Here is a 44875-nt window from a genome sequence, read left to right on the forward strand (position 1 = left end):
TCAAATTAAACTTGGCATTAAGCAACTTCTTTTCATCATAACCTAGTTCTAATTCTAGCGGATTCTAGGCTAATTAACAGCTTGCATGGAATATTGTTACGATAACTAGTTTATTTTACGACTAAAATGAATGGTTTTGTGAACAAAAATATCACAACTTCAGTGTCATACTTTTCAGTCTACGGGGATCAAGTCATCCCTATTTGACTCACCCATTAAAGTGAGTTATCAGAAGAGATGAAAATGTATGAATGCCGAAGTCCATTCCATTGTTTCCTCTCCTTTGCCAATAAAATTCTTTGAAGGTCAAAAAAAATGAGAAAAATGCAATTCTCACTGCAGTGGAAATTCCTCATGAGCATAGCCTTGATCATTTTTCCGATCCTAGGCATTATCTTCCTCTGGATAAGTGTGCAGCATGAACAGCAGTCTCTGGATCAAATAAGGACCCAGGCCAGAGCCCTGGCAAGACAGATAGTGTTGACCAGACAGTGGATCTCCGATTGCGGGGGGGTTATGGTCCTGCGGCGGAGCAGGGGGGCTCAAAACACTGTTTGTTATTATGACGACAGGCTGGAAACTTCCAGAGGAACTTACCAGAGATTCACACCTGCAATGGTGACCAAGAAGCTTTCTCAATATTCCCAACGGCAGGATATGTACCAATTCCACCTTGCAAGCCTTAATCCACTCAATCCGGACAATCGTCCTGACGACTTTGAAAAAAGAGCTCTCGAGATGTTTCAACGTGAAGGCTTGACCGAGGTGTCAGCCTTTAAAGGCCAGGGTCAAGAACAACGGTTTTTTTACATGGTTCCGTTGCGTATGGATGACACCTGTCTCGAATGTCACCAGCAACAGGGCTTTACTAGAGGTGCTGTCGGGGGAGGCTTGAGCGTGATCTTGCCAATCGGAAAAATGAGAGCGGCCGTTGGCAGGGACCAACTGAAGCTCGCTGTCGCCGGCGTCGGTCTCAGCATATTGACTATCTTCACTCTATTTGTCCTGCTCCGGCGCATGGTAATCAGGCCCTTGCAAGAGCTTGAAGGAGTGACGGCCGAGATAAGTGCTGGAAACTTGGCGGCCCGGGTGAATATCTCAACGGGAGATGAATTCGAAAAGCTTGGCCAGGCTTTCAATTCAATGGCGAGGAGCCTTGCCGACAGCCGTGAATCGCTGGAAGAAAAGATCAGACAGGCCACCCGTGAACTTTCCGAAGCAAACAGTGAACTTCAAAGTCTGGACAAACTAAAATCAGACTTTCTGGCAAACATGTCTCATGAACTTCGTTCTCCTCTGACTGTGATTCGCGGTGGCGTGGACTATCTCAACCGCACTATTCAGGGCGTGGAAAACAGACGCTACCTAGCTGTCATTGACAAGAATCTGGCCCGCCTGATTCACCTAGTTTCTGATCTATTCGATTTCACCCGCATTGAGGCAGACAAGGCAGACTGGTGTTTCGAGAAAGAGAATGTCTCCTCCTTGGTGCAAGAGGTTGTAGAGATAATAGGTCCGTTGGCCAAGGAAAAAGATATAGCCATCACTTACAAATATCCCACTGCAATTTATGCATATATCGATCTCGAACGAATAGAGCAGGTGCTGGTTAATCTGATTGAAAACGCCATCAAATTTTCTGAACAAGGCACAACTATCAATATCGTTGTCAAGGAGCACGAAGACGAGGTGCAGCTCGCTGTAAGCGATCAGGGTGTGGGCATTTCCGAAGAAAATCTTGAAGTGATTTTCGAGAAGTTCCACACCCTGCCTTCATCAGGGAGCAGAGGAAGGCACGAAGGAACCGGCCTCGGCCTGGCTATTTGCAAAGGAATCATCGAGGCTCATGGAGGAGAGATCTGGGCAAAAAGCGTGGCAGGCGAGGGAAGTGTCTTTTATTTTACCCTACCAACAAAGAAACAGAATGACTGAGCTCGGATAAATTACTAATAAAACTGAGACAATATTAGCCCTGAGACACTTCAGTGGATTCTGGCCATGTGAGCCCGAAAGATTGCCGCCTTCTCATGACCTTTCCCTGTTATTCCTACTTTGTTTGCCCAACCACTGGGAAAAAGTTGGAAAAGGGGCTGGTATAGCACCCGCAAGGCAAGGTACGAGGTCGCTGCCTGCCAGAATATCATTCTGGGATATGATGTCAGGAAAGGTTGAATTCCTTGCGAAGTCTGGCGGAGAGCTCCCTGATGACTGCGAAGGCCTTCTCCACCGTCTTTTCACCGTCAGGATTCACCAGGCAGCACGTTGCCGGCGAGAGCATACTGCGGCTGAAAAGAAAATCTCGATCGATGCCCTTGCCCTCCAGGGAGGACCAGATATCTGTCATTCGCCTGTCCAGAGAGTCGAGATCTTCGCTGGCAAAGGGTTCGAAATTGGTTGGTACGATGCCCCAGACCAGCCTGCCGCCTCTGTCCAGGAATCTGCGAATGGATGGGGCATACTGGGCGAACACTTCTCCGTTGCTGTAGACGTCTAAAGAGAGTACGTCCATGTCCAGACCCAGGAGAAAATCCCAGTCAGGATTGCCGCAGAGGTGAATGCCGCGGGGTCTGTCGATCATGGCAAAAAACATCTCCATGTCTTCTCGGGCCTTCATGTCACTGTAGCCAGACAGAGCGCTGAAGAGAAACTGTAGGCCTGGTTCGTCTACGAACATAAATGCATTGGCATTGAGCTTCTTCAGCCGCTGCAGCTGGACATTGACCCGGCGGGCCATGAATTCCATGAGAAACGGCCTCACTGTATCGTCGAAGAGAATCGGCCGGTCGTTCTGGTCCAGAACGTTAAAGCCGAAACTGATCGGTCCTTCAATCTGCCCACGAATAGCTGGTCTTGCTGAAAAATCCAGCTCCAGGAAGCGGTGGTAGACCACCGAATATTGCTCACTGATATCAAAGTAGGCGGGATTATCGAAGTGGGCCATGGTCTCCTCGAATTCGGCCACAAACTTATCCATGGAGAATCGCAGAGTGCGATTGTCCAGATCCAGGAGGATTCCTGGGAAATGTTCTGATGCCTGGACGTACATGTCCTCATAATAGCTCACATGCGGCAGCTGCGGCCAGTAAGGTACATCCAGCGACAGGGCCATTTCCAGGGCCCGGTCCACATCCTTATGCGGCATGACTGCCATGGCAGTGGTCAGCAGGTTTCCCGGTATTGGCATGAGTAGTTCCTCAGAGCAGCTCTAATTCTTCAAGGTTGATTGGTCGGTTTTGCAACTGGATATGGCTGGCTGCACCATCTCAATAGCGCTTTGTGTCTCTCATTCTTGACAATTTCCCCTCCAATTCGGCCAGGCGGCTTAGCAACTCTTTTTCCTTTTGCCAGCGTGCCGTTACATCGCGGATCAGAGCGGCAGTGCCTATGGGTTTCCCAGCCTCGTCGGCAAGCAGGGCTATGGTGAATTCTATGGAAATACGGCTGCCATCACTTCTGACGGCAGGTACTGCCAGTAAATCTTTCCCGTATGTACTCTGGCCTGAAGCCATGGCCTGGCGGTAGCCTTGCCAGTGCCTTTGCCTCAATTTTTCGGGAATAATGAGATCCAGGCTGTTTCCCAGTGCCTTTTTTGCTGAATAGCCAAAAATCGATTCGGCGGCAGAGTTCCACAGCTCAATTATTCCTGTCTTATCAGCAAATATGATGGCATCTGCGGCCTCAACCACGATTTGCTGGTACAGGCGTGCTGGCGTCAGCGTCAACATAAAACAAATTCCTCCTGAAACTCAACAGGCAGAGAGGCGTTTTAACTTTTCAGGCGGGAGCTTCGGCAGCCTGTTCAGGAGCATAGCGGTTCAAAATGGCAAAGAGTACCAGTGAGAGCAGGGCCAGGCCAAAGAAGACGGCAAACCCCAGAGCATAACCTCTAGTGCCAGACATCTTGACAAAAAGTCCCATGACAGGCGGTATGACAAAGCCACCAAAGGCCCCCAGGCCGCCAACAATACCCGCAGCGCCGCCAACTGTCTCGGGTGTATACTTGGGTACCAACTTGAACACTGCTGCATTGGCAAAGCCCATGCCCAGGGCTAGCAGAAGCTCCCCTGCTATGGCAACCGCCATGGATTCTCCTGCTGACATCATAATCAGGCCACCCAGGGCCACCACCATAAAAGAAAGAAATACGGTCTTCTCGCCGCCAAGCCGATCTGCCGTCAATCCTCCAAACACCCTGAGAATTGAGGCGGACAGGGAATAGAGTGCGGTAAGGAGTCCTGCCATTACCAGACTGGTCCCAAAATATTCCCGCCAGTAAGTCGGAAACCAGACAGTTAGAGCAATGAAACCACCAAAGGTGACAAAATAGAAGACTGTCAGAATCCAGGTCCGCCAGTTGGAGCCGGCCTTCTTGAGAGACTCCATTATGTTGCCCGAAGGGATCAGCTCTTCACCACAGGCAATTAACAGGGCATCTTCGTCGATTTCAATGCCCATTTCCTTATATTGAAAGTAGGGTGCATCCTTCATGTACAGGAAGAAGACGATCAGCAGGGCGATGAGCATGCCGAGCCACAGCACGTAGGAAAATGCGAAGCCCAGAGAGACTACCAGGAAAGGCAGGGCCACGGCGAACATTCCCGGAGCCATGTTGCCCAGACCTGCATAAACGGCCAGGGCTGTACCCTGCTTTTTCTGAGGATACCAGTAGGACACGGTGGGTATGCCGACAGAAAATACTGCAATGCCGCAGCCGCACAGGATGCCGGCGAGCAGAAACAACGGATAGTGAGCAGGACGGGGTGGGGTAAGGATAGTAAACAACAAAGTGATGGCGCCAATGCCGGCAACGGCGAGTCCAAGAAGGACCAGAATAGGCTTTTTGCCACCCAGACGGTCTACCATGGCTCCGAAGGGGATGCGCAGCAAGGAACCGGTCAGGGCTGGGCTGGCAGCAAGAAGTCCCATGAGCATGGGATTCAAAGCCATGGCCTGTTTAAGCTTGGTAACAATGGGACCAAAAGCTGACACTCCAGCAAAGCCGGCAAAAAACGCCAGGGTGGTCCAGGTCAGGGCGGCCCCCCTGCTCGATTGTGCATAACAGACAGCCTCATCATTATTCATGAGCTTTCGGCTCCTTTCAATCATTTGTCTAACTTTACAGCCTGACTACATAAATATACTATCCGAGATATTGCCATCTCTTCTATCGTCTATGAATGTAGATGCCTCCGCCTGTAGAGAATTTGTCTGCGGAAGGCATAGCTGACTGGTGCACTCCAGATGTGAATCAAGCGACTAAAGGGTGAGAAAGCGAGCAAAACAAAGGCGCTCAGGATATGAATCTTGTAGCTCACGGGCACCGGCAGCATCAGGGCCGGCTCTGGTCTGAATGTCAAAATCCCTCTTATCCATGGAGCAATGCTGTCGAGAACATAGAAGTGACCGAAGATCACGTTGAAAAGACCCATGCCAGTGACAAAAACAAGCAGGGCCAAGGTGCACCAATCATTGACACTGCTGGTTACTTTGATTCGTTGGTTTGTTCGCCGGCGCCAGGTGAGCATGAGGCTGCCGCCAAAGGCGGCAGCGCCTACCAGCAGGCCGCTGTAGTAGGCAATCGTGGTATGCGTTTGGCCATCTAACCCAATGGCATCGTAAAGGCTCTGGGGGACGAGCAGTCCTCCAGTGTGGCCTGCCAGCGTCAACAAGATTCCCCAGTGAAAAATGGTAATGCCGTATTTGAGCCCTTTCTTGTCGAGAAGTTCACTGGAGTGCGCATTCCAGGCAAAGGGATCGGTCAGATAGCGATAGAGATGACCTACCACAAAGACGGTAAGCGCCAGATAGGGAAATACCAGAAAGGCCAGGGTGTTGGTCAGATTCATCTTTCTATTCCCCTTTGTCTTCCAGGTCAGCAAAAATTGCCGCGACAATGCGGAGAAGCCCCGCATAAGGGCTTGCCAGTTGTCGCAGGCAGGAGCCTATTTCTTTCAGCTGCAGATGGTATGCTTCTGGCTGCCAATGATACTGGTCTTCCGGACAGATTGAGAGAAACTCCAGTATGATAGGCAAGTAGTCGGCTAGTTCACCACTAGACTTCTCGTAGCCGCTTCTCTCATAAAGCTCAAGAAATTCAATGAGGGCCCGCCCTCGTTCTCTGTCGTCGCCCCACTTGTGGTAGGTGAGGTTGAGGCAGGTGGCAGGGTTCAGGTCAAAGGTGGCAGTGTATTCCTCCTGCAAGCGAAGAAGGGCAGTATTACTTACATACACCAGGAAGCGAAGGCATTCTTCGCGTACAGCCGAATCTGCTATTTCCCCCACCGCTTTTTCCAGTTCTGGCAGTCCGCAGAGCAATTGATCATCCGGGTAGGAAAGCAGAATAGAGAGAATCTTTAGAAGAAGGCGCCTTTCTGTAGTCATTTGTGCCATCCAGCTCTGAGGTTGCTATACATCCACAAATCCCAAACTCCCTTGAGCCTGGTAAAGATCTTCCTTTGCTTCACGCTTTACAGTGGGAAGCACAAAACGATCTCCATATTTTGCCAGGGCTAGCAGCTGGTACATTTCCCTGGCCATCTCTTCTGTCATGCCGACTTTTTCCAGGGCAGCCAGGTTCGTTTCCTCCTCGAGCCGCTGAGAGCGCATGTAGGTGCGCAGGGCCATGAGCTTCTGCAGAGCCAGTCGCACAGGCGCCTCGTCTCCGGCGGTCAAGAGGTTGGCCAGGTATGTGAGGGGAATTCGCATATTGTCGGCATCATTTCTGTCCTCACCCTCACTCTCGAGGAATTGTATGAGGGGACTCAGTGGGGGCACGTACCAGACCATGGGCAGGGTGCGAAATTCCGGGTGGAGGGGAAAGGCCAGCCCCCACTCCACCGCCAGTTTATAAACGGGAGAAGACGCAGCAGCATTCAGATAACTTTCGGGAATTCCCTGGGAGATGGCAGCGGATCTCACTTCGCTGTCAGCTGGGTCGAGAAACATGGAAGTCTGGTTGGCATAGAGCTGCTGTTCGTCCCGGGTGGCGGCAACCTCTGGCACTCTGTCCGCATCATAAAGAATGACTCCCACATAGCGGATCCGTCCCACACAGGTCTCGGCACAAAGGCTTGTCATGCCTGCTTCAATTCTCGGATAGCAAAAGATGCATTTCTCGGACCTTCCTGTATGCCAATTGAAGTAGACTTTCTTGTAGGGACAGCCGGATACGCAATAGCGCCAGCCGCGGCAGCGCTCCTGGTCTACCAGGACTATGCCATCTTCTTCTCGCTTGTAAAGCGCTCCTGATGGACACGAAGCCACACAGGCCGGATTCAGACAGTGTTCGCAGAGACGAGGCAGGTGAAGCATGAATACCTTTGCAAATTGGAGATAGATCTGGCGTTCCAGGTTCTTGAAGTTGGGATCTCCGTCTCCTGTGGTTGAGACTCCGGCGAGATCGTCCTCCCAGTTAGGTCCCCAGGTCACCGGCATGGGCTTCCCGGTAATCTGCGATTTGGGTCTTGTGGCCGGCTGATGCTTCCTGGTTGGACTGGCAATCAGCTTGGCGTAATTGTACGTCCAGGGTTCATAGTAGTCATCTATGGCAGGCAGGTCTGCATTATGGAAGATTTTGAGCAGCCTGGAGGTACGGCTTCCTGCCCGCAGCGATAGACTGCTGCCTTTGAGATGCCAGCCTCCTTTATGGATATCCTGGTTTTCCCATTTTTTCGGATAGCCTATTCCAGGCTTGGTCTCCACGTTATTGAACCAGATGTATTCAGCACCGCGCCGGTTAGTCCAGACGTTCTTGCAGGGAATGCTGCAGGTGTGGCAGCCCAGACACTTGTCCAGGTTCAAGACCATGCTGATCTGTGCTTTAATATTCATACCAGTTTACCTCCTGCGCCTTGCGGACGACTATGACCTCGTCGCGCTGGGCGCCGGTGGGTCCGTAATAATTGAAACCATAGCTCAATTGCGCATAACCGCCGATCATCTGCGTCGGTTTGACCATAATGCGGGTGACGCTGTTATGGGTGCCTCCTCTCTTGCCGGAGAGTTTGGAGCCCGGAGTATTGATCATCCTCTCCTGGGCGTGGTACATGAAGGCTTTGCCTCGAGGAATGCGATGGCTCACCACCGCCTTGGCCATGATGACACCGTTCACATTGAAGCACTCGAGCCAGTCGTTGTCCTTGACCCCTATGGCAGCGGCATCCTCGTCATTTATCCAGATGGCCTCCCCACCGCGAAACAGTGTGAGCATAATGAGAGTGTCCGAGTAGGTGCTGTGTATAGACCATTTGGAATGCGGCGTCAGATAGTTGAGGATGATTTCTTTCGACTCCCGCCGTTTAACAGCAGTGGAGCCAAGCGCCTGCATGTCCAGAGGCGGCCGGAACAGAGGCAGGCCTTCCCCGAATGCCAGCATCCACTCGTGATCCTGATAGAATTGAGCTCTGCCGGTCAGAGTCCTGAAAGGAATCTTTTCCTCGATATTGATGACAAAGGGAGAATACATACGGTTCTCGGACTCGATGCCACTCCATATGGGGCTGGTAATGATCTTCCGGGGTTGACCGTCCAGGTCAGCAAAGGAGAAGCTTTCCCCCTGGCGGTCCAGGCTCAGATGGGCAAGCTCCAGGCCGGTCTTTTTTTCCAGGCCTGCCCAGGCCTTTACCGCGGTCTTGCCGTGGGTCTCCGGCGCCAGCGCCAGAATTGCTTCCGCAACCTGCCTGCCAGTTTTGAGTTCAACCATTCCCTCACTGATGCCCGGAGCAGCAACGATACCCTGCCTTTGTTTCAGCTCCTCATATTCTTCCGCCGCGTTCCAGGCCACACCCTTGGAGCCAATGCCAATTTTGGCAACCAGAGGTCCCAGGGCGGTCATCATTTTGTAGGTATTGGCAAAATCTCGCTGCACAACAGTCAGGCCCGGCATTGTCTTCCCCGGTACCGGCTCTGTTTCTCCCTTCTTCCAGTCTCTTACCGTGGGCTGAGCAATCTCGCCGGGTGAGTCGTGCAGCAATGGGGTTGCCACCAGATCTTTCCTGGTGCCCAGGTGGATGGCGGCGAGTTCAGAAAACTTCTCGGCGATCGCTTTGAACTGTTCCCAGTTGGTCCTGGTTTCCCAGGGCGGATCAATAGCTGGATTGAAGGGATGGATAAAGGAATGGAGGTCAGTGGTGCTGAGATCATGCATTTCATACCAGGAGGCCGCAGGCAGAGCCACATCAGCGTACATGGCACTGGTGGACATCCGCAGTTCGAGAGTAACAAGAAGATCAAGCTTACCTTCCGGGGCCGGCTCACGCCAGTTGATTTCCGTGGGCCTCTTGTTGCTGTCAGCATTGAACACGGCATGGTCTGTTCCCAACAGATGTTTCAGGAAGTACTCGTGTCCCTTGCCGCTGGCTCCCAACAGATTTGCTCGCCAGAGAAAGAGCAGCCGGGGAAAGTTCTCTGGACTGTCAGGATCTTCCAGGGCAAACTTCAGGGTCCCCTTCTTGAGTCTGTCCACTACAAAAGAGATGATTTCCTCGTCCGTGCTGGCTCCAGCAGCAACAGCCTCATCGCACAGCTCCAGGGGATTGCTGTTGAACTGGGGATAGGAGGGCAGCCAGCCGAGCCTGGCAGCGATGACATTGTAGTCTGCCAGGTGTTTATTTGTGTATGCTTCAGCCAGCGGCGAGGCAAGATGCTGCCCGTCAAAGGTCTCATAGCGATACTGATCTGTAGCAAAGTAATAAAAAGAAGTACCGTTCTGCTGCCGCGGCGGCCTCAGCCAGTCGAGGCCAAAAGCTATTGAGGCCCAGGCTGCTTGTGGCCTTATTTTTTCCTGGCCAACATAATGAGCCCAGCCGCCCCCGTTAACCCCCTGACAGCCGCACAGTGTAGTAAGATTGATGATAGTGCGGTAGGTCATGTCGTTGTGATACCAGTGGTTGGTACCGGCACCCAGGAAGATCATGGACTTGCCCCTGGTTTTTTCGGCATTGTCGGCAAATTGACGCGCTACCCTGATAACATCCTCACGCGGCACCCCGGTAATGCTTTCCTGCCAGGCGGGAGTATAGGGTTGGGGATCGTCATAATCTTTTGCCACCTCACCACCATGACCTCTATCGACGCCAAGGTTGGCAGCCATAAGATCAAAGACCGTGGTGAGGAGAATGTCCTCGCCATTGATTCGAAGCTTTTTGACCGGTACGGCGCCCTTTTTCACCCTGGCCCCCTGAAATTCGAAAAGCGGCAGGGAGACCATCGACCAGCCGTCGTTGTCTTCAGCAAAGCTCAGGAGTGGATCCACTTCAGCGCCGGTCTGCGAATCCACTTTGTGCAGGTTCCAGCGTCCTTCTTCGTTCCAGCGGAAGCCAATGCTGCCGTTAGGCACCACAAAGCGGCCGCTGCTGCTATCGAAGTAAACGGTCTTCCATTCGCTGTTGTTTTCGTCCAGACCTAGGTCAGCGGCGCGCAAGAACCTGTCGGCCAGGTAATCCTCTCCTCCAGCTTTGAGCACCACTGCGAATGGCAGGTCAGTAAAGCTCTTGGCATATGAAGCAAAATAGTCACACTGCCGGTCGAGATAGAACTCCTTGAAGATGACAAAGGTCATGGCCATGGCCAGAGCAGAGTCGGTGCCAGCCTTTGCCGGCAGCCAGGTGTCGGCAAATTTTACGTATTCGGCATAATCCGGTGCCACAGCTGCTACTCTGGCGCCGCGATAACGGACTTCTGTAAAAAAGTGAGCATCCGGAGTGCGAGTCATGGGCAGGTTTGTGCCCCAAACTATCATGTAAGTCGACTCAAACCAGTCAGCGCTTTCTGGGACATCAGTCTGTTCTCCCCAGATCTGCGGGGAGGCGGGGGGCAGATCGCAGTACCAGTCGTAGAAGCTTATCATGGAGCCGCCTATGAGGGAAAGAAAGCGTGCCCCAGAAGCATAACAGACCATGGACATGGCTGGAATCGGGGTAAAGCCGAACACTCGGTCAGGGCCATACTTCTTGATGGTGTGGATGAGGGAGGCGGCAACGAGTGTGGCAGCCTCGTCCCAGGAAACCCTGACAAAGCCGCCTTTGCCGCGGGCGCGCTGATACTTTTTCCTCTTTGTTTCATCATCGACGATGCTCTGCCAGGCTGCTACTGGATCAGACTGCGTATGGAGAGCGCCTCGCCACATATCCAGCAGCACCGAACGGATATAAGGATACTTCAAACGGACCGGGCTGTAGGTGTACCAGGAAAAGGTAGCCCCGCGTGGGCAGCCACGAGGTTCATGGTCCGGAAGATTGGCTCCACAACCGGGATAATCACCCCTCTGGGTTTCCCAGACAATTACCCCGTTTTTCACATACACATCCCAGGAGCAAGAACCTGTACAATTTACGCCGTGGGTGGAACGCACTTTCTTGTCGTACTGCCATCTGTTGCGATAAAACTTCTCCCATTCCCTCTGGCCACAGCGTATTTCACTCCAGCCACTGCTGAGGATCTCCGTGCTGCAACCGTCTCGCGGTCTCAGAAAGCGAAGAGACGACAAAAGATTCTTTTTGACCATGGCCTTTTCTCCTGGTGAATTCTAATGGTCATTCTTTAAAGTTCAGCGACTTGCAGTTCCTAGAGCCACACGTGCATAATATTAACCTCGAAATCTTTAGGAAAACAATAGGACTTAATCGGACAAAAAAACTCTTTTTGGCTGTCAAGAGTTTGAATGCCTAAAACTATGAGCTCCGGTGGGAATTAGCCCGATAATTTCAGAATCTGCCCTGGTGCCATGACATCAACTAGATATGGGCAGTCCTTTCAGCGGTATCTGCCTCAATCTTCTTGCCAGCTAATAGCTTCCGCAGGACAGGAATCAATGGCATCTTCGATGCAATCCTCGGGACCACCTTGCGCTTTGATCACTTCTGACTTCTCTTTTTCCTCGTTGAGTCGGAACACCTCGGGGCAGAGCGCCTCACAGGTGCCGCAGCCGATACATTCATTTTCATTCACAACAACCCTGCGAGACATCTTGTACTACCTCCAAAAGAATGGCCGAACGTGTCGTCCGTGCCCTGTACTCACTGTCGGCAACCCAGAGAAGCAATAGGTGATGCGGCAGCTGTTGTTAGATGGGTGGAGCTATGGTCACCAGAACGCGCATATCAGTTTCTGCCCTGATGCCATGAGGCTCGGCGATGTCAGATATCAACACGTCTCCAGGTTCAGCCGGGAGGCGGACATCTCCTTCTCCCAAAAACTCGCCGCTTCCCTCCAGTACAGCAATGCTCAATTGACCTTCGATATCATGAGAGTGAATGGGAAGCTCTTGCCCTGCTCTGAAGTTGAAGTTGAGGACTTTGAAATAAGGGGAATCGTGTACGAGCAGTCGGCTGAGCCCTTTGTCCTTGAAGTCGTTCTCCTTGAAAATATTGATTTTCTTCATATGGTTTTCCTGGGGGCGGGGATGTCTCCCCGCCCATATCTTGCTGGTTAGCCCAGAATAGCCTTGAGGTCTTCTTCGGGTGTGGTGATAGGTTTGATATCAAAGTTCTTCACCAGTACATCCAGAACGTTTGCTGACACGAAGGCCGGCAGGGAGGGTCCCAGGCGAATCCCCTTGATGCCGAGGTGGAAGAGGGTCAGAAGAATCGCCACCGCCTTCTGCTCATACCATGAGAGGATCATGGAAAGAGGCAGATCATTGACCTCCACGTTGAAGGCCTTGGCCAGAGCCACGGCGATCTGGATGGCCGAGTAGGCATCATTGCACTGGCCTATGTCCAGCAGCCTGGGAATGCCGCCGATGTCGCCGAGATCCTTGTCAAAGAATCTGAACTTACCGCAGGCCAGGGTGAGGACAATGCAATCCTCGGGGACCTGCTCCACAAACTGAGTGTAATAGTTGCGTCCGGGCTTGGCGCCGTCACATCCTGCCACCAGGAAAAAGTGGCGAATGGCCTTGCCTTTCACCGCCTCTATGACCTTGTCCGCCACCCCGAGTACCGCATTCCTGGCAAAACCCACCATGACTTCCTTGCCGTTGGAGTCTTCCTGAAAACCTGGCAGAGCCAGTGCTCTGTCTATCACTGGTTGAAAATTGCGGTCGGCTATGTGTGTCACACCTGGCCAGCCAACGAGACCACAGGTAAAAATGTTGTCCTTGTAAGTTTCTTTCGGCTTTTGGATGCAGTTGGTAGTCATCAAAATGGTACCAGGAAAGTTGGCAAACTCTTTAGCTTGATTCTGCCAGGCGGTGCCATAATGCCCATAGAAATGGGGATACTTCTTCAGCTCTGGATAGCCGTGGCAGGGAAGCATCTCTCCGTGGGTATAGACATAGATCCCCTTGCCCTGGCTCTGTTTGAGCACTTCCTCGAGGTCCTTGAGGTCGTGACCCGAAACCAGGATGGCCTTGCCTGCCTTGTGGCCCAGAGGCACTTTTGTGGGCACTGGATGGCCGTAAACGCCGGTGTTTCCCGCATCGAGCAGTTCCATGGCTTTGAGGTTGATCTCGCCGCACTTGAGAACCAACCCTACCCAGTCATCCAGACTGAGGTCATTCCGAAACAGAGCTGCCAGACCTTCATGGACGAACGCATAGGCCGTATCATCTTCCTGACCCAGGATCTGCGCGTGGTCAAGATAGGCACACACGCCTCTGAGGCCGAACAGCAGGGTATGTTTCAGTGACAGAATGTCAGGGCTGGTGCTCGGATAGGTCTTGATGCCCACTGCTTCTCCCTGTCGAACCAGTCCTTCGAAAGTAGACTCGGGTTTGAAGGTGGCAGGGCCTTCAGGCAGATCAACTTTGCCGCCTGCAGCACGGACTTTGTCCTTGAGCTGCTCTCGCTTCTCCACAGCTTCATTGATCCATTTTACGAAACGCTCCGGGTCAAAATCCACGTTGGTCAGAGTAGCGAAGGTTGTTTCGCAGGCGAAGACGTTGACGTCCCGGTCATTGACGCCCACCTTGCGCCCCTCCACTGCATACTGCGACAAGCCTATGACAGCATAGGTGAGAAGATCCTGCAGAGCGGCAACCTCGGGCTGCTTGCCGCACACTCCTATCTTGGTGCAACCTTCCCCTTTTGCAGTCTGTTCACACTGATAGCAAAACATAACTCCCTCCTTTGCTACTGGGTTTGTTGTTGAATCATGTGGCCACAACAGCCGCTGCTGTTTTTAGGTATGGCATATTTTCTGTAACTTTATCGACGGCAAGATAAGTGAGCATTGACTTAAGTCAAGAAAAGAAAAAAGTTGACTCCAGAGCTGAATATTTCGTGTACTGGTGCAGCTAGGTCATCCGACTGTCAATAGGTAGATTGATGTATTCTAACCGCCATTGGCCTGGAACTCAACGAGAAGTTTCCTGTTATCTCAGAAGGGCTCTCCTGGGCAGAAAAGAAAAGTCAAGAACTGACCGGGTTGCAGCCCTACCTCTAAAAAGACCACAGTAGAGGAATAAAGAACGAACCCACGATCAACACCAGAAGATTTAGAGGGATCCCGAGTTTCAAATAGTCGCTGAAGCGATATCCTCCAGGACCATATACCAGCAGATTAGTCTGATAGCCTATAGGAGTGGCATAGCAAGCACTGGCTCCAAAGCAGACCGCAATGATAAAGGGCCTTGGACTTACTCCCAGGGCGAGCGCTGTGGATATGGCAATGGGAATAAGGAGAACTGCGGTGGCATTGTTGCTCAAGGCCTGCGTACTTATGCTGGCGAGGAGGATTATGCCTGCCAGAATGACTCTCGGATCTGCACCGTGAAACAGAGAAAGATAGGTTTCAGCGTACAATCTGGCAGCACCGGTCTTTTCCATTGCCGTACCCAGGGCTATCGTTCCGGCAATGAGTACCAGTATATTGCCTTGCAAGGCCCGATATGAGTCTCGCAATTGCAGACAGCCTGTGAGCACCATGAGAAAGACGCCTGCCAGAGCACAGACCATGATATCTGCTATGCCTGAGGTTGCTGCCATTACAACAGCCAGGAAGATGAGCATGGCCCAGCGGGCTTTCCCCTTGTGGACGATTTCATGGTGAACATCTTCCACAACGATAAAGTCAGGATCCGACCTCAGATGTGCAAGCCTGTTTTCCTGGCACTGCAACAAAAGGATATCACCCAGCCTTAGTCTGACGTCATGAATTTTCTGGGCGGCATAATGATGCCCCCTGCTGCGCACCGCTATGATGCGGATTCCAGGATCGCCTCTAAGCTTGGTCTGTACAAGCTTCTCGCCGAGGAGGGTAGATTGAGGCGTGATGATGAGCTCTACGATCACCGCGTCTTTAAAATCTGTGCTGCTGGCCAGATCGTAATGTGAAGGGGGCAACTGCACAACTTTGTGGTCTAGTGCAGTAATGAGATCGTTTGCCGATGCTTTCACCAGCAGGAGGTCATTGGCGGCAATTGTTACCTCCTGGCGGCCTGCATGGAAGATCTGCGACTTCCGTATGCACTCGAAGACCTCAAATGATGGATATTTTTCTGAAAAAGCGCGACTCGGGTCCCGGCCAATGAGGGGGCTGTTCACAGGCACTGTCAATTCGGCCAGATAACGCCTCTGTTCGCTGTCGTGGAGTTCACAGGTGGGTATTGCCTGGGCTGGCATGAGGCGCGGCGCAGCAAAATACAGGAAGGCAATGCCCAGGAGAGCTATGGGTACTCCGAGGGAGGAGAGTTCAAACATGCTGAGCTCTCCATAGCCATACATGGCACTCAGGTCACTGACAATGATATTGGTGGAGGTGCCGATGAGAGTGCAGGTGCCGGCCAGAATGGAGGCATAAGATACAGGTATCAAGAACTTCGAAGGACTCAACTGGTATTCACAGCTCAGGCTGGTTACAATTGGAATGAAAAGGACCACAACCGGAGTATTGTTTATGAAGGCCGAGGCCAGGGCCACAATGACCAGGGTCATGAGCATGGCCAGCCGCTGATTTCCCCTGGAGAACTGGATTACCTTTTCACCAACGAACCCCACGGCTCCTGTCCGTATCATGGCTCTGCTTATGAGGAACATGGCGGCCACGGTAATCACTGCCGGGTTGGCAAAACCGGCCACTGCTTGCCTGGGGGGCAAAATGCCAAAAACCATCAAGGCGACCATTATTCCCATGGCCGTGAGGTCGACAGGGATTTTTTCAGTGACCAGAAGAAACAATGCGGTCAGGATGATGACCGTTACAATCCAGAGAGACATAACATTGGCTCCCGTTCCAGAGGAAATTATCTGATTATAATTCAAAGCTGGGGGCAGAGGAGAAGAATCTTGGATATTTCTTCAACAGATCTCGTGAAGAGAAGTGATTGCGCTCAGGCTAAGCGGCAGCGCAATGCGCCATATTGCCATTGAAGCCTCCGACTACTATAATCCAGCGGCAATATGACAACCTTTCAACAGCATAAGGAGATAGCACATGGGCAAGCAAACACAAAGGGTTGAAGTGTGCAAGTGTGAGCATTGCGGCAATGAGGCAGAGATGGTGGTGACCTGTGAATTCATCGAAGTAGAAGTTGAGGAGAAGCAAGCAGCGGGTGTGCGCAAACAGGAGAAAAGACATTTTACTTGTACCAAATGCGGCAGTGAAGCTGACATGATCATAGACCTGTAAACGGTCGTTGTTGTTGATTTCAAGTGGCTCGGGGATGCTCTGCTGAAGCACAGAGTGTTGCCGCTTTGGGGCAATAGCAGTACATCTATAAACGGCCTCAATCGGTGGCAGAAATCTGAACGTTCCGGCCCCACACCGTAATATATCACTATGGAATATCATTTTTGTCCCCAATGCAGCACCCGGTTGGAGCTGAAGCCTGCTGGCAGGCTTCAACGGAAGTACTGCCCGCTGTGCGGCTTTGTACTCTACAGAAACCCCACAGCAGGAGTGGCAGTGATCATACTGAAAGGCGAAGAAATCCTTCTTGTGAAGCGACGAGGCTCCTACAATGGCGCCTGGTGCATTCCCTGTGGTCACGTGGAATGGGACGAAGACATTCGTGCCTGTGCCCGGCGAGAAGTGCGGGAAGAAACCGGTTTGCAGGTAGAACTGGGTCCTGTCTTTGATGTGCAGTCGAATTTCCATGATCCGGAGCAGCACACTGTGGGGGTCTGGTTTGTGGGCAGAATTGTGGGCGGCAGACTGCAGGCAGGGTCTGATGCCGCCGAGGTGCGGTTTTTCCCCCTGGAGCAATTGCCAGTAAATATGGCATTTCCTACGGACCTTGTTGTTTGTGAAAAGCTCAAAGAAAAGATGGCTACCAGAGGGTGGCAAACGTGGAGCGAATGAAATAGAGAGCAGTTTTCGAGACGTTCTTATTGGCTTTTGACCAGTGGCCACACCACAAGGATTGCTGGCAACGAGGCAGGCATGACCAGGCTTGAGCATGAGGCCAATTCGGAGTCCTGAGGTGCAGACCAGGGGAGGTGAGACCTGGCAACTCAAGCCCTGCCATAGATATGGGTCATTTCTGCAAGCTGGTCGTTCACCTCCTCGGACAACAGTTCGGCTGTCAGGCGCCATTCCCAGTTGCCCTCCAGGGTGGCGGGTTTATTCATGCGCGCCTCTACACCGAGCCCCAGCACATCCTGTAGAGGTAGCACCACAAGGTTTGCCGTTGACATCATGGCCAACCGTATAAATGCCAGATGTATCGACTCCAGGGACTCCTGCCGTCCGAGATAGCGGTAGAGATTTCTTTTTTCCTCCTGGGTGGCCTCATGCTCGAACCAGCCTCTGACAGTATTATTGTCATGGGTGCCAGTGTATACTACGCTGTTGGCCACGTGGTTGTGTGGGATATAGGGATTGTTAGCCACATCGCCGCCAAAGGCAAAAAGAAGCACCTTCATGCCCGGCAAATCGTAATGTCTGAGAACTTCTCTGACATCAGGGGTGATGTATCCCAGGTCCTCAGCTATGATGGGCAACAGGGGAAACCTTCTGAGTAAAGTGTCGAAGAACTTTTTAGTGGGCACCTTAACCCAGCAGCCATTTATTGCGGTAGCCTCTGTTGCCGGGACTTCCCAATAGGCTACCAGACCCCGGAAGTGGTCCAAGCGGACGAGGTCAAATAGAGAGAGATTGAGTTCCATTCGCCGAATCCACCAGGCGAAGCCGCTTTTCTGCAAGGCTTCCCAGTCGTAGACGGGATTCCCCCATAGCTGGCCGGTACTGCTGAAATAGTCAGGGGGAACCCCAGCCACCACATAAGGCCTGGATGAGTCGTCGAGTTTGAACAGATGACGGTGCGTCCACACATCAGCACTATCGTGGTGCACATATATTGGTATGTCGCCTATGAGGTGAATTCCGTGTTCATTGCAGTAGCGTTTCAACTCATGCCATTGACTGTAAAAGAGATACTGGCAGTAGGTTTGAAATTCAATCTCTTCCTGAAGCATGTCGCGAAATGCCTGCAGCGCCTGTGGTTCTCTGTGCCTTATTTCCTGAGGCCACTCAGTCCATATCTTACCCTGAAAATGAGTCTTGAGGCAGACAAACAGAGTAAAATCCTCCAACCAGTATGAGTGGCGCTGACGGAAGTGCTCGTACGGAGCACAATGACCCATGCTACGAAACCTTTGAAATGATGAACGCAACAGGCCTGTCTTGTAGGCATAGAGGCGTTGGTAGTCAACCCTCTTCAAAGAAAAGTCCTTCGGTGGAGCGGCCTCGGCGTCTGACAGCAAACCATGGCGCCATAAGAGTTCAGGGCTTATGAGCAAAGGATTGCCAGCAAAGGCGGAGACACTCTGATAAGGGGAGTTTAGATATATGGAATCGGTTGGATTCAGAGGAAGAATCTGCCAGTAGCTCTGGCCAGTCCTGTCCAGGAAGTCAACAAACTCGTAGGCAGCTGGTCCAAAGTCTCCCACACCATACCGGGATGGCAGGGAAGTAATATGGAGTAGAATCCCGCTTGCTCGTCTAAGCATCAGCATAATTCCTTGATAGAAAAGATTCCCTTAGGTTCCGCCTTTGCTGTCAAATTAGAACAGTCGCCCAGCTGGAGCAACAGATGGCCTCCTTTTGGCTGAGCTGAAGCTGACAGTCCATGGCCCATATCTAGACTTTGCAAGGATTTTCATTCAGGCACCAGAATAGAGAGTCTGTCGCAGATTGATGCAAACTGTTGCACCCACCGAGCAGCATCAGCATCGCCCTGTGCGGCTCTGTGCTGCAGCGCTGGATAATCTCTGTGGAGGATGTGGTAGCAATAATTTTGGACCTGGCGGAGATTGACCGCAAAGGGAAGAGATTCCATTATATGCAGGGCGCTATCGAGTGCGTGCAGAAGTTCCTCCTGTGAGGAATCAGTGAGAAGCTCCTTCGCCAGGTGTTCAAGCTTCTTTCTAAAGGTGAGTTCCAGGACTGTGGTGTTCAGAGAAACTCCTGACATGTACGCTTCTTTCAGAAGCTTTTCAATATGTATGGCCTCGAGTTGCTCTTCCTGGAACGCTTGCTGCAGACTCAAATTGAGAACTACTTCAGCAGCGACTGACAGCGGCAGGGGCAGGGGACTACCTAGATCGTGCAGGAACCGGAAGAGCGGTGCATTGTACTCGTAGACCTGACGATACATGGCCTCTACATCTACAAGTGTGGCGGCTAACACTGTATCCAGTATTTTCCTTTGTTCATCGCGAAAGAGATCTTTCAGGGTGTACATTGGCTGGCCGAAGTGGCTTTCCAGAAGCTGAATGGTGCCTGGAAAGTCTGCGCTGGAGAACACTTTCATGAGTTCCTCGACTGAGCCTGCAAATATTTCTGGCGGTTGGCATTGCCGCACTCCGCAAAGCAGATTGTGATCCCCCCAGTGGAAAACCCCGAAGCAAAAGCAGTTCGACTCTCTGGTGATGGTGGAGGAAAGAGTGATACGTCCTAGCGCCACTTTTGCCCTTCCGGCCTCTGCAGTGCGATAATCCTCCTGCCGCGCCTGGAAGCAGTAAATCCTGGCCTCTTGCTCATAGGCCTGGAAAAGAGAGCTCATGCCATAATGGGCGGCAACCCTTTCAAGATCCAGCACCGCAGGCGCTACATTTTGTTCGTAGATGTGCCGGCCGTTCCCCTCTGTAGACTTGTTGCTCTCGGCCTGCTCGAGAATGGCCAGGAAGGGCGACTCATCAAACCGAGGAAAAAGCTCTTTTGCTAGTTGCAGTACTCGGCCAGCGTACTGCAGAATCTGAATTGTTTCAATTCCTGAAAGCTCATCAAAATACCAGCCGCAACTGGTGTACATGAGCATGGCATATCGCTGCAGTTCCAGGAGCTTGCACAGGGTAACGGTATTGTCGCTGTTGAGTTCATTTCTGGCTTGCTGTTGCAGGAAGCGCTCCAGGCTTGCATCTGAGCGATCAAGGACCACCTGGATGTAGTCGTTTCTTGCCTTCCATGGGTCGTAGACAAAGTTGCTGCAGTAATCTTCATAAACAGGAGCTAGATTGTCTCGCAGCCAGTCCATGGCCTGTCGCAAGGGAGCGCGCCATGTCTGATTCCAGTCCGGGTGAGCGCCCAGGTGACAGCCACAATCAGACCTCCATCTTTCCACTCCATGAATGCAGCTCCACGAGGTGTTCTCAAATATCTCCACTTCGTGCCTTGGTGGATGTCTTTCCAGGTACTCGCCGTAGTTGGTCAGGCGAGCTAGAGAATTGCTCTCAATATAGTGGACAGCATAGGCGAGAGCCATATCCCCAAAAGGGTGGTGATGGCCGTATGTTTCGCCATCGGTGGCAATGTGGACCATTTGAGGATAGTCTTGCTTTGCTGTAAAGCCCCCCACAAGACGTTGGGCAAAGGTTTCTCCTCTGTTCAGCAGGCCCTCAAAAGCAACAGCCCGGGCAATGGGTCCATTGTAGAAAAAGAGAGCCAGATTCTTTCCCGAGGGCAGTTTCAAAGTATATGCCCTGCTGGGATCAATCTTGCCTCCGCTCACATCGAGCCACTCTTTGCTTCCCAGAGGTCTGATGCGATGGGCCTGCCTGGGAGCAAGAATGGTGAAATGTATGTCATGGGCAGCCAGAATTTCCAGGCTCTCCAGATCCACTGCCGTCTCGGGCAGCCACATGCCTTCCGGTCTTCGACCGAAGCGCTGCTCGAAATCTCGTATGCCCCAGACAACCTGAGTATATTTGTCTCTGCTATTTGCCAGCGGCATAATCATGTGGTTGTAAGCTTGTGCCAGGGCTGAGCCGTGGCCGGCAAAGGCCAGCTGGCTCTCCTGGTCCGCCTGGAGAATGGCGGCGTACACCTCTGGGGCATGATTTTCGAGCCAGGAAAGAAGAGTCGGCCCAAAATCAAAACTTATCTTCTGGTAGTTGTTGACCAGATGAACGATGCGATTTCTGTCATCGAGAATGCGGGAGGTGGCGTTGGGGGCATAGCATTCCGCCGTTATCTTTTCGTTCCAATCATGGTAGGGATGTGCCGAATCCTGCAGTTCGATCGCTTCCAACCAGGGATTTTCTCGAGGCGGCTGATAGAAATGGCCATGAATACATATGTACCTTTCCATTAGCTGCTAATCTCCCCTGAAGTCATAGAACCTCCTGATCAATCCTTGCTCTTTAAGAGTACTACTGCCAGAGGGGGGATGGTGAGGTTGACAGAGTGAGAACGGCCGTGGAAAGGAATGGCTTCAGCCTGCACACCTCCCATGTTTCCCAGGCCTGAGCCGCCATAGTGATGAGCGTCGCTGTTGGCAATTTCCTTCCAGTAGCCGCTGCGAGATACGCCTATCCTGTAACCGAGGCGAGGAACAGGAGTAAAATTGCACACTACCACAATATGCTCCTCATCGTTTCTTGATTTCCTGACAAAACTGAGGATGCTATGCTGTGAATCGTGGCAGTCGATCCACTCAAAGCCTGCAGGCTCGAAATCGAGATCGTGCAGGGCCCCTTCCTGACGGTAGAGAAGATTCAGGTCTGTTACCCATTTCTTTAGACAGCCGTGTTCAGCATAGTCCAGCAAATGCCAATCCAGGCTTTCCTCGTGGTTCCATTCCTTCCATTGGCCGAACTCGCCGCCCATAAAGAGCAGTTTCTTGCCAGGTTGGGTATACATGTAGCCGTAGATGAGCCGGAGATTGGCAAACTTCTGCCAATTGTCACCTGGCATCTTGCCGAGCAGGGATCCTTTGCCATGGACAACCTCGTCATGAGACAGCGGCAGAACGAAGTTCTCGTGAAAAGCATAAAGGAGACGGAAGGTCAGAAGATCATGATGATAATTTCTGTGTATGGGATCCTTGGACATGTAGGACAGGGTGTCATGCATCCATCCCATGTCCCACTTCATGCCGAATCCCAGGCCGCCAACGTATGTGGGCCGCGAAACCATGGGCCAGGAGGTAGATTCTTCGGCTATGGTTTGCACTCCAGGATGCCGGGCGTAGACTTCCTCATTGAAGCGGCGCAATAAGGCAATGGCTTCGAGATTCTCTCTGCCGCCATAAGGGTTCGGAATCCAGTCGCCGTTATCGCGGGAGTAATCGAGATACAGCATGGAAGCGACTGCATCCACCCGCAAGCCATCCACATGGTAGCGCTCGAGCCAAAAGTTGGCGTTGCTCAGCAGGAAGCTCTGCACTTCCTTGCGGCCGTAATTGAAGATGAGACTGTCCCAGTCCGGGTGGATTCTCTGCCGTACGTCGGCATGTTCGTAAAGGTAGGTTCCATCGAAATAGCCCAGCCCATGCTCATCACTGGGAAAGTGAGAGGGCACCCAGTCCAAGATAACGCCAATGCCGTGCTGGTGGAGATAGTCGATCAGATACATCAAATCTTGTGGAGAACCATAGCGAGAGGTGGGGGCAAAAAAGCCGCTTATCTGATAACCCCATGATCCATAAAAGGGATGCTCCATAATGGGCAAGAATTCCACATGGGTAAATCCCAGAGCTCCCACGTAGTCAGCAAGCTTTGGCGCCAGTTCGCGGTAGCTCAGAAAACGATTATTTTCCCCGGAGGCTTTCATCCAGGAGCCAAGGTGAACCTCATAGATGGACATGGCAGTGTGCGTTGGCTTCCATTCACGCCTGCTCTCCAGCCACTGCTGATCCTGCCATTCATAGGCAAGATCCCAGACGATTGAGGCTGTCTTGGGCGGCGTCTCACAATAAAATGCCAGAGGATCGCTCTTGTCGACCTGGTAATTATGATAGCGTGAAAGGATGTGGTACTTGTATGCAGCACCTTTATCTACTCCGGGTATGAAGCCCTGCCAGATTCCAGAGTCGCCAACGGGGCGCAGAGGATGGCTGTCTCTGTGCCAGTCATTGAAGTCACCCATCACAGAAACTCTGGCCGCATTTGGAGCCCACACAGCAAAATGCGTTCCCGACAGACCATCTAATGTGGCCACCTGGGCGCCCAATTTCTCAAAAAGACGAAAGTGGCTTCCTTCATTAAAAAGGTAAAGATCGTCATCGGTGAGCAAAGAGCGATCATATACCACTGCTTCAGTAGAGTGCATTTTCTTCTCAGCAGTCAAATGGGACCAGAGCAGGCAGCCCGCAGGCAAGCGACCTGCTAACCGAGGAGCCTGGCCATGAAATTTGTTGCAGAGTTACCATACACGTCCTTGAATTGCTTATCAAGAGCACAATCTGTGGCTGTCTTCAAAAGGGCAGATATGCTTTTTAGATTAACTGGCATGAGAATCTCGGGTATACTCGAGCTGCAGCGCAGGTGATTTGCAGGAAGCTGAAGGGAAGATTGCGGCGGCATGGCGAAGTCATCTGCCTGGAGCAGCCGTGTTTCTCCCGGGGTAAATGCCGACTTTTTTGTGATGAGCAATGGTGCAACAGCAAAGGGAGGTGGGCATGAGTGTGCTTGTTGATTTTTCTGTTTTCCCATTAGACAAAGGGGAAAGTGTGAGTTCCTACGTGGCCGAGGCCGTGCGTATTATCAAAGAAAGCGGTCTACCTTACAAGCTGGGTCCAATGGGGACGTGCCTTGAGGGCGACTATGAACAGGTGATGGCTGTGGTGCACCGCAGCTTCAAGGAAATGCAGAAGGAGTGTCGCCGAATCTATATGGCACTCAAAGTGGACTATCGGCAAGACGTTTCCGATAGACTGGAAGGAAAAGTGGCCTCTGTGATGAAGAAGATTGATTAATTAATACGTGAAAGTCGTCTATCCACAGGACCGGTCTTGTCGATGTACGCGGCAGCTGGAAGGGGATGGGTCATACGATGATTATTATGGCGGGCAGGGAGAGCCGACCAACGCGGTTCTTTTCGAGTCAGCCGTAGGTACATACATTTGTCTCGGCAAACTTTGTGACAGCTAGACAGCAACCTGAATATCGGCATTCAAGACCCTTTCAGTAGTGCTTATTGACTTCAAAAGAACATGTACCGAACACAGGATACTTACAGAATCAGCTTGTCTCATCCGGTGAGGGCATATATGTTAGAGCATTTGCGCCAGTCTCTCGAAGAACATAACCTCTTGCATGATTTTGGCAATTGCTTTGCCAGCATTGACAGACGGTCCATGGTCTTTACCACCAGCTGCAGCTACAAGAGGTACAAGAAGTTTTTTGCCTTGCTTTACGAGACCCTGGGCCCTTTTGCAGCAGAGGTCTCTTTTGACGAGGACTATGCCCCGGAAGACCGCGCCTATAACACCACTGTCTTTTTCCAGGTGGATGACCAGGGCTGTTATGAATTCAGTCTCTTCAATGTACTCTCACTGAGAAAAGAGTCATCTGAGCAACTCTGGGGAGAGAATAGACAGCCAACAGGACCCTTTGAAGACAGCTGTTGGGAAACTGGAACTATGTCTCAGTGGAAGGAGAGGGAATGCTGGTAAGAAAGGTAAGTAATATGGGCTGCGTGTTGGTTGGAGTCCTTCTGCTCCTCCTGGATGTCTCCATGCCGGCCAGCATCAGTGGAGTACGACCTACTGCGATTTCTTTTCCCTCTCTTTTGTCCTCCGTGCATATCGAGGGCACTGTGGAATTTTGTGGTGAAACCGTACCCCTGGAAAGACAAGAGGTAAAAGAAAGATTCGAGAAAGAGCTGCTCCTGTCGCTCTGGGACCGGCCGCAAGTAATTCTCTGGTTGAAGCGTTCTAGCAGATACCTGCCGCATGTGGAGAAAATGCTGCGCGAGGCCAACATGCCTGACGATCTCAAGTATATTGCCATTGCAGAGAGTGCCCTGCGCCCTCACGTTCGTTCTCGAAAAGGGGCCACGGGCTTCTGGCAGTTTATGAAGTCCACAGGCCGCAAGTACGGTTTGACAATCAGCAGTCGCGTTGACCAGCGCCGCAATATCTTTGATTCTACCTCTGCAGCCATCAAGTACTTCAGAGATCTCCGTCAGCTTCTCGGCTCCTGGACTCTGGCAGCAGCAGCTTATAACATGGGAGAAGAAGGGCTGCTTGCTGAAATCCTGGAGCAAGGTACAAACGACTACTACAGCCTGTATTTGCCGCTGCAGACTCAGCGTTATGTTTTCCGTGTGGTCGCAGCCAAATTGATTTTGACCCAGCCCAATAGATTTGGATTTCATCTCGCCGAAACAGACTACTATCCACAGCTCACCTTTGACAAGGTTGTTGTACACTGCTCTCGAGATGTTCCCTTACGAATAGTTGGGCAGGCTGCCGAAACATCATTCAAAGTGGTGAAGGATTTGAATCCAGAAATTCGCGGCCACTATCTCCCTCCAGGAGATTTCACCCTGCGACTTCCCGAGGGCTCAGCCAAAAAGTTCCAACAAAGATATGCCGCGCTGGTGAAAAAGTGGTTGGCAGAAAGAGATGAATTGGTGTACCTGGTTCAGAAAGGCGACAACTTGTCCACTATCGCAGAGAAATTTGAGGTTCCTCTGGCTGCCCTGCTTATCTGGAATCGACTGAACTTGAAGGAGCCAATCCATCCGGGGGACGAACTCATAGTAAGGCGAAAGGAGAGCGTAGATATTGCAGCAGACCAGCAAAATGATTTCACTGATAAATCCTTGCCGCAAGAGTAATAGTCGGATAATAGAATGAGTACACTGTGCTCTAGGTTGGCAAACCACCAAACGATTACGGAGTCTGCCGAATGGATACTATGAAAATCAGCTTTTTTGGTGCCACTGGTACGGTGACAGGATCACGCCATCTCCTGGAAATCGAGGGTAAGAAACTCCTCATTGACTGCGGTCTGTTCCAAGGACCAAAAAAACACCGGCTGATGAATTGGGACACTTTTCCTTTTCCGCCTGCAAAGATCGACCGGGTACTTCTCACCCATGCCCATATTGACCACACCGGGTATCTGCCGCGATTCCGAGCCGGCAAGTTTTCCGGCCAGATTCACTGTACTCACGCTACCAGAGATCTTTGTGAAATTATGCTGCGCGACAGCGCGCATCTCCAGGAGGAAGACGCTTATTGGGCCAATAAGAAAGGATATTCGAAGCACCGTCCGGCCCTGCCGCTTTACACTGTTGAAGATGCCGAAAAAGCCTTGGAGCTTTTCCAGCCATTACATTATGGCGAGGATCTTTTTCTCAGCAACAGCCTGCGAATCAAGTTCAAAGATGCAGGCCACATACTTGGTTCTTCGTTTGTGGACATCAAGACCACCAAAGGTGGACAGAGAAGAAAGATTGTCTTCAGTGGCGATCTCGGCAGGCCTGGCAGACCCATACTGCGTGATCCAGTGCAAATGTTTGAGGTGGATTACCTCATTCTGGAATCCACTTATGGCGATCGCCTGCACGGGGAGCAGTCCCCGGAAGCTGAAGTGGAACGGGTGATCAATGAAACTGCCAAAAGGCGAGGAGTTCTCGTGGTGCCGGCCTTTGCTGTAGGGCGTACCCAGGAGCTGCTTTTTACCATTCGCCAACTGGAAGAGCAGGGTAAGATTCCTTCGCTACCTGTGCATGTAGATTCGCCCATGGCAATCAATGTCACGGAAATCTTCGCAAAGCACAAGGCCAATTACGATTTGCAGGCTAAGGTACTTGAATTGAACGGCATCAGCATTCTGCAGCCGAAAGAGATTCACTTCAGCCGCAGCCGCCAACAATCGAAAGCTCTGAATGAAATAGACGGAGAGGCAATTATCATATCAGCAAGCGGCATGGCAACAGGCGGCCGCGTCCTCCATCACCTGAAGTATCGTCTGCCCAGAAAAAGAGACACGGTGCTTTTCATCGGCTATCAGGCCTATGGGACCAGGGGTAGATCAATCCTGGAAGGCAAGGATACGGTAAAGATTCATGGAGAGCATGTTCCTGTCAGGGCACATATTGAACAGCTAAGCGGCTTTTCGGCACACGCAGACTACAATGAAATTCTGGCCTGGCTCCTTGGCTTCAATCGCCCCCCGAGAAAAACTTTTATTGTGCATGGAGAGCCCAAGGCTTGCAGCTCCCTGGCCCGGAAAATTGAAGACAAACTGGGATGGGATGTGGTAATCCCCAAGTTTAAAGAGCATTTCGACTTGGACTAGAAAGTGTCCATGGGGACGGCGACTTTGCGCCACGACTTGTGGCTCCAGGAAGAGGCATAGATCTATCTATAGTTGTGAATCATTCTGAACCACTCTATGGAAGGTAAACATGGTGGGACTCAGCTGTGTCCTATTCTGGCACTCTGGCTGCACCAAGGAGCCAGGGCTTCTGGGTTGAGCTGAATGCCCAGACCATCATCTTGGGGCAGCTCAGGCGGGCAGCCAGCGTAGCCGAATTGTACTAGCGGCCGCACGGGGTCGCACTGCAACAGGTGGAGGCCGAAGCACCCCTCACAGTATTTTACCTGCTTCAATGCTGAGAGCAAGATTAATTGGGCTGCGGAAAGAAGGGAAGACTCTCCCACCTGACAGCCCAGATGAACATCCAGACCTGCCTGCAGGGCTTCGCGACATCGATTGTATGAGGCAATCAGACCGCCGCATTTAGATATGCGGACATTCACCCCGGTGCAGCCGTTTCGGGCAATCAGCATCCGGAGGGATTTCCTGTCATGTATACTTTCATCTGCAATGATTTCAAAGTCAGTCCTTGCCACCAAGTTTGCAAGTGTCTCGACGTCATCCGCCCTGGTGGGCTGTTCCACACAGCGGATTCCCTTGCGAGCCAGAAATGCCATGGCCTCCAGAGTCTGTTGAAAGTTCCAGGCCATGTTTGCATCAACGATAATACGGGCAGAGGCACCCAACACCTGGCGGGCAGTACGAACGATTCGCCTGTCCAGATTCTGCCCCACTTTGAGCTTGAGCTGGCGGAGGCCATACAGTCGGATTCTTGCCAGTTGCAGGAGGGCCCTGAGTGGACTTTGTGCTGACAGCACTGCGCTGAAACGGACATTGGCCTCGAGCGCTGCAGCAGTATTGATTCGGACAGCCCGGCCAAAGGCGCGGCCGAAAGCGTCGAGCAATGCCAGGTCAACTGCTGCCCAGGCAGCATTTTGTGGACGATGGTGAGATGCCCATTGCGAGGGGGCCTTGCCGTCGCATTCATGCAGAAAGGAAAGAACCTGAGCCAGCGAGTGAAATTCCATGCCGAGCAGCCTGGGCAAGATATCTTCTTGCAATAAAGAAAAGGCGCCTTTTCTTGTCTCTCCAGTGACGTAAGCCCGCGGCAGGGATTCTCCGAAGCCCACATGGCCGTCATCTGTGAGGCATTTTAGGAAAATGCTTTCAGATGTCCTTCTAACTGCTGCCGCATGTCTGAATGAGCGGCGGAATGGCAGGTCTACAGCATAGAGTTCAAAAGCTTTTATGCGGGCCATTCCAGATCCCGAGTCTCTCAGCCTCGCTCCATATGGTCTTGGGTCGAGGGCGTAGGAAAATCGTCTCTCGACAGCAATGGGTCCTCGAGCATAAAGTAAGTGCAGCTGCTCAGGGAGAGCGTGTTGAGAGCACTTCAGTCGACCATTAGAGCAGCCAGATTTTCTCCGTTAGCAGCTCAGCTGTCAACTCAATTCCACGGTCAACTTTACAAGCTTGGAGCCGCGCCTGACTGTTACCCTCACCGTGTCACCCGGTCGTTTGTCGAAAAGAAGGATGCGGAGGTCTTCAAGGGTATGAACAGGATGCTCCTCAACCGCCGTGATGAAATCTCCTTTTTTCATGCCAGCTGCTTTGGCGCCACTGCTTGTGGAAAACCCTGTAACCTTGAGTGTGGCGGCATCTGCCTCGAGCAGGACCCCGAGCTTGGCTGCCTGTGGCGCTTCAACTTCTGTGGAGAACACCAGATAATCAGCAAGATCGGCAGCCGGCATGACGTTTTGAGCTGGCAAGATAACAGTATAGCTTGCTTGAAAGCGACGATACGCCCGCCTGGGTATCCCCGAGCCATACTCTAAATGACCATTGCCTGCGATCACCACCATATGGCAGCGTGGGTGTGCCTGGAGATATCTGGCAATGGTTTCCGCCATGGTCTCATCCCAGAGAATCTGTGCCTGAACAAAGTAATCGAAGTTTTCGGGAGCTGTACCGCCTGGCAGTTCTATCTGGTGCATGTCGAACACCCTCTTCAAACGAGTGCGGTATGATTTATCGCTGAAATCCAGTTCTGTTGGAATGCTTTTCTTTTGTTCTTCGCTCAAATGAGCAAGTCCTTCTCTTGCCACCTTGGCAACCAGTTTATGGTCTAAATTGAGTGCTATCACAGGAATACTCTTTTTTCTGGCATACTGCAGTATGTCTCTATAGAGGTAATAATTGAACCTCCATGTAGTAAAGTAATGTGATTCTTTGAGAAAAGTCTTTTCGTCGATGTCAGCGGCAATATAGCTGTCCAATGCCTCTTGATATGATTTCTGAAACATCTCCATGCCGATGACCAGCTCAGGATGCTTGCCATGGAGTGCTCGGATAAAGTCGAGCTGCATCAGATGGTCGCCATAGCGATTGTGCTTTTCGCCCAGGTAGACAATTTGTTTATCGACTATTTGCGAAACAATTTCACCTACTCCCAGTACTCCTTTGAGAGAAAATCCCACCACAGGAGAAGTCACTTCGATTCTCAGTCCCCTTTGGCCTTTAGCGATTTCTTTGTCCATTATCCTGCCGTGTCTGAAAGCGAGTCGGCTGTATTTGCCGTAATGTGGCAGCTTGTCGACTATGGCTTCGACCTCGGCACTGCTTGACGCTGTGGCTTGGGCCAGTACATGGTCAGTACTGAAAGGATTTTTTTTGACCACAATGGTGAAGCCTTCTTGATCTTTTGTGTGCTCCATAAAAGTTGGCAGGTTTTTCTGCGTTGTTCCCAGAAAGAGTACAGATTTGTGCGACAAAGCCCCGTGGTCAGTTGCGCTGTCCTCCAAGATGTTGAAGCCCTGACCGCGTAGTTTCTCCACCAGAGCACCATATACGGGTTCATCTTTCCGCTGGAGCACGACAGTCCGGCCTGGGTCGCCCAGAAGTCGGCTCAATCTTGGTGTTTGCTCTTCAGGTTGCAGCCTGCGAAATAGGTCGTACTCTGGATCGACTGTGAGCCAGGTGGGCCTGGAGGCAAAGTCAAGCGTGTAGCTCTGCTCCAAAGCGGTCGCAATTATTACTCTACTCTCCGGACCAGCAGCTGTGTTTGCCACTAAAACAATAGGGAAGGGCAGAGAACCATTGCTGAGGTGCACCTGCAAATCAACCTGGAAGCTGCCACTGGCCTCACGAGCCCTGGCCCAGTCTAGAGAAAGGTCCAGAGCACCTTTGCTGTCCAACCAGAAGTCGAAAAACGGCCGGAGGTATTTTCCTGTAGACTTCTCAAAGATCCTCTCAATATCGTCCCAGGAAGTAATCTTGAACATGCGCTTCTGCACAAGTTGCTTCAATGAGTAGGCAAATGCCTCTTCGCCGATTTTCTTTTTGAGCATGTGGAACACCATGGCAGCCTTGCCATAACCCACGGCCCGCTGAGCACGGTCTTCTCCAGCACGAAAGCTGCGAACAGCTATTTCTTCACTGCCATGGACATAGCTCTCGTAGTTTTCAATGATGTTTTTGCGATATTTCCAGCCTTCACCTTTCAGTTCAGCAAAATGATGGTCAGCTAGGTAAGAGGTCAGCCCTTCGCACCAATTGCCAGAAGCATAATCCACGTAGATGGAGTTGCCGAACCATGAATGAAGTACTTCATGGCCCAGCGAGGTCTCGGGTATGAAGGGTAATTTGAGCACCTGACGGCCGAGCAAGGTAAAGGTTGGCATACCGTAACCCGTGGGCAGTATATGCTCCACAATGGCAAACCTGGCGTATGGATATGGTCCGAGCATTTGCTCATACCTCTGCAGATATCTTTTTGTTTGCGACAGATAGCGCTCTGACAGGCTGTCGTCTCCTGAGAGAAAATAGGTGGCTATCTCGATCTGGTGATAGCGAGCTTTTCTGACCACATAAGGAGCAACCACAAGGTGGATTCCTGGCGTTGGTTCTGGAAAGTGAAAGTTATAGATAGTGCCATCTGAGCTTGATCTTTTCTCTATGGTGTTTGCTTCAGAGACGGCCGCAAATCCCTTTGGTGTTCGTACTTCCAGGGAAAATCTCGCCAGATCTGCCATGGCAGCAGGGTACCAGGCATCCAGCAGAAAGGCGCCTTGTGGCGAGATAACATTATCACGAATGCCAGGCTTTGCACGGAAATAGCCCTGATATTGCAGGCGAAGGATAGTGCCGTCCGCATGCTCCGGCAGTGAGAGAAAGCCATTATCTACCAGGGGAGCAATCTGACGGCCATTTATAGTAATCTTATCGATCTGTAGCGAGCTTCCCACGGCGAGTCGGTCAACTGCTCGAGGGACGATAAGCTGCATGCTGCCGCTCAAGCGGTGATCTGACAGATCCAAAGATATGACCAGCTTGTACCTGGGTGTTGTCGAGATGCTTGCACTGGTAGTTGGGCAAAGAAAAAAAAGAACTATTAATGTCACAAAGAGGCCGGCCAATGTAGTTCGTGAGGCAGTCATTCTTGAGAAAAACTCCTTCTCTAGAGTCGTTTCCTTTGTTGGCAGAGCATTGTCTGTCTAAATTGAACAAGTGATTAATGGACAACACGAAGTATAACTCAAAGAACAGCTTTTTTCGCCATGAAACTGACTACGATCAGAAGGCAATGCTCTCCGTTTACTTTCCATGGTAGCTGCCGGGACTGCCGAAATTAAAGGGAGCAACTTCTGTTGACAACGGTGAGATAAAAGGGGGTATTACAGCGGCAGGATGCCGCTAGTCCAGCATACTGTGCAATGAGAAATTGGCAAGCTAGTCATCTTGCCAATTGTCCGTGTCATCTGATTTGAACAATTGGCAAGACGTCGAAATCAGCTACATTTCAGGCATGTAGATGCTTTCGTATAATTCCTCCAGTTGAGCCAGATGTTTTCCCTCATCCTGTGCCAGTCTTTGATACATACCTGCCATGGGAGCGTCACCGCAAGCTTGTGCCATTTTGGTGTAAAAATCTACGCTCCGTTTTTCCTCATGAATTGCGTGGATCATCACATCCTGAGCACTGGAGTCTTCATGCAGAGGCTTTTCCTCCAGGAGCAGCGTCAATTTCATGCTGGGCCCTTCTTCCATATGTGCTTCGTGCAAGGCGATCTCTTCTTCTAGAAAGGCCTTCTCAAGGGTGTATTTGTGCTCGAGCTCCTCAAGAGCAAGTTCCTTTACCAGTTTTTTGGCCCGGCGGTCCTCGACAACCTCATAAGCTCTACGGTATACATCAAAACTATGTTGTTCCATCTCGATTGCTTTCTGGATAGCTCCTTCTCTCGTATAACAGACCTCTTCGAATTCTGCCATAGCATTCCTCCATCTCTAGATGATGTAAACGGGGAGAACGACGTTCGACACGCTATCATACGTGATCGTGCTCCAGGATTCAAGAATGATTTTGCAAGAGTTTCGCCTAATTTCAAAGTAACTGGTAAAATGGCAACTGGAAAGATTTAGCAAATCGGTAAACCATTCACCCGGAAAGTGAACTATTGTCCTGATCTCGTGACTTGCACTCCTTGGAGAAGCTCAAATACGAGGAGACCTTTGCAAACACTGCAAGAGGTCAGCGCAGCAACCAAGACCTCTTTGCTGGCGTGCAACCACATGGCAGGTCGTCCAGAAGTTGTGGGGCTACGTGGCTGAAGCTGGGGTGTCAGCGAAAATCACGCCGACAGCTCCCTCCTGTGGAGCAGGGTGGGGTGTCGCACCGCTCCTCGCGGCCACAGCAGGTGTGGCCGGCGCTGCTGCCGCTCGTTTTAACGGCATAGGAAGCCGCAGAAAGGATCTTTTCAAGTCTGCTACTGCCGCAGTTGCTGCATTCGAGACGCTGTTCAGGCTGATGACTCGAGATCAGCAGTATTTCACAAACTTCGCCGCACTCCTGACACTGGTACTCATAGATAGGCATTGGCACTCCCTCCCATCTGGCACATTGTTGCTATACTGCTAGTTGAGATCAGCGAGAATCTTTTTGAGTTGTGCAGCATGCACAAAGCCATCAACGTTTACCTGCACTCGCTTGACTCCTGCCACACTCTTCACAGCCTGCTGAATATTTATGGCCAGCTGAAATCCCAGAGGACAAACCACTGAAGAGGGACGAAATGTCAAGCTGACATTGCCGTCATCATCCACCTCGAGGTCCCGCACCAATTTCATCCTGATCACATCCATCCCAGTTTCTGGATCGATCACAGCGCCAAGGCTTCTTTCCACTTGTTTTTTCAGGTCCATGATTGCTGATGTTCTCCTCAGACGCCGACCTCAAGAATTGTGGCAAGCCCCTGCCAGATCTTCTTTATCTCGTCGGCAACTCTGCCGTTGCTGTATTCCACTACAATTTTTTTCTGTACCAGGGCCCTGGTAACCACGGGATCGTACGGGATGAGCCCGAGGAGCTGGATGTTGTGCTCGTCGCAGTATGAGCGTATGGCTGCGGTCATGTCCTGATTGAGGTCATATTTGTTTACACATGCGGCAACAGGAATCTGGAAATGACCAGCCAGTTCAGCTACTCGTTTCATGTCATGCAGTCCCGAGAGGGTAGGCTCAGTTACAATGAGCACAAGACTTGTACCAGTCATGGCTGAAATTACCGGACAACCAATGCCAGGAGGGCCATCCACGATAATAAGCTTGTGGCCCTGCTCCTCGGCTAGAAGTTTGGCATTGTGTCGAACGATGGTCACTAACATGCCTGAATTCTCTTCAGCAATTCCCAACCTGGCATGGACGAATAGTCCGTAGTTGGTCTCAGAGATGAACCATTCACCGCAGATATTTTCCTGCATCTCGATTGCTGCAACCGGACAAAAGTGAGCGCAAACCCCACAGCCTTCACAATCAATCTTGTCCACAATGTAATCATCACTTATGGCGTCGAACCTGCAAAGCTCCAGACATTCTCCGCATGCCGTACATACTGCAGCATCGATGTGGGCGGTATGTCCACCACGAAACAGCTCCTTTTTCTGAATAGTGGGCTCGAGGAGAATAAATAGGTCAGCAGCGTCTACATCAGCATCTGCCAACACTTTATCTTTGGCGAGCGCTGCAAAGGAGCCGGCAATTGAGGTCTTGCCTGTGCCGCCTTTGCCACTCAAGATAACGAGTTCTTTCACTTGGCTACCTTCCGTTTCCACCGACAATTTTTTTTATGTGGCGATAGAGCTCCTGGAACTGCTCCTTATAGCTCGGCAGCACCTCAATAAGCATCCGGCCATAGGAATAGGCTTCTGCAATGCGTCGATCCTCTGGAATCGTCATGAGTACGGGTATCTTTTTGCTGCGGCAGAAATCAACAGTCTCCTGGTCGCTGCTGCCCGAGCGGTTTATCAATACGCCGGCAGGAATTTTTAGTTCAGCTACTACTTCAGCTGCCAGCTGCAGATCATTGAGGCCAAACGGTGTGGGCTCGGTTACCAGAAGGCAGAAGTCGCTACCTTTTACAGCAGCAATAACAGGGCAAGACGTGCCTGGGGGCGCATCGACTATCACCACGTCGTGGTCCCCGGCAAGGTTGCGCGCCGCCTTGATTAGAGGAGGAGACATGGCTTCGCCCACACTTAGTCGGCCATGTACGAACTCAAGAGATTGACACTTGCCATGTTCTAGGAGGCCGATGGGATGAGATTTTTCTGTGATGGCATCTTCTGGACATACCTTGGTGCAACCTCCACAGCCATGGCACAGTTCTGGAAAAGTGAGCACATTGTTATTAACCACAACAATGGCGCTGAAACGACAGATCCTGGCACACTCACCGCAAAAAGTACACTTCTCGAGGTCTATCAACGGCTTGGGTACCTGGACTTCAACGGATTCGTGGATCTGTGGCTTCAAGAAAATATGGCTGTTGGGCTCCTCTACATCGCAGTCGATCAGCTGCACCTTAACTGTCAGGGACATGGCCAGATTGGTAGCTACAGTAGTCTTTCCCGTGCCACCCTTACCGCTTGCCACAGCTATAATCATAATGGTTCTCTCCCGCCATCATTCGAGGGAAGCTGCTTTGCCAGTTTCTGCTACCGCCTAACGCCGCTCCTTTTCCAGTTGGCGTATTCTCTCATCGATTCTCTTCAACTGATCGCGAAGTTGGTCTTTTTGCCGTTTGAGTTCGTGCAGATCGATGCCGTAATCGGCTTGTCTCTCCTCCGAGGTGACGCCTCTGCCTTGCCTACGGCCCATGCCCATGCCACGACCCATGCCCATGCCACGACCCATGCCACGACCCATGCCCATGCCACGACCCATGCCGCCACCCGCAGCGGGGCCGCTTCCTCGGCTAGTAGCAGAAGCTCCGCCCTCAGTGCCAAAATGGGCCTGCACCGATGGACCGGAAGCTTCCTGCAACTGCCCGCTTCTATACTGGTTCAGTGCTTCAGCAGCAGTACCGCTGGCCCCTATGTATACCTTGAGCCCTGCAGCTGCCAGAGTATCCGCAGCATTTGGACCCACGTGTCCGGTAATCACTGCTTCAGCACCTGAATTTGCCACTAGTTGGGCGGCCTGGATGCCGGCCCCACCACTCAGCATAGCTGCCTTGTTTTCTATGATTTCGAATTCCCCAGTTGCCGAGTCTACAATCAGGAAACATGAACAGCGGCCAAAACGTTCGTCAAGTTGAGCATCCAAGCTTGGTCCGGTTGACGAAATTGCAATCTTCATCTCCTCTCCTTTTTCGCGGGAGCGGCTAGTTCTGCCAATAGTGGATCAGCACTTTTTCCTGTATTTCGTTAATGATCGCAAATATTCTGTCCAGTAATTAGACTGCCTTTCAGATACTGAGCAACCACTTCCTCTGGCGGTGCGCTGGGTGCGCCAATTTCTACTCTGATGCCCTTTTGAGCAAATAAATCGAGGGCCCTGCGGCCCATGCCCCCAGCAATGATCACTTCGACTCCCAAGTCGCTCAACCAACGAGGAAGAACTCCAGGTTCATGAGGAGGAGGAATGAGCAGTTCCTTGTTCTTTATCTGGCCATCATCCGCCTCTATAATGGCAAACTGTTCACAATGTCCAAAATGGGGACAAAGTACACCTTGTGCGACTGGTACTGCAAATTTCATCGTCTACACTCCTTTCCTTTTTTATGTCCACTTCACAGAAATGCTGCCTGGTTTCAAGTAGCATTAAGTCCAGTGTCCCTCGACATTGGGTTGGGAAGCTACCTGATACTTCCCATCGAGGTAGGCCTGCACTGCCTCTGAGATGCGACCACTAACCCCTGTTACCACCTTGATTCCTGTTGCCTGTAATGTCCTGAAGGCTTTGGGCCCACAATTGCCAGTGAGAACCACATCCGGCTTGGCACCAGCCAAGTTCTGGGCTGCCTGGATACCGGCTCCTTGAGGTAGATTCAGGTTCTGTCGATTTTCCACCAACTGCAACTCATTGGTGTCCGTGTCTATCACCAGAAAGTATTTAGCTCTGCCAAAACGCGGGTCCACTTCACCTTCCGGGTCCCTTTCCTGAGTGGTCACTGCTATGCGCATAGCTCCTCCTCTCTGAAGTGCTTCCCATCTGTTTGTTGCCTGACCTTTCCTAGCCAGCCCTCCTGAAAAGAGATGTGGGCAGGAGAAGATCCTTTGCCGCTTATCCAGCAATGCCTCTCAATGCACTGCCGAAGATTTTTTCTGACCTGCAGATTCCATGGCCTCGATTACCTCTTGGGTGAGCTTTTCATATGCCTTTTTTGCCTCAGAATCATGGTTTGCAGCCACAAAAGGTTCTCCACAGTCGCACTTCTCCACCACCTCAGGATCAATCGGTATGCGTCCCAGGAAAGGAACCCCCAGTTGTCTAGCGGCCTGCTCTCCACCGCCAATTTTGAAGAGATTGATTTTTTCGCCACAATGGGGGCAGATCAGACCGCTCATGTTTTCCACTATTCCCAGCACTGGGATGTTCAACAGCCGGCTGAAATTGACAGCCTTTCGCGAATCCAGGAGAGCAACGTCCTGGGGAGTAGTGACGATTATTGAACCGTCTACATTCTTGATGAGATTAGCAACACTGAGCGGTTCATCACCTGTGCCTGGTGGAAGGTCAATAAAGAGGAAGTCCAGATCGCCCCAACTGACATCTGCCAGGAACTGCTTGATTGCCGAGTGTTTCAGGGGCCCTCGCCAGACAATGGCTCGATCAGGATCGTGAGCAAGCAACCCCATCGATACCACGTGAAAGTTCTTGAAGACTTCTACAGGATCTACGCCATCATCGTGTCCCACGAGTTGTCTCTCCTCGACACCCAGCATTTTGGGAACGTTAGGGCCGTGAATGTCAGCATCCAGTATTCCCACTCGATAGTCGCGAAAAGCAAGAGAGGCAGCCAGGTTAGTAGCTACGGTACTCTTGCCAACGCCGCCTTTGCCGCTCATCACCATAATCTTATGGCGGATGTGATAGAGCCTTTGCTCCAGCCTTTTTTGCTCGTGCGCTTCTTTTTCCTTGGCCGAACAACTACTGCCGCTCTCGCAACTGTCACAAGGTTTCTGTTCGTCACACGCTTCTTTTTTCATTTTTCTCTTCCTTGCCTTCTCAGTTGTTGATAAGAATCTGCCACTCGATATTCCATTCACAAATATGAGAACGACTAGTGAATCTGTCAAGGCAGCCAAAAGGTGTCGGCAGGGAGACAGGGAGTGGAGGGGTGAGATTCATTCACCCCTCCTGCTCAGCTTCACGAGCTTTGCTCAGTTTCTAAGCTCCCCAGTCTTTCTTCGATGGCGTCGAGCTCCTCTTTTAAAGCTGCCGCCTGCTCTTTGAGCATCACCATCTCGTCTTCCCTGGAATAAGGGGCTTGATAGGCTCCCCAGGGTGCTATGGGACCCCGGTCCCACCAAGGGAAAAAGCCCCTAGCCCAGTAGCCGTAGCCCCAGCCCCGGCCCCTGCCTCGACCGAGACCCAGGCCCCGACCCATACCCCAACCTCGACCGAGTCCACGACCCCGGCCCGGGCCGCCAAAGAAACGATAGGCTCCTCTCGGATTGCAAAGACCTCGGCCCCATCCGGTCATGGGTCCCATTCCAGCAGGTCCTGTTCTGTCAAGTCCTGGCATATGTCATCCCTCCTTTCTCGTGGTCGCTAATGCCTGCCACGAAAGCGTCTTCTCCGGTGTCTGCGTGGGCAGCACCCCATTCCCGGGGTCAGCTGTCCTGAGACGTAAGCTGCAAGGACTTCGTCAACTTCTCCAATAATGCCCCATATCAGCTCTATGCCACGGCTGCGAAAAAGGTTTTGTAAAAAATGGTTCATGCCTCCAGTGATTACCAGCTCTACCCCCTGCCGGCGTAAAATGTCAGGCACCTCATGAGGATACCGTCGGTTCATACTTAGAGTGTGACGACCAATTACTCGCCCCTCGTCGAGCTCCACAACCAATATCTCCTGGGTATATCCGAACCTGGGCGAAACCCTCGAGTCGTAAAGTGGGATGGCTATTTTCATTTGACGCCTCGCCGCCTCATGGCATCACCTCGCACTTCTTTTGAGTCACCAGCTTGAGAGGCAACGATTGTGCCAGCCGAGGAAGTTTTGTATAACCTGCTAATATTATAGCCAATTATCAATTAAAGGGAAGAGGGTTGAATTACTGGCAGCGGTCTCCTTTGTTGCATAATTGCAACCTAAAATTAGAAATATCAGTTATTATGACTAATTAACATGCGTTGCAATAATGCAACAAAGGAGTGCGTCGCTTCCTGCCCGCCCTCTTGCCGAGGGAAATCGGAACAGGACCCTGTGCAAGCCAACGAAACTACACCTCCCGTCTGAGGAACAGGTCAGTTTTTTCTTTACTTGTCCTTCTTTTTTCGCTATACAAACTTGACATTGTGCCTTTGATAACTAACGGAGGAACACAAGAATGACGCTCGAAAGAAAAGCTGGAATTGCCGTAGTATTTGGAGTACCAGCCATTGTTGGTTCGGGTCTGATGTGGCAGTTGGCCGGCAGTTGGCAGGTGGTTTTTGGCTACCTGGCCCTATTGGGATTTATCCTGGGTGCCTTTCTGGCCAATCCAGAACAGGAAATCTCAGCAAAAAAGCAAGAACAGCACTGAGAGCAACTCACGTTTTGCCCAGCTTCTTCTCAGGACTTCTACAGAGGGGAAAGATTGGCTGAAGCGAGAGAATTGCGCCTTTTTCCTTCCCAGCAGGCAGTGAGTAGCTGTCCACCATATTATATTGTGGTTGGGTACCGCCCTGAGCTTGCTTCCCTTGTTCCCTACAGGCTCTTGCCTTTTTCCAGATCACCTTTCCATAGCCCCCAGCCAACAGCTGCAAGTTAGCCAAGAAATCTCTATTTATGATTCCCTGAGGACAAATTCAGCAAATGGCTGGTGCTACTTTACAACTCTTTACATCCCGGTCTTGTCTCAATTCGGACGCTTTACTTCCACTGCTGTTGTTAATATCATTCGAGATAATTGACTGCTTATCGAGTCCATTTAGTGGCTTTGAGAGGAAAAGCTATGGCACGGTACCTCGAATTCATGCTGGCAAAGGCCTTCGAAACCATCCCGGGGGAACTCTACAATCAGTACCGAAGTGATGTGGCTGCAGAGATCAAGGAGCAATATCTCTTTTACGAAATCTCCTTGATGGAGGAAAAATCCTGGGAATATCTCCGCGATTGGGTATATCCAAACTTCACACGCTATATCAAGGCTAAACAGAGAAACCCAACCATGGCTGAGAGAGTAGTAGTTGCCATCTTTCACGGCAACAGTTGTTATCTCTTACAGGGGAAAGACTTTCTCGGTGCCTTTCAACAGTTGGAGGGGCTGGACGCCATGGCCTTTGCCGCCCAAGTGCGCCAGTGGCTCGACATCTGATGAAACCATCTTGGTTTTGCAATTCGCCCCTGTTGAATGCACTTTCCTGGAACTTCCATCCCGAAACTTTCTAGAATCAGGGGAAGTTCCCCGTGTGGGAACTCTTTTGGTTCCTCTGCTTGAGACTGGTGTAGAAGGACAACTTCCGTTTTCTTTTTGGCAATGTTAGGTGGTATACTGCACTGATTTTTGGGTGCTGCCCTTGAAAAGAGAGGAGGGAGAAGATGCTCCGGGACCTAGTAATCAAGAACAGAAGCTATAGGCGGTTTCACGAGGATGTGAAGATAGAGATAGAAACCTTGAGAGAACTCGTGGATCTGGCAAGATGCACTGCTTCTGCGGCAAATCTACAACCCCTGAAATACATCCTTGCCAACGATCCCCAGAGCAATGAAAAGATTTTTCCTTGTCTTGCCTGGGCTGGATATCTGAAAGACTGGCCAGGACCGGCAGAAGGTGAACGGCCATCCGCCTACATTATTGTTCTGTGCGACACCCGGATTGCCAAATCTGCAGGCTGCGATCATGGCATCGCCTGTCAGACTATTCTTCTAGGTGCAGTAGAAAAAGGTTTGGCTGGTTGCATGATCGGCTCCATACAAAGAAAAAAGCTTCGACAATTACTGGATATTCAGGAGCATCTCGAGATACTTCTGACAGTGGCCCTCGGGAAACCTAAAGAGACGGTTGTGCTAGAAGAAATAGGCCCGCAAGGTGATGTCAAGTACTGGCGGGACGAGAAAGGCATCCATCACGTCCCCAAGCGCAGTCTGGATGAGATTATTATCGGTTGAGACGGAGGCAGAAGAAGGCCATGCCGTGGATGGCTTCTAGATGGGCTGGCGCCAATGATGAAGAGATGATAGCGGATGGTAATCATGGTAACAAAAAATGATGAGCCTGGAAATGAGAAGCGAAACAAGAAATTGCCAATCTTTCTGCTGGCGATATTCATTCTGATTGCAGGAGGCACTGTCTACTGGTGGTTTTTCAAACGGAATCGAGTGAGTACAGACAATGCCTATGTGGTGGCTGATATTGCCCGCATCAGTAGCCGCATTCCTGGCACAGTGACGAGAGTGCTAGTAGATAATGATGTGCCAGTGAGAATAGGGCAGGTGCTCGTGCAGCTGGATCCGCGTGATTACCAGGTCGCTCTCGAGCAGGCCCAGGGTGTTCTCGAAAGGATAGCAGCTGAACTGAAAGCCACTGAAATTGCAATTTCCCTTACTGACGCTCAAACCAGGGCCAAGGTCGACGGAGCAGAGGCGGTACTCAGAGGAGCGCAAGAGAAAAAGAAGGAGCGCGTCCACAAGATGGCAGAGCTGCAGAAAAAGCGAGTTGCAGTGCAAGCCGACCTGGGCAAGGCCAAACGTGATTTAGAAAGATTTCAAAAACTTTATAAAAGTGAGGTTGTTGCCGAGGAGCAGCTTGACAGGACCAGAACCGCATTCATCAAAGCAAAAGCAGAGCTCGATGCCATTGACGCTGAACTGCAGGCAGTGCAGGCTGATCTCGAAGGCACGGATCAGGAGATAGCCCGGGCAGCAGCCCAGCTGCGCTCTGCCAAGAGTGAATTGCAGCAGGTGGCAATCCAACGGCAGAATCTAGCGGCACTCAAAGGGCAGCAAAAAGAGGCAGAGGCCAGGGTGGCTGCCGCCAGACTCAAAGTTGAATATTGTACCATCAGAGCTCCCATAACAGGGTATGTGGCTCAGAAGAATGTTCAGGTAGGTGATCGCATTTTACCGGCGCAGCCATTGATGGCCATAGTGCCGCTTCAGGAAGTGTACGTGGAAGCGAATTTCAAAGAAATACAACTGGAGCATGTTCGCATTGGCCAACCCGTAACCATCCATGCCGATGTCTATCCTAGCTATACATATCACGGCAAAGTAACAGGGATTCGAGCCGGCACCGGGGCAGCTTTTTCGCTGCTGCCTCCAGAGAATGCCACAGGAAACTGGATCAAGGTTGTCCAACGAGTGCCGGTCAAGATTGTCTTCGATGAACCTCTTCCTCCTGAATACCCGCTCCGAGTGGGATTTTCGCTGGAGGTCACCATTGATACGGCAGACCAGAGCGGCGACCTCCTGCTACCCTTCGCTCCAGCAGGACATACAAACGGCTAAGCAAAATGGCAGACGACCACGGCAATCCCGGTGTGAACAAGTGGGTGGTAGCCCTCACTGTAATGGTGCCCACTTTCATCGAGGTCATGGATATGAGCGTGGTCAATGTTTCTCTGCCGCATATCCAGGGAAGCCTCAACGCAGGCCTGGACGAAGTTACCTGGGTGCTCACCTCCTATCTTGTCTCCAATGCCATTATTATTCCAATCACTGGCTGGCTCGCCAGTGTGTTCGGCAGAAAACGGTATCTTCTTTTCTCCATCACACTCTTCACCCTTAGCTCTCTTGCCTGCGGTGCGGCACCCTCTTTGAAAATCCTCATCCTGGCCAGGATCTTTCAAGGACTGGGCGGCGGGGGTTTGCAGCCACTTTCCCAGGCTATCCTTTTTGAAACCTTTCCAGTGGCTGAACATGGACTGGCAATGGCAGTCTTCGGCATGGGGGTGGTAATGGCCCCTATTATTGGACCTGTTCTGGGCGGCTGGATCACGGACAACTGGAGCTGGCGCTGGGTATTCTATATCAATCTGCCGGTCGGCGCCCTGGCAGTATTCCTGGCCGTCCTTTTCATTCAGGACCCCGCATACATTCGTCGCAAGATAATCAAGATAGATAGCTGGGGTTTGTTTTTATTGAGCGTGGGATTGGGCTCCCTGCAGATTGTCCTGGACAAAGGTGAGCGTGAGGACTGGTTCAACTCTCACTTTATCATCTACCTTTCCATTATTGCGGCGGTATCTCTAGCTCTATTCGTTGGTTGAATTGCGCGCCGAGCATCCGGTCGTCAACCTGCGAGCCTTCAAGATCCCAAGCTTTTCTGCCGGAAATCTCATCATGTTCACCGGCTTCGGCTGCCTCTTCGGCAGTTTTGTGCTCTTGCCACTCTATCTGCAGAAATTGATGAATTACACTGCTTTGTGGGCAGGATTGGTTCTGGGTCCTGGCGGCATTGCCAGCTTCTTGATCATGCCTGTGGCCGGTATACTGATGAAGAAAGGTGTGAATCCCCGTTATCTACTGGGGGCGGGGCTGAGCATCATGCCCGTTATCTACTGGGGGCGGGGCTGAGCATCATGGCCTATGCCATATGGTTGATGTCTGGCTTCAATCTGCAGGCTGGTTTTTTTGAGATTGCCTGGCCTCGTGTTATTCAGGGATTTGGCATGGGGCTTTTTTTTGTACCTCTGGCCACCGCCACATTTCAGGACATTCCAAAGGAAGAAACGGGCAATGCCTCCGGCATCTTCAATTTGTTGCGAAATCTGGGCGGGAGCTTCGGCGTTGCCTTCAGCACTACCATGCTGGCCCAACGAGCCCAGTTCCACCAGAACTTTCTGGTGGAACACATAACGCCGTTCAATCCTGCCTGGCAAATTCGCTCCCAGCAAATACTAAAATGGCTGCAATCTCACCACGGCGACCTTGCCAATCCTGCCATTGTCCTGAAGCTTATTTACATAGAGGTGATGCGGCAGGCGAGCATCCTGGCTTTTAATGATGCCTTCTGGATACTTGCCTGGCTCACCGCAGTGCTCATTCCTTTGACTTTACTCTTCAAGAAGGCTTCTGAGTCCGGTCCTCCCGCCGGAATCCATTAGATGCCACTGAGAGAACCGGTTCTCCAGTTTCAGCTGCAGCCGTTGTTGACGGCAAGGTGCCGTCTCTTTTTCGGCAATCGGAATTGCTGCTTGCTGTGCCAGATAGGCCTAGGCATCCTGGCGTAGGCTCCGCCGGCCATAGGCAGCCAGACCAAGCAAGCCTGCACCCAGGAGCATCATTGTTCCCGGCTCCGGCACCGGCTCGAGGCCAGTTCCTGGGGTAGGGAATTCCGTGGCCTGGAAGTCGGCAAAATTGTCACCGCTGTCGAAAGCGAAAGGAAACCTGGCTAGACTCCAGCCCGCACTGACGTCAACCGCCGGTGTACCCTCGCCCGCGTTATTGTTTTTAGCGTCGCCGTACTGCAGGGCATCTATTACCTCGCCCGCTGGATTCAGGAGCTGCACTGCATCTGGGCCATTCTGCCAGTCCACATTTGCCACAAAGTCCCTGTTGGCAAGGACCTCGCCCACAGCATCAGCAGTAGCGATCAACAGGATGCCGTCTGCTGGAATTAACGCACCGCTGAGGTCTATAGTGCGATAGATTTCGCCAGTCCCACCGTTTATACCCACCAGGTGCCAGCCATCGAAAAGCATCCCCGCAGTACCGAAGATTTCGGTGAACACCTCATCACTGTCAGCTCCAACGCCATCATAGAGAAGTTCCTGGATTACAGGCAGGGCAAGTGCGTGTGCAGGTAGGATAATCAGGGTGAAAACTAAATATACTGCTGCTAGAATTGCCAATAAAGTCCTGGTGCCCCTCATGTGTCCCTCCTTTGTTACAGATGATCAGTTTTCAGCAAGAAGCACAAATATTGTTCCCTCCTTTCTCCACCTGGGGTGGCAAATGGATGAAAAGCTAGAATACTTGCCTGCTTGAAACCTATGAAATTAGCTCATTGCAGTATGCTA

At 51.5% G+C, this 44875-nt stretch carries 39 protein-coding genes and 1 pseudogene; 12 read left to right on the forward strand and 28 right to left on the reverse strand.

Annotated elements, in window-relative coordinates:
- Positions 1–354 precede the first annotated feature (354 nt).
- Positions 355–1932, forward strand: a complete 1578-nt coding sequence (locus JRI89_05155; protein MBW2070626.1) for a DUF3365 domain-containing protein — start codon at positions 355–357, stop codon at positions 1930–1932.
- Between the two features lie 226 nt (positions 1933–2158).
- On the opposite strand, the gene JRI89_05160 is transcribed toward JRI89_05155, so the two are convergent.
- The 11 genes from JRI89_05160 to JRI89_05210 all read right to left on the reverse strand — a co-directional run bounded on the left by JRI89_05160 (position 2159) and on the right by JRI89_05210 (position 16154).
- A complete protein-coding gene (locus JRI89_05160) occupies positions 2159–3184 on the reverse strand; it encodes a hypothetical protein (GenBank protein MBW2070627.1) in 1026 nt (341 codons plus the stop codon).
- 79 nt (positions 3185–3263) lie between these two features.
- Positions 3264–3725, reverse strand: a complete 462-nt coding sequence (locus tag JRI89_05165) for a PAS domain S-box protein (GenBank protein ID MBW2070628.1) — start codon at positions 3723–3725, stop codon at positions 3264–3266.
- 49 nt (positions 3726–3774) lie between these two features.
- Positions 3775–5082, reverse strand: coding sequence for a NarK/NasA family nitrate transporter (locus JRI89_05170; protein MBW2070629.1), 1308 nt, complete (start codon positions 5080–5082; stop codon positions 3775–3777).
- A gap of 89 nt (positions 5083–5171) precedes the next feature.
- Complete coding sequence (gene narI, locus JRI89_05175) at positions 5172–5846, reverse strand: respiratory nitrate reductase subunit gamma (GenBank protein MBW2070630.1); 675 nt, start codon at positions 5844–5846, stop codon at positions 5172–5174.
- A gap of 4 nt (positions 5847–5850) precedes the next feature.
- Positions 5851–6381 carry a nitrate reductase molybdenum cofactor assembly chaperone gene (gene narJ, locus JRI89_05180; protein MBW2070631.1) on the reverse strand — a complete coding sequence of 177 codons (531 nt, stop codon included), beginning with the start codon at positions 6379–6381 and terminating at the stop codon, positions 5851–5853.
- A gap of 24 nt (positions 6382–6405) precedes the next feature.
- Positions 6406–7830: a nitrate reductase subunit beta gene (narH, locus tag JRI89_05185; GenBank protein MBW2070632.1), complete on the reverse strand. Its 1425-nt coding sequence runs from the start codon at positions 7828–7830 to the stop codon at positions 6406–6408.
- Entirely contained in the window at positions 7820–11503 is a 3684-nt protein-coding gene (locus JRI89_05190) for a nitrate reductase subunit alpha (GenBank protein ID MBW2070633.1), read from the reverse strand. The genes narH and JRI89_05190 overlap by 11 nt, the downstream gene beginning before the upstream one ends.
- Before the next feature lie 263 nt (positions 11504–11766).
- A complete protein-coding gene (locus tag JRI89_05195) occupies positions 11767–11964 on the reverse strand; it encodes a ferredoxin (protein ID MBW2070634.1) in 198 nt (65 codons plus the stop codon).
- 97 nt (positions 11965–12061) lie between these two features.
- Complete coding sequence (locus JRI89_05200; protein ID MBW2070635.1) at positions 12062–12379, reverse strand: cupin domain-containing protein; 318 nt, start codon at positions 12377–12379, stop codon at positions 12062–12064.
- Positions 12380–12426: 47 nt separating this feature from the next.
- Positions 12427–14055 (reverse strand): hydroxylamine reductase, encoded by a 1629-nt coding sequence (gene hcp / locus JRI89_05205; protein MBW2070636.1) that lies wholly within the window; start codon positions 14053–14055, stop codon positions 12427–12429.
- Between the two features lie 323 nt (positions 14056–14378).
- Positions 14379–16154, reverse strand: coding sequence for an SLC13 family permease (locus JRI89_05210; GenBank protein MBW2070637.1), 1776 nt, complete (start codon positions 16152–16154; stop codon positions 14379–14381).
- Positions 16155–16371: 217 nt separating this feature from the next.
- Between JRI89_05210 and JRI89_05215 the strand changes: the two genes are divergently transcribed.
- Together JRI89_05215 and JRI89_05220 are read left to right on the forward strand one after the other, a co-directional pair.
- Positions 16372–16566, forward strand: coding sequence for a hypothetical protein (locus JRI89_05215; GenBank protein MBW2070638.1), 195 nt, complete (start codon positions 16372–16374; stop codon positions 16564–16566).
- 150 nt (positions 16567–16716) lie between these two features.
- Positions 16717–17238, forward strand: a complete 522-nt coding sequence (locus tag JRI89_05220) for an NUDIX hydrolase (protein MBW2070639.1) — start codon at positions 16717–16719, stop codon at positions 17236–17238.
- A gap of 152 nt (positions 17239–17390) precedes the next feature.
- Here the strand turns inward: JRI89_05220 and malQ are convergent, their stop codons facing one another.
- The 3 genes from malQ to glgB form a co-directional block, all read right to left on the reverse strand.
- The gene (gene malQ, locus JRI89_05225; protein MBW2070640.1) at positions 17391–18887 is read right to left on the reverse strand and encodes a 4-alpha-glucanotransferase; all 1497 of its coding nucleotides are present in this window, start codon (positions 18885–18887) and stop codon (positions 17391–17393) included.
- 149 nt (positions 18888–19036) lie between these two features.
- Positions 19037–21466 carry a DUF3536 domain-containing protein gene (locus JRI89_05230; protein ID MBW2070641.1) on the reverse strand — a complete coding sequence of 810 codons (2430 nt, stop codon included), beginning with the start codon at positions 21464–21466 and terminating at the stop codon, positions 19037–19039.
- Positions 21467–21504: 38 nt separating this feature from the next.
- Positions 21505–23427 (reverse strand): 1,4-alpha-glucan branching protein GlgB, encoded by a 1923-nt coding sequence (gene glgB / locus JRI89_05235; protein ID MBW2070642.1) that lies wholly within the window; start codon positions 23425–23427, stop codon positions 21505–21507.
- Positions 23428–23776: 349 nt separating this feature from the next.
- On the opposite strand from glgB, the gene JRI89_05240 reads away from it, so the two are divergent.
- The 4 genes from JRI89_05240 to JRI89_05255 all read left to right on the forward strand — a co-directional run bounded on the left by JRI89_05240 (position 23777) and on the right by JRI89_05255 (position 27410).
- Positions 23777–24073 carry an MTH1187 family thiamine-binding protein gene (locus tag JRI89_05240; protein ID MBW2070643.1) on the forward strand — a complete coding sequence of 99 codons (297 nt, stop codon included), beginning with the start codon at positions 23777–23779 and terminating at the stop codon, positions 24071–24073.
- 294 nt (positions 24074–24367) lie between these two features.
- Positions 24368–24772 (forward strand): hypothetical protein, encoded by a 405-nt coding sequence (locus tag JRI89_05245; protein ID MBW2070644.1) that lies wholly within the window; start codon positions 24368–24370, stop codon positions 24770–24772.
- The gene (locus JRI89_05250) at positions 24763–25941 is read left to right on the forward strand and encodes a transglycosylase SLT domain-containing protein (GenBank protein ID MBW2070645.1); all 1179 of its coding nucleotides are present in this window, start codon (positions 24763–24765) and stop codon (positions 25939–25941) included. The genes JRI89_05245 and JRI89_05250 overlap by 10 nt, the downstream gene beginning before the upstream one ends.
- Before the next feature lie 80 nt (positions 25942–26021).
- Positions 26022–27410, forward strand: coding sequence for an MBL fold metallo-hydrolase (locus JRI89_05255; GenBank protein ID MBW2070646.1), 1389 nt, complete (start codon positions 26022–26024; stop codon positions 27408–27410).
- Positions 27411–27529: 119 nt separating this feature from the next.
- Here the strand turns inward: JRI89_05255 and JRI89_05260 are convergent, their stop codons facing one another.
- The 13 genes from JRI89_05260 to JRI89_05320 form a co-directional block, all read right to left on the reverse strand.
- Positions 27530–28690 carry a hypothetical protein gene (locus tag JRI89_05260; GenBank protein ID MBW2070647.1) on the reverse strand — a complete coding sequence of 387 codons (1161 nt, stop codon included), beginning with the start codon at positions 28688–28690 and terminating at the stop codon, positions 27530–27532.
- A gap of 183 nt (positions 28691–28873) precedes the next feature.
- Positions 28874–31867: a ChaN family lipoprotein gene (locus JRI89_05265; GenBank protein ID MBW2070648.1), complete on the reverse strand. Its 2994-nt coding sequence runs from the start codon at positions 31865–31867 to the stop codon at positions 28874–28876.
- 355 nt (positions 31868–32222) lie between these two features.
- Entirely contained in the window at positions 32223–32699 is a 477-nt protein-coding gene (locus tag JRI89_05270) for a ferritin family protein (GenBank protein MBW2070649.1), read from the reverse strand.
- Between the two features lie 349 nt (positions 32700–33048).
- Entirely contained in the window at positions 33049–33303 is a 255-nt protein-coding gene (locus JRI89_05275) for a zinc ribbon domain-containing protein (GenBank protein MBW2070650.1), read from the reverse strand.
- A gap of 38 nt (positions 33304–33341) precedes the next feature.
- Positions 33342–33629 carry a DUF59 domain-containing protein gene (locus JRI89_05280; protein ID MBW2070651.1) on the reverse strand — a complete coding sequence of 96 codons (288 nt, stop codon included), beginning with the start codon at positions 33627–33629 and terminating at the stop codon, positions 33342–33344.
- 17 nt (positions 33630–33646) lie between these two features.
- Positions 33647–34516, reverse strand: coding sequence for an ATP-binding protein (locus tag JRI89_05285; protein MBW2070652.1), 870 nt, complete (start codon positions 34514–34516; stop codon positions 33647–33649).
- 4 nt (positions 34517–34520) lie between these two features.
- Positions 34521–35369 carry an ATP-binding protein gene (locus JRI89_05290; protein ID MBW2070653.1) on the reverse strand — a complete coding sequence of 283 codons (849 nt, stop codon included), beginning with the start codon at positions 35367–35369 and terminating at the stop codon, positions 34521–34523.
- A 57-nt stretch (positions 35370–35426) separates the two neighbouring features.
- Positions 35427–36062 (reverse strand): DUF5320 family protein, encoded by a 636-nt coding sequence (locus tag JRI89_05295; protein MBW2070654.1) that lies wholly within the window; start codon positions 36060–36062, stop codon positions 35427–35429.
- Between the two features lie 68 nt (positions 36063–36130).
- Positions 36131–36463 carry a NifB/NifX family molybdenum-iron cluster-binding protein gene (locus tag JRI89_05300; GenBank protein ID MBW2070655.1) on the reverse strand — a complete coding sequence of 111 codons (333 nt, stop codon included), beginning with the start codon at positions 36461–36463 and terminating at the stop codon, positions 36131–36133.
- 63 nt (positions 36464–36526) lie between these two features.
- Complete coding sequence (locus tag JRI89_05305; GenBank protein MBW2070656.1) at positions 36527–36889, reverse strand: NifB/NifX family molybdenum-iron cluster-binding protein; 363 nt, start codon at positions 36887–36889, stop codon at positions 36527–36529.
- Between the two features lie 117 nt (positions 36890–37006).
- Positions 37007–37915 (reverse strand): Mrp/NBP35 family ATP-binding protein, encoded by a 909-nt coding sequence (locus JRI89_05310; GenBank protein MBW2070657.1) that lies wholly within the window; start codon positions 37913–37915, stop codon positions 37007–37009.
- 161 nt (positions 37916–38076) lie between these two features.
- Entirely contained in the window at positions 38077–38454 is a 378-nt protein-coding gene (locus JRI89_05315; protein MBW2070658.1) for a DUF5320 domain-containing protein, read from the reverse strand.
- Between the two features lie 26 nt (positions 38455–38480).
- Positions 38481–38843, reverse strand: a complete 363-nt coding sequence (locus tag JRI89_05320; protein MBW2070659.1) for a dinitrogenase iron-molybdenum cofactor — start codon at positions 38841–38843, stop codon at positions 38481–38483.
- A gap of 418 nt (positions 38844–39261) precedes the next feature.
- Between JRI89_05320 and JRI89_05325 the strand changes: the two genes are divergently transcribed.
- The 5 genes and pseudogenes from JRI89_05325 to JRI89_05345 all read left to right on the forward strand — a co-directional run bounded on the left by JRI89_05325 (position 39262) and on the right by JRI89_05345 (position 43960).
- A complete protein-coding gene (locus JRI89_05325) occupies positions 39262–39456 on the forward strand; it encodes a hypothetical protein (GenBank protein MBW2070660.1) in 195 nt (64 codons plus the stop codon).
- A 411-nt stretch (positions 39457–39867) separates the two neighbouring features.
- Positions 39868–40230: a hypothetical protein gene (locus JRI89_05330; protein ID MBW2070661.1), complete on the forward strand. Its 363-nt coding sequence runs from the start codon at positions 39868–39870 to the stop codon at positions 40228–40230.
- 224 nt (positions 40231–40454) lie between these two features.
- On the forward strand, positions 40455–41024 hold the full coding sequence (locus JRI89_05335; GenBank protein ID MBW2070662.1) for a nitroreductase family protein: 570 nt from the start codon (positions 40455–40457) through the stop codon (positions 41022–41024).
- An 84-nt stretch (positions 41025–41108) separates the two neighbouring features.
- On the forward strand, positions 41109–42362 hold the full coding sequence (locus JRI89_05340) for an HlyD family secretion protein (GenBank protein MBW2070663.1): 1254 nt from the start codon (positions 41109–41111) through the stop codon (positions 42360–42362).
- Between the two features lie 5 nt (positions 42363–42367).
- Positions 42368–43960: pseudogene (locus JRI89_05345) on the forward strand (DHA2 family efflux MFS transporter permease subunit).
- A 108-nt stretch (positions 43961–44068) separates the two neighbouring features.
- On the opposite strand, the gene JRI89_05350 reads toward JRI89_05345, so the two are convergent.
- Positions 44069–44557, reverse strand: a complete 489-nt coding sequence (locus JRI89_05350) for a PEP-CTERM sorting domain-containing protein (GenBank protein MBW2070664.1) — start codon at positions 44555–44557, stop codon at positions 44069–44071.
- Positions 44558–44875 lie beyond the last annotated feature (318 nt).

The organism is Deltaproteobacteria bacterium (genome assembly GCA_019309045.1).
GTDB lineage: Bacteria > Desulfobacterota > Syntrophobacteria > BM002 > BM002 > JAFDGZ01.

Excerpts from the sequence above, each read along its gene's own strand:
- JRI89_05210 (MBW2070637.1), bottom strand. The coding sequence starts at position 16,154 with ATGTCTCTCTGGATTGTAACGGTCATCATCCTGACCGCATTGTTTCTT.
- JRI89_05240 (MBW2070643.1), top strand. The coding sequence starts at position 23,777 with ATGAGTGTGCTTGTTGATTTTTCTGTTTTCCCATTAGACAAAGGGGAA.
- JRI89_05255 (MBW2070646.1), top strand. The coding sequence starts at position 26,022 with ATGAAAATCAGCTTTTTTGGTGCCACTGGTACGGTGACAGGATCACGC.
- JRI89_05160 (MBW2070627.1), bottom strand. The coding sequence starts at position 3,184 with ATGCCAATACCGGGAAACCTGCTGACCACTGCCATGGCAGTCATGCCG.
- JRI89_05215 (MBW2070638.1), top strand. The coding sequence starts at position 16,372 with ATGGGCAAGCAAACACAAAGGGTTGAAGTGTGCAAGTGTGAGCATTGC.
- JRI89_05230 (MBW2070641.1), bottom strand. The coding sequence starts at position 21,466 with ATGGAAAGGTACATATGTATTCATGGCCATTTCTATCAGCCGCCTCGA.
- JRI89_05220 (MBW2070639.1), top strand. The coding sequence starts at position 16,717 with ATGGAATATCATTTTTGTCCCCAATGCAGCACCCGGTTGGAGCTGAAG.
- JRI89_05290 (MBW2070653.1), bottom strand. The coding sequence starts at position 35,369 with ATGATTATAGCTGTGGCAAGCGGTAAGGGTGGCACGGGAAAGACTACT.
- JRI89_05305 (MBW2070656.1), bottom strand. The coding sequence starts at position 36,889 with ATGCGCATAGCAGTGACCACTCAGGAAAGGGACCCGGAAGGTGAAGTG.
- JRI89_05270 (MBW2070649.1), bottom strand. The coding sequence starts at position 32,699 with ATGGCAGAATTCGAAGAGGTCTGTTATACGAGAGAAGGAGCTATCCAG.
- JRI89_05265 (MBW2070648.1), bottom strand. The coding sequence starts at position 31,867 with ATGACTGCCTCACGAACTACATTGGCCGGCCTCTTTGTGACATTAATA.
- JRI89_05245 (MBW2070644.1), top strand. The coding sequence starts at position 24,368 with ATGTTAGAGCATTTGCGCCAGTCTCTCGAAGAACATAACCTCTTGCAT.
- JRI89_05195 (MBW2070634.1), bottom strand. The coding sequence starts at position 11,964 with ATGTCTCGCAGGGTTGTTGTGAATGAAAATGAATGTATCGGCTGCGGC.
- JRI89_05295 (MBW2070654.1), bottom strand. The coding sequence starts at position 36,062 with ATGAAGATTGCAATTTCGTCAACCGGACCAAGCTTGGATGCTCAACTT.
- narH (MBW2070632.1), bottom strand. The coding sequence starts at position 7,830 with ATGAATATTAAAGCACAGATCAGCATGGTCTTGAACCTGGACAAGTGT.
- JRI89_05310 (MBW2070657.1), bottom strand. The coding sequence starts at position 37,915 with ATGAAAAAAGAAGCGTGTGACGAACAGAAACCTTGTGACAGTTGCGAG.
- JRI89_05330 (MBW2070661.1), top strand. The coding sequence starts at position 39,868 with ATGGCACGGTACCTCGAATTCATGCTGGCAAAGGCCTTCGAAACCATC.
- malQ (MBW2070640.1), bottom strand. The coding sequence starts at position 18,887 with ATGCTTAGACGAGCAAGCGGGATTCTACTCCATATTACTTCCCTGCCA.
- JRI89_05165 (MBW2070628.1), bottom strand. The coding sequence starts at position 3,725 with ATGTTGACGCTGACGCCAGCACGCCTGTACCAGCAAATCGTGGTTGAG.
- JRI89_05280 (MBW2070651.1), bottom strand. The coding sequence starts at position 33,629 with ATGGACCTGAAAAAACAAGTGGAAAGAAGCCTTGGCGCTGTGATCGAT.
- JRI89_05300 (MBW2070655.1), bottom strand. The coding sequence starts at position 36,463 with ATGAAATTTGCAGTACCAGTCGCACAAGGTGTACTTTGTCCCCATTTT.
- JRI89_05170 (MBW2070629.1), bottom strand. The coding sequence starts at position 5,082 with ATGAATAATGATGAGGCTGTCTGTTATGCACAATCGAGCAGGGGGGCC.
- narJ (MBW2070631.1), bottom strand. The coding sequence starts at position 6,381 with ATGACTACAGAAAGGCGCCTTCTTCTAAAGATTCTCTCTATTCTGCTT.
- JRI89_05190 (MBW2070633.1), bottom strand. The coding sequence starts at position 11,503 with ATGGTCAAAAAGAATCTTTTGTCGTCTCTTCGCTTTCTGAGACCGCGA.
- JRI89_05275 (MBW2070650.1), bottom strand. The coding sequence starts at position 33,303 with ATGCCTATCTATGAGTACCAGTGTCAGGAGTGCGGCGAAGTTTGTGAA.
- JRI89_05250 (MBW2070645.1), top strand. The coding sequence starts at position 24,763 with ATGCTGGTAAGAAAGGTAAGTAATATGGGCTGCGTGTTGGTTGGAGTC.
- JRI89_05260 (MBW2070647.1), bottom strand. The coding sequence starts at position 28,690 with ATGGCCCGCATAAAAGCTTTTGAACTCTATGCTGTAGACCTGCCATTC.
- glgB (MBW2070642.1), bottom strand. The coding sequence starts at position 23,427 with ATGCACTCTACTGAAGCAGTGGTATATGATCGCTCTTTGCTCACCGAT.
- hcp (MBW2070636.1), bottom strand. The coding sequence starts at position 14,055 with ATGTTTTGCTATCAGTGTGAACAGACTGCAAAAGGGGAAGGTTGCACC.
- narI (MBW2070630.1), bottom strand. The coding sequence starts at position 5,846 with ATGAATCTGACCAACACCCTGGCCTTTCTGGTATTTCCCTATCTGGCG.
- JRI89_05155 (MBW2070626.1), top strand. The coding sequence starts at position 355 with ATGAGCATAGCCTTGATCATTTTTCCGATCCTAGGCATTATCTTCCTC.
- JRI89_05200 (MBW2070635.1), bottom strand. The coding sequence starts at position 12,379 with ATGAAGAAAATCAATATTTTCAAGGAGAACGACTTCAAGGACAAAGGG.
- JRI89_05350 (MBW2070664.1), bottom strand. The coding sequence starts at position 44,557 with ATGCTTTTCGATGGCTGGCACCTGGTGGGTATAAACGGTGGGACTGGC.
- JRI89_05340 (MBW2070663.1), top strand. The coding sequence starts at position 41,109 with ATGGTAACAAAAAATGATGAGCCTGGAAATGAGAAGCGAAACAAGAAA.
- JRI89_05315 (MBW2070658.1), bottom strand. The coding sequence starts at position 38,454 with ATGCCAGGACTTGACAGAACAGGACCTGCTGGAATGGGACCCATGACC.
- JRI89_05320 (MBW2070659.1), bottom strand. The coding sequence starts at position 38,843 with ATGAAAATAGCCATCCCACTTTACGACTCGAGGGTTTCGCCCAGGTTC.
- JRI89_05335 (MBW2070662.1), top strand. The coding sequence starts at position 40,455 with ATGCTCCGGGACCTAGTAATCAAGAACAGAAGCTATAGGCGGTTTCAC.
- JRI89_05325 (MBW2070660.1), top strand. The coding sequence starts at position 39,262 with ATGACGCTCGAAAGAAAAGCTGGAATTGCCGTAGTATTTGGAGTACCA.